The organism is Pseudohalioglobus lutimaris (assembly GCF_002866825.1).
GTDB lineage: Bacteria > Pseudomonadota > Gammaproteobacteria > Pseudomonadales > Halieaceae > Halioglobus > Halioglobus lutimaris.
In genome coordinates this window covers 57,672-115,342 of record NZ_PKUS01000001.1, presented here as the reverse complement: position 1 = coordinate 115,342, position 57,671 = coordinate 57,672, and the positions used below count along the sequence as shown (strand labels likewise).

The 57,671-nt window shown below is 54.9% G+C and carries 48 protein-coding genes and 1 tRNA gene (1 of these 49 only partly in view); 26 read left to right on the top strand and 23 right to left on the bottom strand.

The genetic code is table 11. The features are described 5' to 3' along the window. A protein-coding gene (locus C0039_RS00440; protein WP_101516950.1) for an MFS transporter crosses the window boundary here: on the top strand, positions 1 to 464 show its end. Its footprint begins 763 nt before the window's first position; only the last 464 of its 1,227 coding nucleotides appear in the window; the start codon falls outside the window, past its left edge; its stop codon occupies positions 462 to 464. Between the two features lie 340 nt (positions 465 to 804). Here the strand turns inward: C0039_RS00440 and C0039_RS00435 are convergent, their stop codons facing one another. Next, positions 805 to 1,653, bottom strand: coding sequence for an SDR family NAD(P)-dependent oxidoreductase (locus C0039_RS00435; protein WP_101516949.1), 849 nt, complete (start codon positions 1,651 to 1,653; stop codon positions 805 to 807). A gap of 212 nt (positions 1,654 to 1,865) precedes the next feature. On the opposite strand from C0039_RS00435, the gene C0039_RS00430 reads away from it, so the two are divergent. Both C0039_RS00430 and C0039_RS00425 read left to right on the top strand, forming a co-directional pair. After that, entirely contained in the window at positions 1,866 to 2,375 is a 510-nt protein-coding gene (locus C0039_RS00430; RefSeq protein ID WP_101516948.1) for a YehS family protein, read from the top strand. Between the two features lie 105 nt (positions 2,376 to 2,480). After that, positions 2,481 to 3,320 carry a CvfB family protein gene (locus C0039_RS00425; protein ID WP_075999497.1) on the top strand — a complete coding sequence of 280 codons (840 nt, stop codon included), beginning with the start codon at positions 2,481 to 2,483 and terminating at the stop codon, positions 3,318 to 3,320. A gap of 84 nt (positions 3,321 to 3,404) precedes the next feature. On the opposite strand, the gene C0039_RS00420 is transcribed toward C0039_RS00425, so the two are convergent. From C0039_RS00420 to C0039_RS00405, 4 genes are all read right to left on the bottom strand, one after another. After that, positions 3,405 to 6,650: an amidohydrolase family protein gene (locus C0039_RS00420; protein ID WP_101516947.1), complete on the bottom strand. Its 3,246-nt coding sequence runs from the start codon at positions 6,648 to 6,650 to the stop codon at positions 3,405 to 3,407. A gap of 78 nt (positions 6,651 to 6,728) precedes the next feature. Beyond that, positions 6,729 to 8,342 (bottom strand): class I adenylate-forming enzyme family protein, encoded by a 1,614-nt coding sequence (locus tag C0039_RS00415; protein WP_101516946.1) that lies wholly within the window; start codon positions 8,340 to 8,342, stop codon positions 6,729 to 6,731. A gap of 78 nt (positions 8,343 to 8,420) precedes the next feature. After that, complete coding sequence (locus C0039_RS00410; RefSeq protein WP_101516945.1) at positions 8,421 to 9,929, bottom strand: flavin-containing monooxygenase; 1,509 nt, start codon at positions 9,927 to 9,929, stop codon at positions 8,421 to 8,423. Between the two features lie 178 nt (positions 9,930 to 10,107). Continuing rightward, positions 10,108 to 10,320, bottom strand: a complete 213-nt coding sequence (locus C0039_RS00405; protein ID WP_075999493.1) for an RNA-binding S4 domain-containing protein — start codon at positions 10,318 to 10,320, stop codon at positions 10,108 to 10,110. Between the two features lie 222 nt (positions 10,321 to 10,542). Between C0039_RS00405 and C0039_RS00400 the strand changes: the two genes are divergently transcribed. Next, complete coding sequence (locus tag C0039_RS00400; protein WP_075999492.1) at positions 10,543 to 11,238, top strand: pseudouridine synthase; 696 nt, start codon at positions 10,543 to 10,545, stop codon at positions 11,236 to 11,238. Between the two features lie 75 nt (positions 11,239 to 11,313). After that, positions 11,314 to 12,132: an SDR family NAD(P)-dependent oxidoreductase gene (locus C0039_RS00395; RefSeq protein ID WP_101516944.1), complete on the top strand. Its 819-nt coding sequence runs from the start codon at positions 11,314 to 11,316 to the stop codon at positions 12,130 to 12,132. A gap of 183 nt (positions 12,133 to 12,315) precedes the next feature. Here C0039_RS00395 and C0039_RS00390 read toward each other — a convergent pair whose 3' ends face one another. Continuing rightward, positions 12,316 to 13,527, bottom strand: a complete 1,212-nt coding sequence (locus C0039_RS00390; RefSeq protein ID WP_075999490.1) for an aspartyl/asparaginyl beta-hydroxylase domain-containing protein — start codon at positions 13,525 to 13,527, stop codon at positions 12,316 to 12,318. Positions 13,528 to 13,706: 179 nt separating this feature from the next. Next, positions 13,707 to 14,582, bottom strand: a complete 876-nt coding sequence (locus C0039_RS00385; RefSeq protein WP_101516943.1) for a dienelactone hydrolase family protein — start codon at positions 14,580 to 14,582, stop codon at positions 13,707 to 13,709. Between the two features lie 145 nt (positions 14,583 to 14,727). Here C0039_RS00385 and C0039_RS00380 point away from each other — a divergent pair, with 145 nt between their 5' ends. Then, positions 14,728 to 15,843: an NAD(P)-dependent alcohol dehydrogenase gene (locus C0039_RS00380; protein WP_198171852.1), complete on the top strand. Its 1,116-nt coding sequence runs from the start codon at positions 14,728 to 14,730 to the stop codon at positions 15,841 to 15,843. 70 nt (positions 15,844 to 15,913) lie between these two features. Here C0039_RS00380 and C0039_RS00375 read toward each other — a convergent pair whose 3' ends face one another. From C0039_RS00375 to C0039_RS00360, 4 genes are all read right to left on the bottom strand, one after another. Beyond that, positions 15,914 to 16,717 carry a class I SAM-dependent methyltransferase gene (locus C0039_RS00375; protein ID WP_101516942.1) on the bottom strand — a complete coding sequence of 268 codons (804 nt, stop codon included), beginning with the start codon at positions 16,715 to 16,717 and terminating at the stop codon, positions 15,914 to 15,916. 55 nt (positions 16,718 to 16,772) lie between these two features. Next, positions 16,773 to 17,024, bottom strand: coding sequence for a DUF3820 family protein (locus C0039_RS00370; protein ID WP_101516941.1), 252 nt, complete (start codon positions 17,022 to 17,024; stop codon positions 16,773 to 16,775). Positions 17,025 to 17,052: 28 nt separating this feature from the next. Then, positions 17,053 to 17,129 (bottom strand) — tRNA-Arg (locus C0039_RS00365). 83 nt (positions 17,130 to 17,212) lie between these two features. Continuing rightward, on the bottom strand, positions 17,213 to 17,575 hold the full coding sequence (locus tag C0039_RS00360; protein WP_075999487.1) for a hypothetical protein: 363 nt from the start codon (positions 17,573 to 17,575) through the stop codon (positions 17,213 to 17,215). A gap of 418 nt (positions 17,576 to 17,993) precedes the next feature. Here C0039_RS00360 and C0039_RS00355 point away from each other — a divergent pair, with 418 nt between their 5' ends. Next, positions 17,994 to 19,361, top strand: a complete 1,368-nt coding sequence (locus C0039_RS00355) for a sigma-54 interaction domain-containing protein (protein ID WP_165786996.1) — start codon at positions 17,994 to 17,996, stop codon at positions 19,359 to 19,361. Positions 19,362 to 19,519: 158 nt separating this feature from the next. Continuing rightward, on the top strand, positions 19,520 to 20,191 hold the full coding sequence (locus C0039_RS00350) for an alpha/beta hydrolase (protein WP_101516939.1): 672 nt from the start codon (positions 19,520 to 19,522) through the stop codon (positions 20,189 to 20,191). 84 nt (positions 20,192 to 20,275) lie between these two features. Here C0039_RS00350 and C0039_RS00345 read toward each other — a convergent pair whose 3' ends face one another. Beyond that, positions 20,276 to 21,301 (bottom strand): isopenicillin N synthase family dioxygenase, encoded by a 1,026-nt coding sequence (locus C0039_RS00345; protein WP_101516938.1) that lies wholly within the window; start codon positions 21,299 to 21,301, stop codon positions 20,276 to 20,278. Between the two features lie 438 nt (positions 21,302 to 21,739). Between C0039_RS00345 and C0039_RS00340 the strand changes: the two genes are divergently transcribed. From C0039_RS00340 to C0039_RS00290, 12 genes are all read left to right on the top strand, one after another. Then, complete coding sequence (locus C0039_RS00340; protein ID WP_133125912.1) at positions 21,740 to 22,105, top strand: hypothetical protein; 366 nt, start codon at positions 21,740 to 21,742, stop codon at positions 22,103 to 22,105. Beyond that, a complete protein-coding gene (locus tag C0039_RS00335; RefSeq protein WP_101516936.1) occupies positions 22,090 to 23,169 on the top strand; it encodes a hypothetical protein in 1,080 nt (359 codons plus the stop codon). Before C0039_RS00340 ends, C0039_RS00335 begins: the two co-directional genes overlap by 16 nt. Positions 23,170 to 23,339: 170 nt before the next feature. After that, complete coding sequence (locus tag C0039_RS20990; RefSeq protein ID WP_165786995.1) at positions 23,340 to 23,516, top strand: hypothetical protein; 177 nt, start codon at positions 23,340 to 23,342, stop codon at positions 23,514 to 23,516. A 154-nt stretch (positions 23,517 to 23,670) separates the two neighbouring features. Further along, complete coding sequence (locus tag C0039_RS00330) at positions 23,671 to 24,495, top strand: HAD family hydrolase (protein WP_101516935.1); 825 nt, start codon at positions 23,671 to 23,673, stop codon at positions 24,493 to 24,495. 517 nt (positions 24,496 to 25,012) lie between these two features. Then, the gene (locus C0039_RS00325) at positions 25,013 to 25,825 is read left to right on the top strand and encodes a hypothetical protein (RefSeq protein ID WP_133125911.1); all 813 of its coding nucleotides are present in this window, start codon (positions 25,013 to 25,015) and stop codon (positions 25,823 to 25,825) included. 339 nt (positions 25,826 to 26,164) lie between these two features. Then, positions 26,165 to 27,031 carry a hypothetical protein gene (locus tag C0039_RS00320; protein WP_101516933.1) on the top strand — a complete coding sequence of 289 codons (867 nt, stop codon included), beginning with the start codon at positions 26,165 to 26,167 and terminating at the stop codon, positions 27,029 to 27,031. Positions 27,032 to 27,232: 201 nt separating this feature from the next. Next, a complete protein-coding gene (locus C0039_RS00315) occupies positions 27,233 to 27,907 on the top strand; it encodes a hypothetical protein (protein ID WP_101516932.1) in 675 nt (224 codons plus the stop codon). Between the two features lie 496 nt (positions 27,908 to 28,403). After that, entirely contained in the window at positions 28,404 to 30,386 is a 1,983-nt protein-coding gene (locus C0039_RS00310; protein WP_101516931.1) for an acyltransferase family protein, read from the top strand. A 630-nt stretch (positions 30,387 to 31,016) separates the two neighbouring features. Continuing rightward, positions 31,017 to 31,976: an aldo/keto reductase gene (locus tag C0039_RS00305; protein ID WP_101516930.1), complete on the top strand. Its 960-nt coding sequence runs from the start codon at positions 31,017 to 31,019 to the stop codon at positions 31,974 to 31,976. 402 nt (positions 31,977 to 32,378) lie between these two features. After that, positions 32,379 to 32,714 (top strand): hypothetical protein, encoded by a 336-nt coding sequence (locus C0039_RS00300; protein WP_101516929.1) that lies wholly within the window; start codon positions 32,379 to 32,381, stop codon positions 32,712 to 32,714. Between the two features lie 558 nt (positions 32,715 to 33,272). Continuing rightward, the gene (locus C0039_RS00295; RefSeq protein ID WP_101516928.1) at positions 33,273 to 34,217 is read left to right on the top strand and encodes a DnaJ C-terminal domain-containing protein; all 945 of its coding nucleotides are present in this window, start codon (positions 33,273 to 33,275) and stop codon (positions 34,215 to 34,217) included. Then, positions 34,214 to 34,537 carry a chaperone modulator CbpM gene (locus C0039_RS00290; protein WP_101516927.1) on the top strand — a complete coding sequence of 108 codons (324 nt, stop codon included), beginning with the start codon at positions 34,214 to 34,216 and terminating at the stop codon, positions 34,535 to 34,537. Before C0039_RS00295 ends, C0039_RS00290 begins: the two co-directional genes overlap by 4 nt. On the opposite strand, the gene C0039_RS00285 is transcribed toward C0039_RS00290, so the two are convergent. The 9 genes from C0039_RS00285 to C0039_RS00245 all read right to left on the bottom strand — a co-directional run bounded on the left by C0039_RS00285 (position 34,534) and on the right by C0039_RS00245 (position 50,555). Continuing rightward, complete coding sequence (locus C0039_RS00285; protein WP_101516926.1) at positions 34,534 to 35,664, bottom strand: lipase family alpha/beta hydrolase; 1,131 nt, start codon at positions 35,662 to 35,664, stop codon at positions 34,534 to 34,536. The two genes, C0039_RS00290 and C0039_RS00285, sit on opposite strands and share 4 nt — an antisense overlap. A 209-nt stretch (positions 35,665 to 35,873) precedes the next feature. Then, complete coding sequence (gene mscL, locus C0039_RS00280; RefSeq protein WP_101516925.1) at positions 35,874 to 36,329, bottom strand: large-conductance mechanosensitive channel protein MscL; 456 nt, start codon at positions 36,327 to 36,329, stop codon at positions 35,874 to 35,876. Between the two features lie 355 nt (positions 36,330 to 36,684). Then, the gene (locus C0039_RS00275) at positions 36,685 to 38,334 is read right to left on the bottom strand and encodes a serine hydrolase (protein ID WP_165786994.1); all 1,650 of its coding nucleotides are present in this window, start codon (positions 38,332 to 38,334) and stop codon (positions 36,685 to 36,687) included. Positions 38,335 to 38,697: 363 nt separating this feature from the next. Beyond that, the gene (locus C0039_RS00270) at positions 38,698 to 42,759 is read right to left on the bottom strand and encodes a hypothetical protein (protein WP_101516923.1); all 4,062 of its coding nucleotides are present in this window, start codon (positions 42,757 to 42,759) and stop codon (positions 38,698 to 38,700) included. A gap of 149 nt (positions 42,760 to 42,908) precedes the next feature. Beyond that, entirely contained in the window at positions 42,909 to 44,330 is a 1,422-nt protein-coding gene (locus C0039_RS00265; protein ID WP_207796339.1) for a diguanylate cyclase, read from the bottom strand. A 109-nt stretch (positions 44,331 to 44,439) separates the two neighbouring features. Further along, complete coding sequence (locus tag C0039_RS00260; RefSeq protein WP_101516921.1) at positions 44,440 to 47,733, bottom strand: AAA family ATPase; 3,294 nt, start codon at positions 47,731 to 47,733, stop codon at positions 44,440 to 44,442. Beyond that, a complete protein-coding gene (locus C0039_RS00255; RefSeq protein ID WP_133125910.1) occupies positions 47,720 to 48,823 on the bottom strand; it encodes a class I SAM-dependent methyltransferase in 1,104 nt (367 codons plus the stop codon). Before C0039_RS00255 ends, C0039_RS00260 begins: the two co-directional genes overlap by 14 nt. Before the next feature lie 234 nt (positions 48,824 to 49,057). After that, positions 49,058 to 49,684 (bottom strand): GNAT family N-acetyltransferase, encoded by a 627-nt coding sequence (locus C0039_RS00250; protein ID WP_101516919.1) that lies wholly within the window; start codon positions 49,682 to 49,684, stop codon positions 49,058 to 49,060. Positions 49,685 to 49,709: 25 nt separating this feature from the next. Then, entirely contained in the window at positions 49,710 to 50,555 is an 846-nt protein-coding gene (locus C0039_RS00245; protein WP_101516918.1) for a TauD/TfdA dioxygenase family protein, read from the bottom strand. 221 nt (positions 50,556 to 50,776) lie between these two features. Here C0039_RS00245 and C0039_RS00240 point away from each other — a divergent pair, with 221 nt between their 5' ends. From C0039_RS00240 to C0039_RS00220, 6 genes are all read left to right on the top strand, one after another. Next, entirely contained in the window at positions 50,777 to 51,844 is a 1,068-nt protein-coding gene (locus C0039_RS00240; RefSeq protein ID WP_133125909.1) for a hypothetical protein, read from the top strand. A gap of 27 nt (positions 51,845 to 51,871) precedes the next feature. Beyond that, positions 51,872 to 52,015 carry a hypothetical protein gene (locus C0039_RS20985; RefSeq protein ID WP_165786992.1) on the top strand — a complete coding sequence of 48 codons (144 nt, stop codon included), beginning with the start codon at positions 51,872 to 51,874 and terminating at the stop codon, positions 52,013 to 52,015. A 220-nt stretch (positions 52,016 to 52,235) separates the two neighbouring features. After that, positions 52,236 to 53,222 (top strand): MBOAT family O-acyltransferase, encoded by a 987-nt coding sequence (locus C0039_RS00235; RefSeq protein ID WP_133125908.1) that lies wholly within the window; start codon positions 52,236 to 52,238, stop codon positions 53,220 to 53,222. A gap of 40 nt (positions 53,223 to 53,262) precedes the next feature. Continuing rightward, on the top strand, positions 53,263 to 53,508 hold the full coding sequence (locus tag C0039_RS00230) for an acyl carrier protein (RefSeq protein ID WP_101516915.1): 246 nt from the start codon (positions 53,263 to 53,265) through the stop codon (positions 53,506 to 53,508). Between the two features lie 17 nt (positions 53,509 to 53,525). Continuing rightward, on the top strand, positions 53,526 to 54,776 hold the full coding sequence (locus C0039_RS00225) for a type III PLP-dependent enzyme domain-containing protein (RefSeq protein ID WP_101516914.1): 1,251 nt from the start codon (positions 53,526 to 53,528) through the stop codon (positions 54,774 to 54,776). 88 nt (positions 54,777 to 54,864) lie between these two features. After that, complete coding sequence (locus C0039_RS00220; protein ID WP_165786991.1) at positions 54,865 to 56,352, top strand: class I adenylate-forming enzyme family protein; 1,488 nt, start codon at positions 54,865 to 54,867, stop codon at positions 56,350 to 56,352. A gap of 28 nt (positions 56,353 to 56,380) precedes the next feature. Here C0039_RS00220 and C0039_RS00215 read toward each other — a convergent pair whose 3' ends face one another. Both C0039_RS00215 and C0039_RS00210 read right to left on the bottom strand, forming a co-directional pair. Continuing rightward, on the bottom strand, positions 56,381 to 57,178 hold the full coding sequence (locus tag C0039_RS00215; protein ID WP_101516912.1) for a class II aldolase/adducin family protein: 798 nt from the start codon (positions 57,176 to 57,178) through the stop codon (positions 56,381 to 56,383). A 239-nt stretch (positions 57,179 to 57,417) separates the two neighbouring features. Then, on the bottom strand, positions 57,418 to 57,636 hold the full coding sequence (locus C0039_RS00210; RefSeq protein ID WP_075999460.1) for a tautomerase family protein: 219 nt from the start codon (positions 57,634 to 57,636) through the stop codon (positions 57,418 to 57,420). Between the last annotated feature and the right edge of the window lie 35 nt (positions 57,637 to 57,671).

The window sequence follows — 57,671 nt, the reverse complement described above, 5'->3', positions numbered from 1 at the left end:
CCACACTGGCAACGCTCACGGCCAGTGCAGGAGCCGGATCAATCGTTGGCGGCCTGGTTGTCAGTCGCCAGGGCAGCAGTGAGGTGCGGCTCTTTGCGATCATGAGTGGTGTACTGGCAGCGGGAGCGTTGCTGGTGGCGATACTTGGTTTCGCGGGCAACCTGCCGACTGTGGGGGTGCTGATTGCCCTTATCAGTCTGATCACCACCATTGCTGGAACGTCTGGCCAGGCGCTGGCCCAACTGTTGGTCGACGATGCTTACCGGGGCAGGGTGCTCAGCCTTTGGACCATGCTTGCCATGGGTGCGCCAGCGTTGGGCGCAGTGTTAATGGGCTGGTTGGCAGATCGCTTGACATTCTCACCTGTTCTGGCGGGATTCGGTCTGCTGTCACTGGCGGCTGTGTACTGGCTTAACAAGCGGCGTAAGGGTATTCACCCGGACACAGCGGGGTCGCCCCGCTGAGCCCCGCGTGATGCGCCAGAAGTCTGTGTTGTACGGCGGGGCGGTGTTGCCGTCGCTATCGATTGAACTCGCTGTGACGCAGCCTGGATAAGACCTGTTGTCTGGGTCGCGTAGATATGTCCGGCTCGTTTGTGGAAACTCCTGCCTTTCCTGGTGAGTACCAGTACGGTGCCAATGATTACACAGGGCTGAATGTGGCGATGTGCAACAGCATCAGCGTTTTATACATGTTCTGACGGCTTTCCGAACAGTGTATACACCAGGGGCGCTGCAAAGCGCGAGCCAGCCGGTTTGCATAGGCTGCGGTTGCCTGCCGTTGTCTTCCTCACCTGAATGCCAATCAGGGCAGCAATCCAAGTTTCTTGCCAATAACTCGATCTAGTACCCGCTTGGGAGCAAACCGGGTGAGCAGCTTTTCGGGCAGCGAGTTGCTGACGGCGGCATAGCGCACCGCGGGTTTCGCTGTGGTCAGTGCTTTGTGCACCAGCAGGCCAAGGCGTTCACGGGAATAGCCATTGCGGCCCTGGGCGATAAACATCTTCTGGAAGCGCTCCATGATTGCGCGATAGGGCGAGTCCGCATAGCGATTGATGTCGATGTCTTCGGCTTTATCCCAGATGGCCGTTTGTACAGGTCCGGGCCCGATAACGATTACGTCTATATCAAACATCATCAATTCGCGTCGCAGTGCCTCCGAGTATCCTTCAAGACCGAATTTGGAAGCCGCGTAGGAGCCGAGGAGGGGAAGGGCACGTACACCGGCTGCCGAGCTGATGTTGATGATGCGTCCGGGCTTGCCTTGCAGTGATGAATCAACTCCCAGCAGCGGTGCGAAGGCCTGGGTGACGACCACTGGCCCCATCAGGTTGACCTCCAGGCATTCACGGAACTCGGCAGGGTCGATTTCAATCAGCGGGCCGGTAGCGGCAATGCCGGCGTTGTTTACCAGACCGAACAAGCGCTTGCCATCCAGCGCCTCGCGCACTTGAGCCGCTGCCCTGGCTATTGCCGCTGAATCCGTGACGTCGAACACCAGGGGGGTGAAGTGCTCACCAAATTGCTCCGACAGGCGCTGTGCATCCGCCTGCTTCCTCACCGACCCGAAGACATGAAAGCCCTTGTCGATTAACGTCTCTGTGGCGCCGTAACCGATGCCGGTGGAGACACCGGTGATCATTACTGACTGCATGGGGTTTCCTTTTTCGAATTTTATGGAGCACAAGTGCAGGGCGCCACTAGCGGCCAACGCTTCTGGCGTTGTCAGCAGCGCCCTGATCACGCTATCCGCTGATTATGACATGTGCTTTGCTGTCATTGCATGTCCGCACTACAGGTTAGCGATGATCCGCCAATGCATGGCCTGGTGTTGACCTTTGCCGGCAGTGCAAGCAAGCTCCCTTGATGACCAACAATGATGTGTTACGCCGCCTTCGCTACATTTTCGACTTCAACGATGCGAAGATCATCGAGATTTTCGCGCTGGCGGACCTGGCCGTGAAGCGAGGACATGTTATCGCCTGGACCATGAAGGACGACGATCCCGCTTTCGAAGCGTGTAACGATCGAATGCTGGCCACGTTCCTCAACGGACTGATTGTTGAAAAGCGCGGTAAGCGTGATGGCCCGCAGCCCGAACCGGAGCACCGCCTCAGCAATAACCTCATATTGATGAAGCTGAAGATTGCATTGAAGATGCAGTCGGACGATATCATTGCAACCATGGCGATGGCAGGTTTCTCACTTTCAGCATCCGAATTGAGCTCTTTTCTGCGGCGACCCGGACACAGGAACTACCGTGAGTGCAAAGACCAGGTACTGCGTAACTTTCTCAAGGGCTTGCAGGTAGAGTTGCGTGGTAGCGCTTCGGGCGGACCTGAAGCCAAATCACCCTGGAAGCCCCTGAAAAAATAGCTCAGCAGTGCCATTGCGCTCCGCTAATCGTGTGGCAGTGGCGCAGCCGCCGCCTGAGAATTGCCTTACAATAGCACCCTGCCCAAATTTTCAGGTACAGTCCCCATGCTCGACATCGGCCGCTTCAACTCGCTCACAGTACTGGAGACAGGTACTCATGGCGCTATTCTTGACGGGGGTGATGCAGGTCGCCTGCTACTTTCACTGCAGCAGTGTCCCAGGGGCCTGGCGCCGGGTGATGAACTGGATGTGTTTATCTTCCTCGATGCAGAGGGAGACCCGGTGCCGACCACGCGCCGCCCTGCCGCCGAACTGGGGCAAGTGGCCTGGCTGGAGGTTGTCAATGTTACCGACATCGGGGCTTTTGTGGACTGGGGGGTGAGCAAGGACCTGTTCATTCCCTTTGCTGAACAGCAACACCCCCTGAGTATCGGGCGCCATACGCTGGTAAAGGTGTATAGGGACAATCAGGGGCGACTGGCGGGCTCCACCCGGATAGACCATTGGATCAAGGACGAAGCCGTTGGGCTCAAGCAGGGCGAAAAGGTCAGTCTGATGATTGCCGACAGAACTGAGCTGGGTTTCAAGGCGATCATCAATCACGAGTTCTGGGGGCTGCTGTACAGTAATGAGCTGTATAAGCGTATTCGCAAGGGCGAGCAGATCGACGGCTACATCGCACGCATTCGCGAAGACGGCAAGGTCGACCTGACCCTGAATCAGCCTGGCTTCAGTAAAGACAAGATCGGTGGTGTCAGCAATGACATTCTTGCGGCACTGGAGGCCGGCGGCGGATTCCTTGCCCTAACGGATAAAAGTCCGCCCAGGGAGATCTACGCCACGTTCCAGGTCAGCAAGAAAGTATTCAAGCAAGCCGTTGGTGCGCTTTACAAACAGCGGCGCATAAGCCTGGAAAGTACCGGTATCCGGCTCGTTGAGCGCTAGGCAGGCTGCGTTTCACCGGGGTAGATTGACGCGCCTGTCGGGCTTGCCCGGGGTGTAAAAATATCCACACGCAAGGGTTTTGTCCTAGAAAATCTCGCTCTGGGCTTTGCCCTGCCAAAAGAATGGTGCTAGCGCCTTGTTCCCCGAATGTACTTCCTTCAATGTCTTCGCCTCGTAAAGACGGCCGTTGGCCATGACATGGCTGACTTTGTCGGTATTACGAATATTCTCCAGTGGGTTGGCGTCAAGAACAAGCAAGTCAGCGAGCTTGCGTTCCTCCAGAGAGCCGATGTCGGCATCCATCTGCAGGTAGCGAGCGGGGTTGATGGTGGCCGTGGACAGCGCTTCCATTGGGCTGAATCCGCCGCGGGCGAAGCTCCACATTTCCCAGTGTGATCCCAGTCCTTCGCGCTGTCCGTGCGCGCCTATGTTTACGTTAATGCCCAGCTCCAGAAGCTCCCTGGCCGCCGCTGCCGCTTCGTTATCCCGGAATTCGTCAGCCGGAGCCATGATTCTGCGCACCGACTTTTCCCGCAACAGTGCGGGTGGTACAAAGCGCGAAAGAATGGGGTGCTTCCACACCTCGGTATGCTGATAGTAGTAGTCCTCAGCGGTAAGCCCTCCAAACGTAACCACCAGGGTTGGCGTATACCCCGCACCCGATTGCGCCCAATACTGGCTTACGTCGGCATACATCTTCAGGGTCGGCACGTTGTGCTCTATGCCCGTAATACCATCGGCCAGCAGGCTCATATCCAGATGATAGAGGGAGCCGCCCTCTGCCACAGTCATCAGGCCTTCCCGGTAAGCGGCTTCGTTCACCTGTTGGCGCTGCTCGCGGCGTGGCTGGTTGTAATTTTTCAGGGTGACTGCCCCCTGCGCTTTTAGCCTGCGAGCGTGATTCAGTGCATCCTCAAGACTGTTGACCGGGGAATACCCGGTGCTTCTCGCGCCGTATACGATTTCACCGGTAGAGAAAATCCTGGGCCCCAGGATCCTGCCGCTGCGTACATATTCGGCTGCTGCGAATGCCAACGTTGCCTTGCTGGAAGGGTTGTGAACGGTGGTCACACCCAGCGCCAGATGGGCGAGCAGGTTCCAGTTTTGCTGGGGAATGATATCGCCGTCCCCGTAGGGTCCGTGGGCATGAATATCGATCAATCCGGGAAGGATGGTCTTGCCTGACATATCCACCAGCGCATAATCCTTGGGTATTGAAACATCTTTTTTTCGCCCTATCGCCTCGATGCGATTTCCGCGAATCAGTAACGTGCCTTCTTCGATGACCTCGCGCGATTCATTCATGGTGATGAGACGGGCATTGGTCAGGGCCAGTTTGCTCTGGGGGATATCCGCATCTACCGGCAGTGATAAATCGGTGCGCACTATGGACGGTTGCGGTGTGGTGTCACTGGTGCCGTCGACAGCGGCCGTCTTCAATTCCGCGCCAGTAGACCAGCTAACACTGTCCCCCGTAAGCGACCAGTGCATAAATGCGCCGCCGACCGTCGACAGTCGTTGCTTGGGAAACGCAGTTACAAAAGCCTGGCTCTCGCCGTCCAGTGCCAGAGGTTTGCCACTGTGCATTACCGGAATCAGGTAAATCTGATGACTGTCAGTAAATGCAATATGCCGTCCGGTGGGAGAAAGTTGGATGCTGGTGGCGAGTTCCGAGTGAGCCAGCTGACGAACATCGTTACCATTGCGTGTCATCGATATCAGCATGGTCCTGGCCGTTTCACTGCCTCTGCCGGTAGCATTCTCTGCGCGCTCCTGGGCGTAGATGCGCGCGTCCGGCCCGAAGTGCGGCTGGGTACCTCGTTTGCTGACGAAATGTGTTGTTTCGTTTTTAATGTCGTGCAGGTAAATGCCCGGTGCCACAGTGTGGCGTGGGCTGAGCAGGGCGTTCGCCCCGCGTTTACGCAGCAGCAGTTCTTCTCCATCCGGGGAAATTGCTAGTTCTGTATAGTGACCTGGCGGTACCTTAAGTGCCCTGGATTTGCCGCCTCTGGCGCTCACCCTGCGCACACTGGTTAGCCTGGTATCGTTCCAGCGCATAAAGTAAACAGATTTGCTGTCGGGGCTCCATACCGGGCTGTAGTCTAGGCCCTGTCCGCGGTCGGTACTCAATACCCTGGCGGCGCTGTTGCCAAGTTTGATGTATAGCTCACCTAATGACTCAAAGACCACCGCTGAGCCATCCGGAGAGCGGCGCGCAAAGCGCACCATACGCGTATCAAAACGATCCGGTGCGACATCTACCGGAAACTGGATGGGTGTATAGAGTTCTCGCGAGTCCACCACCCGGAAGGGGATCTCCACTACTTCTCCGCTGGTGACAGCAATTTTCCAGATTTTCCCCTGTGCCCAAAAAACCAGGCTCTGGCTGTCTGGTGTCCAGTCCATGTTGGGGTATAAACCATGAACTGCCCAGGTCTCCTGCATGTCCAGGTCAAGTGCGTCGAAGAGCATGCGCTCCTCGCCGCTGGCCAGGTCCATCACGAAAAGGCGGGAACGTGCCCTGACTCTTTTGACATAGGCCAGTTGCCTGCCATCCGGGGAAGGTGTTGGTCGCGCTGCGCCGCCAGGGCAACCGGCCACGGTTTCGATGCTGCCGTCTGCAAGCAGCACTTTACGGATCTGGAAAAGTTCCTTGTTGCTGTCCTGGTGGTAAATAAACGTGTCGCCCGGGCTGACATCGCGACTGAAGTAGATGCTCGTGCCGTCGGCAGAGAACATGGGTTCGCCCTGTTCTTTCTGGAAGGTAGGGCTGGGCCGCTCGACCACCTGCTGGCCACTCTGATCTGCGCCGCCTTCAACGTGATACAACCAGATCTCACCAGTGCCCAGTGACCTCGATGTAGTGAAGTGTTTGCGCGCGGCAATATACTGACCGTCTGGACTCCAGCTGGGGTTGTTGAGCAGGCGAAATGTTTCGTAAGTCAACTGGCGGGCGTCACCCGTGTGTATATCCTGGAGCCAGATATTATTCCCACCGGCTCGGTCGGAGGTGTAGGCGATGGTGCTGCCGTCAGGGCTGAACCTTGGCTGCATATCCCAGGCCAGGCCGCTGGTGATCGCTGTAGCTTCACCACCCTCTATGGGAATGCGGTAGATATCCCCCAGCAGGTCAAAGACAATGCTCTTGCCGTCTGGTGCAACATCCAGGCTCATCCAGGTGCCCTCAGTGACATCCAGCCTGGCAGTCTTTTTCTTCGCGCTGAACTCCGGGTTATTGACATCCCATGTCTGTTCTTCCGGGGCCGCGGTCGAAGCAGGTGTCCAGGGTAACGCCAGCGTGAAACAGAGTAAGGCGTATCTGAGCGTCATAAAGCATCCTTCGGGATTTTTTGCATGAATATACCTGGCGGATTAAGGCCAGCGGAGTTTTTGTCGCGCGACGGGTGACTAGTCCAGCATGGTGTATTCGTCCGCTTCAAAAGCTTCCCTGAGTTTGAACTTCTGGATCTTGCCGGAGCCGGTCAGTGGCCAATCGGTAATTCTTATCCAGTAAGCCGGTGACTTTTGTGGTGAAAGCCGTTCGCGGACAAAGTCCCTCAGTTCTGCCGCGGAAAGTGGATCATCGGACCCGCTGCGGATGAAGCAGGCGACCTGTTCGCCCCACTTTTCGTCAGCGACGCCGACAACAGCGACCTCGTCTATCGCATCATGTTCCAGCAAGGCGTTCTCTATTTCGACAGGGAACAGATTCTCGCCGCCGCGAATGATCATCTCTTTTACGCGTCCGGTAATCTTTACGTAGCCTCGCTCGTCCATTTGCCCGAGGTCTCCGGTATGCAGCCAGCCCTCGCTGTCTATGGTGTTGGCGGTTGCCTCGGGGTTATCGTTGTAGCCAAGCATCACGCTGTAGGCGCGAGCACAGATCTCCCCTTGCTGGCCAATTGGCAACACGCTGTTGGTCTGCGCATCGCGGATGGAAATTTCGGTATGAGCAACCGGCTGGCCAATCGTCTGGGTCAGGTCTTCGATGGTGTCTTCATACCACGCCTGGGTCAGGACCGGGGACGTTTCGGTTTGCCCGTAAACTATCTGCACTGGCGTGCCGAACACTTCTTTCGCATCACGGCAAAGTTGCGGCGCAACCATTGCGCCACCGGACATGATTCGCTGTGTCGAGGAGACATCCCGGCCACTGCGGCGGACTTCGTCTATAAGGGCGAACAGCATCGTGGGCACACCCAGAATGAACTGGGTGCGCTCCCGCTCTATAACCCTTGCAATCACTACCGGGTCGAACATCGGTGCCAGCAGCATGGTGCAGCCGGTGCCCAGTCCACCCAGCACCAGAATGGCGCATCCGGTGGTATGGAACAGCGGCATATTGTGGATGAACGTCCCCCCCTTTTGCGTGCCGCCTCGTGTCATGGCGTCTATACCATTGCGTACCAGGCCGTGATGATGCAGTAGTGCGCCCTTGGGGAAGCCCGTGGTGCCGGATGTATATTGAATCTGTACCGCGTCATGCGGACCTGGATTGCGCAACGTGCCTGATGCCTCGCCGGCATAGAGCGCGTCGTGGTCTGTCAGCAGAATCCGGTGCTTGATCGCGGAAATCTGGTCGCAGACCGCATCTGCGATCTCCTGCATAGGGTTGCCTCGAAAATCGGCGACATAGTAAATTGCCTCAGATCGCGATTGTTCTAGCACATATTTCAATTCTTGTTTCTGGTAAGCGGGATTTACGGTCACCAGAATGACGCCAGCCAGACCGCAGGCGAGCTCCAGCAAGATCCACTCAGGCACGTTATTGGCGTAAACCGCAACGCGCGCACCCTCATCGTGGCGGCTTGCGAGGGCACGAGAAAGGCGCTCTACGTCAGCCAGCAACTGCGCGTACGTCCAGGAGCGGGCTATCTCGCCCTCATAGGTCAGCTCCTTCAGGGCGGGCTGATCCGGCGCGTGCGCAGTCGATTGGCGCAGCATGTCGCCAATGGTCATCGGGGCTGGCTCAGGCCCGCCCTGCGCCGGGAAGTAGGATTCGGTAAGTTTGATTTTATACATTTTGTCGTCTCCTTTACGAGCTCTACGCGACCAGGTGCGCGCAAGCCGGGGTCGATTTGAGCGGGACTGTCCCGAGCGTCAAGTCCCTGACCGCCTGGCTATTGAATCATGAGCAGCGGGTTTGGGGCTGGAGAACCTGAGAGTGCCGTCTGCCAGGTCATCCTGCAGAAACATTTTACGATCCTTGCGATAGTTTTGTGGGTTGATCCAGGGTTCGCGGTCTCCCTGACGGGGAAACAGGTGCATTACCCGCTCCATATAGCCTGCCGGGAAGTCGGCAATCCACTTGCGCGCGGGCATGGATTTCAATGAATCAGGCAGTATCGGCACCACACAGGTCGAGCCGGTTGCTTTCATCTTGTTGAGCACCCGGCAAACCCACTCTGCAGTCAGGTCAGCGCGCAATGTCCAGGATGCGTTGATGTAGCCGAACGTGGACACCAGGTTGGGGACGCCGCTGACCATAAGGCCCTTGTAGGTCCACTCCCTGGCGAACTCCACTGCGGCGCCATCAACACTGAAGCTGGCACCGCCCATCACCACGAGCTCCAGGCCTGTTGCCGAAACAATGATGTCCGCCTCGAGACGCTCTCCAGACTTGAGCTGGATGCCGTTTTCGGTGAACGTTTCGATATGGTCGGTTACCACGCGTGCCTTGCCCGACCTGATCGATTTGAACAGGTCACTGTTAGGCACCAGGCAGAGGCGCTGGTCCCAGGGGTTGTACCTTGGGGTGAAATGTTTGTCGACGTCGTAGTCCGGCCCCAGTTCCTTGCGTACATCCTTCAATAACTTTCGCTTCACGCTTTCAGGCGCCACGCGGGAGCGATGGTAAACGAACTGTTGCATCGCTGTATTCTTGAATCGGGTGATGCTGTAGGCCCAGCTCTCGGGCAAAATCTTGCGCAGTATATTGGCAACCCGGTCCTTGTCTGGACGTGAGATCACGTAGGTCGGCGATCGCTGCAGCATGACCACTTCACTGGCCTTTTCTGCCATGGACGGCACCAGGGTTACAGCCGTGGCGCCGGAACCAATTACCACCACTTTTTTGCCGCTGTAGTCCAGTTCTTGCGGCCAGAACTGTGGATAGACGATGTCCCCTTGAAAGCGGTCCTTGCCGGGGAAGTCAGGGCGATGACCGTGCTCGTAGTTGTAGTAGCCGCTGCAAAGCAATAAAAACTGGCACTGCATGGTGACAATTTCGCTGGTCTCGCCGCGATTAACCTGCACCGTCCACAGCGAGTCCGTGGAGGACCAGTCAGCTGACACCACGCGGTGCTGGAAGCGGATTTTCCGGTCTATGCCGTATTCTTCAGCAGTGTCGCGTACGTACTTGAGAATAGAAGGTCCATCGGCGATCGCCTTCTCCGCCCGCCACGGTTTGAAATTGTATCCCAGCGTATGCATGTCGCTGTCGGAGCGAATACCCGGATAGCGAAACAGATCCCACGTACCACCGATCGCATCCCGAGCCTCGAGGATGACCACGCTGCGATCCGGACACTTGTCGCGCAAATGATATGCAGCGCCAATGCCGGAGAGGCCGGCGCCGACGACAATGACGTCAAAGATTTCCTGTTCCATCAAGTGTCCCCGGTGGGATTTTTTATAGTGGTTGCCAGGGGCTATACGCCCTTAATCCGGGCAGGCTCGCTTCACGTAACTCGAGCGCTGCATGGCATACACTATAATTCATCATGGCGCTGACAGGCGCAAGTCGCGCAAGTCGCGCAAGTCGCGCAAGTACAAGCCCGTTCGTGGTTCAAAGCAAACGCATATGCAGCTTTTCGCCGCGAAAGTCGATGACATCACCGTTCATGATCTTCTTGCGTCTTCGTGTCTCAACTGCGCCATTCACCAACACCTGGCCGTCTCCAATGAGCAATTTCGCTTCGCCGCCTGAGGAAACAAGCCCTTCGAATTTCAGGATTTTATAGAGCTCTACAGGTTCTTTGGTAATTTCAACTATTCTCATTGGGAAGTGCCTTGCGACAGGGTGTCTGTGGTTGGGTGAGCCGGAGGTCTCTGTGCAGACTGCGATCCCTCGCCTGAAATTATACAACGTTAGCGCGACGTTATGCGCTGGCACACCTGTACGCGGACGAGCGGCATACTGCTCCTGATGGGGTTTACCCGGCATCTGGTATGTGTATGCTGTGACATAACTCCTCTCAACCGATCAGCCTGGAACAAACTCATGCCACGCCTGGATCGCCACCTCAGCGCCTCTCTGGGTATCAAGCGCAGCCATATTCGCCTGTTGCTGGCACAGGGCCGGGTCGAGGTCGACGGTGCTCCCCCCACCGGCGTCAGTCAGGTCATCAACCGTTTCAGCGAGGTGCGTTGCGATGGCAGGTTTACCCAGGCGCGCACAGCTCGCTACCTGATGCTGCATAAGCCACGCGGTGTTGTCAGTGCCACGGTAGATGCTCAGCACAGAACCGTTGTCGATTTGTTGGAGCAGCCCTGGAAGCACCAGCTTCATATTGTCGGACGACTGGATTTCAATTCCACTGGGCTGGTATTGTTGACCAATGACGGACAGTGGTCGCGACAGCTATCGCTACCGGGTTCAAAGCTGCTCAAGCGTTATCGAGTACGGGTGGAAAAGCCGCTAGGCAATGAACACGTTGATGCTTTCCAGCGCGGCCTGTATTTCAAGTATGAGGGTATAACCACTCAACCTGCTCAACTCAAAATACTCAGTGACTTCGAGGCAGAGGTTGGGTTGATTGAGGGGCGCTACCATCAGATCAAGCGCATGTTTGGCCAGTTTGATAACAAGGTGTTGAGTATTCACCGTTTTGCGGTCGGTTCTCTGCAGCTCGACGCTGCCCTGGCGCCGGGCTGTAGCCGAAATCTCACTCCGGGTGAATTGGCGGCGCTGCCTTGACGCCAGTCCACGCGGCGGAAATGGAAAGCGCCGGTAAAGAACATACACTGAAACAGAAAGCAGGAAGTGCTACTTATGAATGAATTTAGCGGCAAAATAGTCTGGATCACCGGCGCCTCTTCCGGGATCGGCAAGGCGCTGGCGCAGGCTTTCGCGGCATGCGGTGCGCACCTTGTTCTTTCGGGCAGGCGGATAGATGCACTGCAGGCAGTAGCCGATGAGTTGTCTGGCGAGACCCTGGTTCTTCCTTTTGAGGTGACTGACTTTGCTGTGCTTGAACAAAAGGTAGAGGATGCCTGGGGCTGGAAGGGTCGAGTAGATATTCTGGTCAATAATGCGGGTATCAGCCAGCGTAGCCTGGCTATTGATACCCAGCCGCAGGTATATACTGAGCTTATCAATATCGACCTTATCGCGCCTATCTGGCTTACCCAGTTGCAGTTGCAGAGAATGGTCGACGCCGGCGGAGCTCACATTGTTGCAATCAGCTCTGTGGCCGGTCGTATCGGCGCGCCTTTGCGCACCGCATACTCCGCAGCCAAGCATGGCTTGATCGGTTATATGGACGCGCTGCGTTCAGAAGTGGCGCAGCCTCACAATATTAATGTTACCAATGTACTTCCCGGTTCAGTCGCCACCGACGTCTCGCGCAATGCACTTACAGCGGATGGCAGTACCCATGGTAAGTCTGATGCCAACATTGACGGAGGAGATCAGCCGGCAGATTGTGCTAAAGCAATTCTAGAAGCGGTGAGGGAAAATGTGCCAGAGCTGATCTTTGCACGGGATATGGAGCTGGATCTTGCGAAAATGCGCCATGAAGATCCAGAGGCTTTGTTCGAGTTGGTGGCTCAATTGGGTGCGCAACTGGCGGAAGAAGGCATCCCGGAATGACGGGTTCGCTGGGAATAACCTACCTAAAAACAACCTTCCTAAGCCAAAGAAGCCGTAGATAACCAGAGCGAAAAGGCGGCTACAGCGCTGGCAGCAGATCAAGTGTATGTTTGGTAAGCGTTAAGCATCCAGCTCGCTCGCCCCGTCAGCGTCAGGCGACAAATGGTTTCGAGCATTTCCCTGTTACTGTCCTAAAGGTTGCGGTGCGCCGCCCGTTTTTCCGGAGTAGCTTCTGATTACCTGCAACAGTTTTCTGATGGCGTCACATTCTCCGATTGACAGCTCGGGCCTCCAGATTTCGAAAATCAACACTATTCTGTCGCGGTCGCTGTGATTCCACGCCTCGTGCTCGATTGAATCATCAAAGATCAGCAACTCTCCTTCGGTCCATGGACGACTCTCGTTACCGACCCGCAACTTGCCACAGTTTTCGGGAACAATGAGGGGGAGGTGACAGATTAAACGGGTATTGAAGAATCCATGGTGTGGAGGGATGTTGGTTCCGGGCTTCAGTCGGGAGAAAAGTACATTTGGGGAGCCACCGGGAATGTCAGCCAGAGGCAGCTGGCTCATGATGCCGACCGTTTCGGGAAACCTGTCGGCGACGGTTGTATTGAGTTCCCCATCCTGCCAAAGGTACAGCGCACCCCAGTCATCACTGCCCCAGATGTCCGTTGAACTGGTCTTGGGTATTACCTGAGACTCCTGCAAATACGGCTCAAAGTCGATGTTCTGCGCAATAGCCTGCTGTAGCTCATGTTTGATTAAGTCAGTTGCTGATTGCAGCCCGGCAGACCATTTGAACTGGCCGGGATCAAAAAACTGGATATGCGGCAACTCCGGGAAAAAGAACTTGGATGGCTGCTGTGCGTAAAATTCTTTCTGGCCCTGGCTGATGGCGAGTGCCTGGCCGAAGCGCGGGCTTACCTTGTTACCATCAAGGTTCAGTGCCTCCAGCTCACGCTGCAGGAAGCTCAACTGTTGGTCTGCTATTTTACGTTGGCGTTGCTCTGCCCGCGGTAACTGGGCGGCCAGCTCCGGCGGCACAGAGGCCATTGACTGACAGGTCTGCAGCAGTGCACCGTAGAAGGCTGCGGCGCTCTCCTCCTGTTTACAGTGCCACAGGTGATCTGCCTTGAACAACAGGGCCTGTGCGCTTCGCGGCTGCAGGGTCAAGGCATGATCTACTGCCTTGAGTGCACCCTGGCTATCGTTACAGTTGCCGCAGGCATAGGCCAGGCCCATCCATAGCTGCATGTTCTTCCTGGCCGGTTCAAAACCGGGTTCCTGGCCTGAGAGCAAATTCTGGAACCGCTCCCTGGCCAGTTCGTGCTGTCCGCCCTGCAAGGCCTTTATCGCGTCGTTAGCTAATTCTTGTAGTGTCGGTCTGGACATGATGGTGAAAATCGCTGTAGTAGTGTTGAGGGAGTGCAACGGTTGTGCGTTTATCTCTTTCTTCTATCGGAAAAGTAACGAGCGCTCCTCCGGGGAGGAACGCTGCATATTGCATCCAGGGTGTTACCCGGTACATTGAACAGGGCATACCAGCCCCCTGTGTTGCTATTGGCTGGTGGTTATCCCAGTTCCCGTTCGAACAGCGCCAGCAGTCGGCTCCAGGCACGCTCCGCCTGGGCCTCGTTGTAGACTACGGAGTCCGGCGGACACCAGCCGTGCAGGGTGTCCTGGTAAACCTCGACTTCAGCGTTTACGCCATGACTATCAAATGCCTTGCGCAGCAGGTCCTTGGCGTCGGGATCTTTCTCATCATCGTTGGCTGCAATAGCGATCAGTACCCCGGCGTTGATCTGCGGTGCAAGCAAATGCGGGCTATCTTCAGCGTCGGTGGCGAGGCCGCCGCCGTGGAACGAGGCTGCTGCACCTATCCTTTCCGGAATTGCAGCGGCCAGTCGCAAGGTATATGACCCTGTCATGCAGTAGCCCGTGGTACCCATTTTTCGACTTGTGTCGACCGAGGGATGCTTTTCCAGGTGAGAAACGAAGGCACGGCCGTCGGTCACGCAGGTTTCAGGTGAGAGCGAGCGGGCGTAAGGCATTAGTCGCTCGCGCACCTCAGGTGTGCTGAACGACTCACCGTCCTCAATAACAGGCCCCCTCACTGAGCGATAGTAGGGATTGACCACCAGTACCGTGTAGCCGGACTGTGCAAGGCGCTTGCCCATCATCCTGAAAGAAGTGCGAATACCCATAATGTCTGGCCAGATGATCACCGCTGCATGCGTTCCTTTTTCCGGGTGAACAAAGTAGCTATCTGCCATCCCATCGGGCGTCTCCACCAGAATGTCCTGCTCTACGACATCCATGGCATTGGCGATCGGCGGTAGCATCATCGCCAGGGCAACCCCCATGCTGTAGCGGTTGAAGTCGCGCCGTTTCAAACCCTTGCTGCGAAGGTATCGGTTATTGTCTTTCTCGGTGATTTCATCGCACATGATATTCTCTACTGGCTGGTCGACAGGACTTTGGATATTACCCCTGTTGGAGCGATTGCTCCAGAAGGCCGGCGCTGGTGCCTTCAGCAGCTGACTGATAAGTTGTCAGCATCCACAATCAACATTAAGAGACATGAGAGGCCACATGCGAATACTGAAAGCCACTTTTAAGTTGGTCGCTATACTGCTTGCTGCCTGTGTCCTCGTCCTCGCCGTAGCGATCAGCTATAACAAGGACTGTCCTGGACCAGAGGGTTTGGCACCTCCGGGTACAGAAACCTTCACCGGGGTGTCCTATGCCTGTTACGGGCCGCCTGAAGTGCTGCAATTTACGCAAATGGAAAAACCTGTTCCCGGTGAGCAGGAGGTTCTGGTCAGGGTGCACTGGGCTGGTGTCAACCCGCTCGACTGGCACTATATGCGCGGGTCGCCCTACCTCATGCGCCTGGGCTCAGGTCTGGGCTCACCTAGTGATACCCGCATGGGCGTGGATTTTTCTGGAACGGTGGAGGCGGTGGGAGCCGGCGTTACCCGCTTTAAGCCGGGTGACGAGGTGTTTGGTGGTGCAAACGGCAGTTTTGCCCAGTATGTGATAGTGAAAGAGGCCGGGGCCATCGCGCTGAAACCTGCCAATATTTCCTTTGCGCAGGCAGGCACGGTAGCTATTGCAGGTGTTACCGCACTGCAGGCGCTGCAGGAGAAGGGCCAATTACAGCCCGGACAAAAGGTGCTGATCAATGGCGCATCGGGTGGAGTCGGAACATTTGCCGTGCAGATCGCGCGGTCGATGGGGGCTGAAGTCACCGGTGTCAGCAGTCAGCGTAATCATGAGTTGCTGCGCAGCCTGGGTGCCAGTCATGTTATCGACTATAAACAACAGAGTTACGCAGAAGGCGATGAACGCTATGACCTTATAGTCGATATGATCAGCAACCATTCGCCCATGGCAAATAGTAGAGTGCTCAACCCGGAGGGTCGCCTGGTGATGATAGGTGGCGCTTCAGGTGACTGGGTGGGGCCGTTGAAAGGTCCGCTGCTGGCCATGCTGCAGTCACCAATGGTTGAGCAGGAAGTCATTGTGTTGATGGCTCGGCTCTCCGCTGAAGATATGGAGGGCCTGGCAGAGCTGATGCGTAACGGAGATCTCACGCCAGTGATAGGCAAAACCTACCCGCTCAAAGAGATCGCGGACGCGATGGCCCTCTCCGAGTCGGGGCGCGCCAGAGGGAAAATAGCCATCGACATTATGCATGATGAGTAGCCGTCAACGAACTGCAGTAGTGCACCTGTAGCAGCTAGCAGCAAATGCAGGCTTCCGGGTGAGGCGTCAGTCAGCCGCCCAGCCGGGCTTCTATCACCAGTGCCTGCAGGGGCATGGGCTCCGGTAAGTCGCGTTTCAGTGCGCGAGTTATTGCCGCATGAACTGCTTGTGGGTCGGCACCACGATCGAGTATCTCCTCTTCCAGTGGATTTCCAAAGACCAGTCCCCTGGCGAAATCCTCATGCGGTTCAGCAGTGGTGGTGATTTGCAGAAGCTCGCTGCGAGTTTCGGTAAAGCCCGCGTTTCGAAGCGAGGTCTCAATAGACTCTGCGTCGTGATAGCTGAAGGGGACCTGGTAAAACCCCGGTGGATTTTCGGGGAAAAGTTCTTCCACAGTGCGGTTGGCAATGTTGGCGAAGGGATTGCCCTGCAAGGAACCCCATACGTTGAATACGTAGTGCCCTCCGGGCACAAGTACCCTGGCGACCTCGGCGTAGGATTTTTCCCTGTCAGGGAAAAACATAACGCCGAACTGGCAGGCTACGGCGTCGAAACTGTTGTCTTCCATGGGCAACCGGGTGGCGTCGGCAAGCTCGAAACGTACGCGATCGCCGTCTGTAAATTTTTTGCCGGCCACCTCCAGCATGGGCTGGTTGAGGTCCGTTGCCAGCAACTCGCAGGAGTCGGGCAGTACGTTACGCAGGCAGCGGCTGAGAATGCCTGTGCCCGCTGCCAATTCCAGTGCTTTTGCGGGTCGTGTCCGGGCAATTCGCCGGGCCAGGTCTTCTGCGTATCCCTGAAAGATCCGCGGACCCAGGTGCTTATCGTAGTTGCCGGGTACTGCGCCGATGAAGTTCGCGGCCTGCCTGTTCATGGGTATTCTCCCTTTGGCCCGCCCCGATATGGCCGTGCAAGTCGAGGGGTGGCAGTCAATCGGTTGAACGCGCTACGTCCCGGCGCGCAGCGTTTGGCTGGCGTTGCAGGGGCCTGAGCATTCCCTCTAGCCCATTGAGTTTCACTTCGTAGATTAACGCAAGTTGAGCACCCAGCTTGCCCTGGGGAAAGCCTTTGCTGTGATACCAGACCAGGTAGGGCTCCGGCAGATCAAGCAGCTGCCGCCCCTTGTACTTGCCATAGGGCATAACCTGATTGATGGCGTCCAGCATATCCTGGTTATCCATGACGTCTGAACTACCCGAAAAGCCTGGTTGGCGCGCCCGGAGAGATTCGAACTCCCGACCAACTGGTTCGAAGCCAGTTACTCTATCCAGCTGAGCTACGGGCGCGTGGAGGCCAAGTATACACACACCCACCCTGGTTAGGAATGAGTCAGGACTCGGTTGGAGGTTCAGTTCTGGTCAGCGGTGTTTTAAGTCTGCAGCGCCGTTGAGGCGGTCGATAACTTGCCGATGCTCACCCTGTCGGTGAATACCAGCCCCCCGTCACGTTCCCGGCGGCCCACGAAGTTGAAAGAGCCTGTCCCGGGTTCATCTCCGCATGTCAGCCTGATTCCGCACTCCCGCAATGCCCCGCATGATGTGGGGGCCTTGAGGTCTATAGCATCCGGTTCCAGCAGCACTGTCATCTCGGATTGATTCAGTTTGTGCAATCGCGCGGACAGCCTGCGCAACAGTCTCAGCTCCCGTTGTTCAAAAACAAACGTGGAGGCGCCGAGTTCCGTAGGAGGGTGGTGTGGCTTGCTCCGGTGATAGGTGGTCAGGGACAGTTGCATGGCTATCTATCCTTGCTCACGGCCTGTGTTTGGCCGCGCGTCTCTTGTGGCGGCCCGGGGTTTTGCACTGTGGCTTTCGTGCGGTTCGACTTGTTTTCCCTGACCAGTGTCGCGGGCTCTATGCTGCGAATGGTGGTGCAATGACTGGTGCTCTCCATGTATGACGATAGTGCTTTTTCAAAAGTGGTCACAGTTCTTCCTTGGTGGTTACTCGTTTTGCTCAAGCTACATGTTTCAAGTTCCGTGCCAGCACTGTAGTGAATAATGAAGCGCCCTTATCTTATTGTTTTAATTGATGTTTCCTTTCCAGCTCCCCGCCACCGTGGATCCCAGTGAGCAACAAGCTCGAACAAATGATGCAAAATGCGCATATAATTGCAATTACCGCAAACTAACGACCCTACGGGAGCTGTGCGCTTTGACCCACAATGCATTTGTACTGACCAGACACGCAGAAGACGAGCTGGCATGTAGTGCGCTGGCAAGCGCCGGTTTCGGTGTTGTTGAAATACCCCTGGACGAACCCGAGCATATCGTCAATCAAATCGGAACGCTGGCGCCGGTAGTGCTGTCTGTTGATGCTGTTATTTCCCGTCATGATCTGGCGTCCATCCTCGCGGCGACCGAAGGAACTGGCGCCCAGCTGTTGCTGTTAGGTGACCAGAGCCAGCAGGCCCGTTTCACATCGGAGGTGGCAGCGGGCAAGGCAATGTATATCCGCCGGCCACTTGACGAGGGTTACCTTGTCGAACTGCTAAAGGACATGTACCAGGACGCCGAAGCAGCCACCCGTAGCGGCAGACGCAAGCAGCAGGCTGTTGCAATGGACCAGTTTGGCTCACTCTATGGCAGCTCTGTGCCGATGAGGACGATGTACCGGTTTCTGCGCAAGGCTGCCGCCAGTGAGGCCGTGTTGTGTATTCATGGTGAGAGCGGCACTGGCAAGGAGCTGGTAGCCGAGGCGGTCCATGCCTACTCTGTTCACAGCCAGGCCCCGTTCGAAGCGATCAACTGTGCTGCTATACCCGCAGAACTGGTGGAAAGTGAACTTTTCGGGCACGAAAAAGGAAGCTTCAGTGGTGCCGTATCGGAGCACATAGGCATATTTGAGCGCGTGGGCCGCGGCACGTTGCTACTGGATGAAATCACCGAAATGCCACACGCGATGCAGGTGAAGCTGTTGCGGGTACTGGAGTCCGGGCGTTTCCGGCGAGTGGGTGGCGAGGTGGACCGCAGTTATCAGGCACGCGTGCTGGCTGCAACGAATCGCAATCCGCTTGAGGCTGTTCAGCAAGGTAAGCTGAGAGAGGACCTGTTCTACCGGATAAGCCAGTTGGAGGTCCGGGTCCCTGCCTTGCGCGAGCGTGGCCAGGATATCGTTGAACTGTCCCGCCTTTTTGTCGCCCGCTTTGATCAGGAAAACGACCGGCGCCTGAGGCTCGTCCCGGCCGCTGAGAAAGCGCTGGCTGGGTATGACTGGCCAGGAAATGTCAGGCAGCTATGGAATGTAATCCAGAAAGCCTGTACGACATCGCGGGATAAAATAGAGGTTGAGCATCTGCCAATAGAGCAAAAAGCCGGTGCGCATAACCAACAATCACTGGGCGCGCTTACTTTGCCACCTGGCTGTTCACTGCAGCAAGCCGAGAAGATGATGATCAACGCTTATTTGAAAAAGTACTCGGGCGACAAAGAGCGCACGGCGCGCACCCTGGGTATCAGCCTGCGCACTCTTTATGCCCGATTGGAAAAGTATCGGCATAATGGCAAACAGGATGCCAGCTGATTTCTTCATGGTGCTGAGGGGTAAGCGGTCGCAAGTTGCCAGGGTCAGTGGCGAGTGGATCAGAAAGACTTACAGCCCAGCCTGCGCTGGTCAATCCGGGCAATTTTAAATTTAATGTTCTATGTGTGTTTCCTGAATGAGGTTGAAGAATATCCTGTATGTTATCTACTCCATTACCGATTGTAGAAATAGATCCCCCGGTCGCGCCGGTCGCCGTTGTTATCTGGCTGCATGGTCTGGGTGCTGACGGGCATGACTTTGAACCTATTGTGCCGGAGCTCCGCCTGCCCGGTGAATTGCCTATCCGTTTTGTATTTCCTCACGCGCCCGAAATGCCGGTCACAGCTTTCGGTGGGCAGCGGGCCCGGGCCTGGTTCGACTTCGACCCGGGTGGTGGCTTTGATATGGCTGGCCTGGGAAGGTCAACTCGCCAGGTCCATGACCTAATTCAGGACGAGATTGATAGCGGGACGCCTGCTGAGCGTATCCTCCTGGCTGGCTTCTCCCAGGGTGGTGTGCTGGCACTGCACACTGCGCTGTATTACCCGAAGCGCCTGGCGGGGATTCTTGCTCTATCCACCTTTCTTGCCGATGAAGAAAGCCTGGGCACGAAGAAGGCGGAGGTGAATGCGCAAATCCCTATTTTAATGTGTCACGGCAAGCAGGACATGGTGTTGCCAGTAGCACTGGGAGAGTCTGCTTTCGCGACCCTGAAGAATGCCGGTTACGAGGTTGTATGGCGAGAGTACCCCATGGGGCACGAGGTGTGCCTGGAGCAAATCCAGGAGATCAGTCGTTGGTTGCAACGGGTGCTCGGATTACAGTCTTGACCCAGAATAAACACATACAGTGCGGGGAGACTCTCGAAGCGTAAGCGTAAGCGTAAGCAAAGAGCTGTGGCCGTATCGCCTGTTTCAGATACGGTAATCGGAGATCTGGACTTCCGCGCCGTAGTCAGCGAAATCGCCGTCTGAGCGCTTTCCGCGGAAATCACCCCACCCAATCGGTTTGTAATGACGGGGGTTCTTCGCATCGACCACTGACGGCACCGGGGCCACGAGGCAGTCTGCAGCGGGATTCAGGAAGAAGGGGATACTGTAGCGTTCGCGATGATCCATCGCCAGCACCCGATGGATTGGCGCCTGGTAGGCGTCGTTTGACCATACTTGCATCATGTCGCCGGTGTTGACCGTCATCGCGCCCTTGACCGTCGGCACGTCGTACCAGAGTCCATCACGGTAAACCTGTAGTCCAGTGACGTGATCTTGCAGCAATAGCGTCAGGCCGCCGGCGTCCGTATGGTGGTGAATACCCAGGTCTGCGGTCCCGGAATGATCGGTGGAGATCCCCGCCAGGGGGTCCTTGGTCGGATAGTAATTCAGGCGCACGAACCCCGTGTGGGTGCCCTCAAAATGTGGATGCAGGAACCTGGCCGGCAGATTCAGGCCCAGGCAAAAAGCTTCCAGCAGTTTCAGGCCCAGAGTGGTGCACGCCTCCAGGTGAGCCAGCATCGTGGCTTTGAACTGCGGATGCTGCCGCGGCCAGCGATTGGCTTGATGATAGATTGGGTCGAAGTCTTGCAGCGTGAAGTCGAACACTTCTTTTTTGTCGCGTTGGTTCTTGGTGAGCTCATGATTGTAGAACCCCCAGGGGTTCTGCCTGCTTCTCATCAGCGCAAGTTTCTCCTTTGTCGGCAATGCAAACAGGGCGTGGGTTTGTTTCCACACTTCCTCAATGTGGGTAGTGGCGATGCCGTGGTTGATGACCTGGAAGAACCCCCAGGTTTTACAGGCCTGGGCAATTTTATCGATTGCGGTCAGAGCTGCATTGCTGGACGAGTCATGAAGAAGCTCGGCCAGGTCGATGACAGGTACCTGTTTTATCACCGGGTTATGTTTTGCGACCGGTTGCCGGTCGATATCATTAAGCTCGGGCGTCATCTTGGAATTCGCTTTCCCTGGCTGTAGTACAAGCAGAATCGGATTCGTGACCGCAATGGTAAGTCGGGGGTGGTTTCTCGACAAGCGCGCCCGATGCCGCCCCTCGCATTATTGGCTCAGACGCAGTCCTTGCGCAAAGCACACGAGGGCTTAGTAGAAGAATGAACAATGTGCTTACTGCTGCCGGTGTGGAGGCTGAGCTTGCAAACTATCTGATATTATTGCCGAACTGGCCGCAAGTTGACGCTGGTTGCTGCTTCCAGGTTCCCATTGCGGGCGTCAAATGTCACGGAGTTGGCGGCAGGGGTCATGTCAGTGTCTGGTGAATTGAGTGCATAGTTGCGTGGGTTGGGCTCACGCCCGCCCCATTTCCTGTAACTCACTGAGATCCCTGGAATGATTGGAGAGCCGATGCATTTTCACCGGTTATTTAAACGCATGAAGCGCGTAGTCCCCCCGGCGCTTGGTATTCTGGCGCTTGTAAGCCTTTCCGGGCTCGCCGCTCCTGCTTCGGGCAATGGCTACCGCCATGTCGCGTCCGACTCCATCTTTGGCAGTGCGGCACGGCGTTTCGGGCATCTGGAGTATGTCGGCTTCTATGCTTCCGCACAGCAGCACTGGAACTTTACCGAGGAGCTGTCGCCGTTCACTAATTTAACCTGGGTGAGCGTATACCATACCGAGGACATTGTCCGGCGCATCCGCCAGGCGAAGGAGGCAGGTGTCAAAGCCGTTCCAGTGTCCAGCCACACGTTTTCGACCAGAACTTCCGCAAGAGACGCGACTTCATGGCGTCCCTGGTGATGCTGCAACAGCGTTTACTCTACGAGGGCCTGGCGGACAGCGTGGCGATGATCTATCCAGTGGATGAACCGCTTCATCATGCGGCGGCAAGCGACGCCACCTCGCGTGGACAGATGCATCAGGACCTTGCTGAGATCAACGAGGCAATCGCGGCCTTGTTTCCCGGCACTCCCATTGGTGTCATTTTTCATTACAGTGAGGTTTTTCGCGACAGTTTCCGTATTCCCCAGGGCTACGACTGGATCGGCTTCGACTGCTATTACAGCCTCTGGGATTGTGATGGCAAGCCGGCGACCGCCTACTACGCCAGGCTGTTGCAGCAAATAACGGCTGAGCAGCGCCTGATGGCTGTGCCGGAGTCCTGGGTCAAGCACCGGGACTTTAACCGCAGGAGCCTGGAGAGCCGCTCAGCTTACGAAAGAAGGATAAAGCGCATGGTCGTAAACCTGCGAAAGCGGCTGCTGCATCATTACGAGATTGCGCTGAGTGACCCCCGGTTTGTAGCGTTCATCCCTTTCCTGTGGTCCATGGAGCCCGCGCCGGAAAAGCCTGCCAATAGTGGCTTTGGGGTTGACCAGTTTGTTGAAAATTTCCAGGAAGGGGGCGAGGATTATCTCCGGTCTCTGGTGCAGATAGGGGAGCAGATCAAGAGCGGTCAACACGTCTACCCCGGTTTGAGACTCAAGCAGACCGAGCGGAGTTTTTTCAGACCGCGTAATCAATATGAAGGAAAAATACTTGCTGTGGCGCAAGACGGCATGGTCAGTGCCTGGGGTAGAAATACCGCTCTACCGCACAAAAGTTTACGAATGCAGACTGTTGTCACCGTAGACGGGCAGGAAGTCTACGCGTCTAAACGAAAGCGCAGCTTTATATTGGATGATGAGCTGGGCCCCTCGTGGCCCTGGCCTTCTTCATTGGGTGTGCATGGTTACAGGCACAGGATTCCTGCGCCAGTCTGGCAGCGTTTACGGGACGCTGACGCTAAGATTACCGTACGCGTATTTGGCGACCGTGCCTCGAATAGTGATTATCTTGAGTTGGTACAAACAGCCGACTATTAGGTCCATGCTGTCAGGTCACCCTCAGCGCTTCTCCCTATCCAGAGGAGTGCGATCAGCAGATGGAGCAGAGCGGTCGTTTGATGCACAATACCAACTTGCGCAGGCACGCGCGCAGTTCTACCAGTATCCGCGTTGGTAACCGGAATCGGCCCTGTGGTCAGGAAGCATCTATGGCTAAATCTTTATGCAAATGGAAGAAGAAAGAGATTGAGAAGGGCGTTGATGAATTGGCCGATATTGTTCACAGGCCTCGTTTTGTTTGCAAAGACTGTGCCCGAGCAGCGCACGACAAAGGGCATTTGTGCAAAGCGATGAAGCTTCCCCAAACCCGGCTTTCCCCCGGCTGAGAGTCCCGCGGAACATACCGGCTCCGGCTTATAATCCTGCCTGTCACCTTCTACCAGGCTGAATTCACTAACCGCAGAAATTCGCTGGTTTGCATTGATGCGTTCCACTAGCCAAACATGCGAACATGCCTTTTTGCGCGCATGGATGTATTGGGTGGAACTTATCGTTTTTGATCTTGATGGCACACTCCTGAATAAGGAGTCGGCAATCTCGGACTACACGAGCGAAACACTTCGGCTGCTTGCTGAACACCAGATCGCCTATACAGTTGCTACTGGCCGCACCTTGCATAGTGCGCGGTCCGTGCTGGGTGAGCATGACTTTTTGCTGCCCCAGGCGTACAAGAATGGCGTAATGACCTGGCATCCAGAGGAGATGCGCTTTACTAAAGGCGCCATGTTGACCATGAGCGAGCTTGATCATGTTTTCAGGGCATTTAGGTATGCCGATGTAACCCCGCTGGTCTTTACTCTGGACGAGAAGCAGAGGAGCACTGTTTACCACGCGCCGTTGAAGTCAGGAATCGAGCAGGAACTGGTCAGTCACGCCGGGCTCGGGGACAACTTAAGGACGCGAGCCCTTGACGAACTACCGGGGGACGCGGTGATTACCCACGTCAATGCCATAGGGCCTTGTGAAGCGATAGAGACAGTATTGCGAAGCGTCAATGAAGAGCCGCAACTGGTGGCATACTCTGGCACCCTCCGGGATGACCGGCAGTGGCGATGGCTGGACCTCCACCATAGCGAGGCAAGCAAGGGAGGCGCCATTGCCGATTTAAGGGATATACTGGGCATTGAGCGCGTCATCTGCTTCGGAGATAGCGACAACGACCTCAGTATGTTTGCAGTGGCCGATGAGAGCTACGCCCCCGCAAACGCCAACGATGCAATAAAGGCAGCGGCCACGGCTGTTATCGGGCACCACGATGAAGAGGGTATCGCTCGTTTTCTACGAGAGCGTTTTAAACTGAACTAGGCCCATCCATAGATTCAACGACTACGGGTCACGGGCTTGCTGTTTGCTAATGGCAGTGAAATTAAAATTGTGAACAAGTTCACTCGCGTTGGATGTCTTATCCCTTTAGACTAGGGGGTAATATCCTTCATTTCCCGGGGGCTTTTTTGGGGAGGTGAAGCAAACTATCCAAGCGACGGGACAAGAAAGGGGACAAATGAAACGCCTAATATTAATGCCTTTGGTGGCAATGTTTTTCAGCGCCTGTGTGAACGCAGCGGTAACTATCAATATTCAGGAATCGGGCGGCGACGTTGTTGCGACGTCCAGCGGGTCTCTGGATATTTCCACACTAGGAGTACCTGGTTCTGCCCCTGCACTCAGCAGCATAATTGCCGGATCTTCATGGAACCCTAGTTTCCAAAGTATCGTCTTGGTTTCTGGCGGAGGCGCTAGAGATACCTACACCATCGACAGTGGAGCGACCACATTCAGTACAGGCAGCTTATTTGTCGGCGGTACTAACTCGGGAAGCGCTGTGGGCATAGATTCACTCAGCAGTGGTACCAACACTCTGATCGTGGCTTCTGGCTATACTTCGGGCACGCCGATCTCGGGTAGCTCTACCTTCGCCGGACAGACCATTCTCTCCATGGGGCTTATCCCGGGCAGCTATACATTCACCTGGGCCACAGACTCGGTAACGATTAATATCATCGCCTCTACTTACACGATTGGTGGCAATGTAACGGGTCTTACTGGCAGCGTGACGCTACAAAACAGCGGTGGTGATGACCTGGTTGTTGGTGCGGATGGTGCCTTTACTTTTGCCACGGCCGTTAACGATGGCGGTGCCTACGCGGTCACCGTGTCAGCCCAGCCGGCCGGCCAAACCTGCACGGTTACGAATGGTAGCGGCACCGTTGCCGGAGCAGACGTTACGAACGTGGCGGTGGCCTGTGTGGATAATGCTCCTCTCACGTATAGCGTTGGCGGTAATGCAACTGGCCTGACTGGCAGTGTTACCTTGCAGAACAACGGTGCTGATGACCTGGTTGTCGGAGCCGATGGCGCCTTCAGTTTTGCCACCCCGGTGAACGATGGCGGCGCCTACGCGGTCACCGTGTCAGTCCAGCCGGCTGGTCAGACATGTACTGTTACAAATGGTAGCGGCACAATTGCCGGCGCGGATGTTGCAGATGTGGCGGTGGATTGTGTAGACGATCCAGTAGTGGGCCCCGGCCCTGGGGGGGCGGCAGCAATTCCAACCTTGCCACTGCCTGGTCTTCTGCTCATGATTCTTGGGATCCTTGCCGCCGCTGGTGTTCAGCGTAGAGCGACTGCCAACTAGTATTTCTGGCAGGAAGTTAGAAAGGCCCGCTGCCATGAGGCAGCGGGCCTTTTTTTGCATTCAGTTTTGTGATCACGCATGCTGGTGTTAAGCATTGCTGTTGTTTGAAAACGGTCGTTATCGGCTGCTGTATTACGGTAGGGTGACGCGAGAGAAAATCTCCCTGTAATCAGGCTTTTTCAGTTGCTATTGCGGTGGCCTCCCTAACGCCTGAGCCAGTATTTACCAACCACCTTCCCCAACCGCAGCTTATTGCCGCCACTACTGCGATGCCCCTGTGATTACAACCCAGGCGTATTTTGTGGCATATTGGACGGTCAACCTCTAAGGAGGCGCAACATGCGACTGATCGCCGTTTTATTAGTGCTTGTCCTGCCGGCCTGCAAACTCATTGTCGAGGTTCCGGAGACTGGGCGGGTCACATCCGCCAGCGGTGCGCATTACTGCTTTGCAGGCAAGACCTGTACCATAGAAGTTGACAACGCAAGCTTTGAAGATACGTTTACCGCGATTCCGCTCAGCAGCGAGTATCGTTTTGTCCGCTGGAAAAAGCGCAAGAACGGTCTTTGTGGCGGTAAAACGAAGGCCTGCAAGCTTGCTACCGTGGGTTTTGACTCCAATCCAGATTTGATGGCAATACTGGCGTCAGATGAGAGGTATTTTCTAGAGCCGGTGTTCGAGCCCATTGGCGGTGCTGGCGCTAATATAGCGGAGCTTGAAGTTATTGAGACCGGGAAGCCCCTAGTTATTGACTCACTTAACCGGACTATCGGTACCCTGCAGTCTGGGACAGGTTCGGGATACCGGTTCGATGTGCACTTTGTGGGGCATCGGCAGGCTTACACGCTCAAACTGGTGCGTTGGCTCGCACCTGAACTCAGTAGTGGCTACTATTGGGTAGCCGGGTCAATGGTTCTGTACTTTGAGCTCGAGAACTGCAGTAAAAAAGGCAAAGTGTATGCTCATGCGGCAGAGGCTGCAGGACATGTGGCTGCCGCTTCATCAGGGGTATACTACATTCCCCACCCAGGCAGCGCGGAGATTGGGGCCACGCCCGGTCTTGCCAGGAGCAGCTATATAGCCGGCGAGAATGAGTGCAGGGCCCTGATGTTCAGCAGCAGCGACGACTATCCTGTCGTGGAAATGATGCGCACCAATCTCAAACTAAAACTACCGGTACAGATTGACGGAGTTTTGCTTATGTAGAATGGCACTGTGAACCGACTGTGATAATGCAAACAGATTTCCGCTCTATTCTGTCTTTGTGCTTTGTCTGCTCCGCTTTTCAGTTTCTTGGTTTACTCGCACCTGGTGATAGACAATTGAAAGAGGTTTTTCGGGCGCTAGATGTTACATCACTGTTCAACAAAAAAGTGTGTAAGTTGTCTGGTAGTTGCCAGCGTATGCATGCTGTCCATCTATTGGTTCAAGACCCAGGCGGGAATCAACCTATTCCACGACACTTCCTTCAGCAAATACCTCCCTTTCAGGCTATTCAAGCTTGAATACTCAATTCGCCAGAACACAGATAGCGACGGCCTTAAAGAAGATTTTGAATCATCGCTTCCCATCCCAAATAGATGGATATCAGTGCATACACCTATACCCCAGAACATTATCAGAAATTATGGGAGAAGCTGCCCAGGCGACTCACGCTGTCTTATTGTTAAGAACAAGGGCGATGAATGGTGGCACATCACGCATCGGTACCGATTCGACGTAAGGGAAAACGAACGCTTTTCTCTGGGTGGCCTGCTTTGGCGTTCCAGTGCCGACGGATTCGCGCAGATTCAGATTACTGCCTATGACAAACAGGGACATATCATTGCGCGGGATAAGTGGTATATCGAAACCAACCTCGATGAGAAGTTTCAACGTGTAGAGGAGGAATTCTCAATTTCACCTGGTGTTTCCACAATTCGGCTGCGAATTGCGGGGCAAGGGCAAGGTGAATTCAGGTTCGACAATATCAGACTACGGCGTCTGAGTTGCGCCAGTGCATCGAAAAGCTGTACCGCCCTCTTGAAGCCGCAAAGTAAAGTTCCAGGAAACGATAATGCCGAAATTGAGCGTACTCATTGATGCACTCACCCTTCAGGACCCGGATTCTCGAAGAGCTGGCGTTCCATTCCATGCATATTTATAGGCTGTAAAGTTCCAATCGGATCATGCGCAGTTGCATGTAGAATATCTAATGAGGGCGTTGTCAATTTGACTAGTCAGCGTTTATAAAAAATCGGAGACTTTATTACGTCTGTACGGCCTAAATCGATGCTTTTCCGGGTCTCTTGAAAGTTTCTGAATGAAGAGTCTCTCCTGTAGTTAGGACTGTGTGACTTTGTTTGGCGGCAGCTGAATTCGCTAAACTTCCGTGACATTGAGGGTTTGTTCACAATCTTTTGAATCCATGTTGTGCTGTACTCGTCCGTACCTTAGACTCGCCCGATCTAAAGATAGAGTCAGAGACTCGCATATGGCTGTCATGAGGGTTGGCGAATAGGGTGCCTGGCTTTCACAAGCTTGCGTTAGTGATTCACCCACCACTTGTCTTTTTTAAGCCACTGATTCACACGAAGTTATGAAGTATAGAAGAGAAATTGATGGTCTTCGTTCAATAGCAGTTTTACCTGTTATCTTTTTCCATGCAGGAGTTTCTGTTTTCAGTGGTGGCTATGTGGGTGTTGATATCTTCTTTGTCATAAGTGGATATCTAATCACCACCATCATTATCGCGGAGAAGGGTGCTGGAACCTTCACCATAGCAAATTTTTATGAGCGAAGAGCCAGGCGAATTTTGCCAGCGCTCTTTTTTGTGATTCTCGCTTGCCTTCCATTTGCGTGGCAATGGATGACCCCGATACAGCTTAAAGAGTTTTCTAATAGCGTTGTTGCTGTTTCCTTGTTTTCTTCGAATATTTTGTTCTGGCGCGAAAGTGGATACTTTGCCCCTGCCGCTGAGTTAAAGCCACTCCTGCATACCTGGAGTCTCGCTGTCGAGGAGCAGTATTACTTGTTCTTCCCATTGTACATTCTGGCTACCTGGCGCTTTGGGAAGAATTTCGTTTTCATATCACTTCTCATCGTTGGCGGGGCAAGCCTGTTGCTTTCTCAATATGGTGCTGAAAACGCTCCTAGTGCAAACTTTTATCTTTTGCCAACAAGGCTATGGGAACTACTAGTTGGTTCATTAATCGCGATATACCTGCTAGGCAAAAACTCCGAAGGATCAGAAATGTCATTGAAGGCAAATCTTTCTGGCCAATTGTTGAGCGCTCTGGGTCTAGTACTAATTTTATATTCAGTATTCGCTTTCGATAGTGAAACGCCTTTCCCGAGTTTCTATGCCCTGATCCCAATCGTTGGGACCGGCCTGATCATCCTATATGCCTCCGGATCAACGCTTGTGGGAAAGCTTTTGAGCAATAGGGTTCCTGTTGGTATAGGCCTGATCAGCTACAGCGCATATCTATGGCATCAACCCTTATTCGCTTTTGCGCGCCTTAGAAGCCTCCACGAGCCTGGTCATTGGCTAATGGCATCTTTGGGGTTCCTGTCCCTCATTCTTGCCTATCTTTCCTGGAAGTATGTGGAGAAGCCATATAGAGATAAGAGACGGTATAACCGGAAGCAGATATTCCGCTTGGCCGCTTTTGCATCGTTAGCATCGATTTGTATTGGATTAGCGGGCTATATGAGCAAAGGCTTTCCTTCGAGAGCCTTTGCCAATGGTTCGACTTATGCGGACGCAGAGTTTGACTACAGGATCCGAGTGAATCGCGGGCTGAGTGAAGCTTGTGACGGCGATTCTCTGCTTCCAGCGGATTGTCGAACTAGCGATGAGCCTGAAATTCTCGTATGGGGTGATTCCTACGCAATGCATCTGGTAGATGGAATTCTGGCGTCGAATAGTGCCGCTAAGATTATTCAAATGACCAAGCCGGTGTGTGGGCCTATGCTTGGATTAGCACCAGTCAGCAAAGAATATCCAGAGAGCTGGGCTGAGGGATGCATTAGCTTCAACAAAAGTGTTGCCGATTGGATAAGTGAGAACAGTAGTCTGCGATTCGCGGTACTCAGCTCCCCATTTGAACACTATTTGATGGACAGTTGGAGAATTAGGGATGCCGACGGCGTGAAACCGCCCGACGCGTCCATTGTCTACCAACACTTGACAGCAACGTTAGATTTCTTGATCTCTCAAGGAATAGAGCCTGTCGTGTTTGCGCCACCGCCGACTAACGGTGAAGATATAGGTACTTGTTTGGTGAAGGCCTCCGTTTTGGGGTATGACCTCAACAACTGCAAGATACGCGTGAGTGATTACCCTGAAGAGTATAAGCTTGCGCTAAGGTTTCTTGAGCAAATCGACCAAAAGTATCACGTGATCTGGTTCGATGAATTCTCATGCGAAGAAGGTGCCTGCCTCGCCTCGCTAGACGATGCGTTTCTCTATAGAGATAAGGGACACTTCTCCTATGAGGGGTCGGCTATCATAGGGGAGAAAATGGATTTCTATCGGCTCATAGTAACTGAGGTTCCTGTGAGATCGACGCATAGATAAGGAAATGGTCTGTACTGCGGCCTACAGCCTCACTTGATTCTGTAATTCGACCGATTCACGGAAACTTCAGCTCCCGTAGCCACTAGCTTCAGAGATGAGTTATTGGCTCTCCTTTCACCCAATCTGCCATTGGAGTCTCGGGGGCGTTCCTCCGCTTACAAGAGTGAGAAAATCCTTGTGACTTTCTGGGAAGCCCGATCTATATAGAACATGGCAGGCAATGCGCGTAGCGCGTAGGCAGAAAGTTTGGGGAATAAGTCTGTCTGAGGATATATGATCTAAAAATGGACTTCATATGAAGTGGACTGCCGTTCCAGCTCTAAAAGTAGTAGACCATTAACAGGTTTACTGAGGGGCGGGGCGCTTATAAGTGAAGGGGGCTAAAGTACTCGAGACGGCTAAGCCGCGCATACAGGCGCTGGCGGTGTGTTTCGAGCTTTTTCTTTAGCAGTCCATATTAACCCCGGTCATTGCGATCTTCTATACTTCCTGCAATGACTCAATGCGGCTGAGCCGAACCGTATTACGATTAGTTAAAAAATGTGATTCAGTGAATGAATTGTGTCAGATTACGCAGCTATACTCATGCTTTAGCGTAAATTCACTCACCGAACCAAGAGACATATTCTTATGATGACACGGAAAAATTTTCTGAAAGCCGGTGCGGTCCTCGGCGCAGCAGCGGTGGCTGGCAAGTTGACTCTGGATAAACTAACTCCAGCCAGAGAGTTTTCCCCCAATCACCAGGTTACTTCTGACGGAATAACGACCCGGGCCATCCCCAGCAGCGGAGAGCAACTTCCCGTGGTAGGTATGGGAAGCTGGCGTAGTTTCGATGTCGGGGAGTCGACAGAAGAAAGAGCGCCTCTGCAAGAAGTGCTGCAGCTCTTTTTCGAGTCTGGTGGCCGTGTTCTGGACAGTTCACCGCAGTACGCGAGATCTGAAAAGGTGATAGGTGACCTGTCGCGTGAACTTGGAATTACAGACGAGCTGTTCATGGCGACCAAGGTGTGGACGGAGGGTGAGCAGGATGGCGTGGACCAGATGAACGCGTCGTTTGCAAAGCTGGGCGTAGAGACTATGGACCTGATGCAGGTTCACAATTTGATCGATTGGCAGATACACCTGAAAACGCTGAGAGAGTGGAAGGAACAGGGAAGAGTCAGGTACATAGGGGTCACCCACTGGGAAGACGACGCCCTGGACGACCTTGAAAAGATTATGCAGAACGAACCGCTGGACTTTGTCCAGATTCATTATTCGATTAAGGAAGCGGAAGCTGAGAAACGTATTCTACCGCTGGCATACGACCGTGGCATTGCGGTACTTTCGAATAGACCCTATGCCTCCGGGAAGCTATTCAAGGCGGTGAAAGGGAGGTCCCTGCCCGACTTCGCTACAGAAATGGAATGCGAATCGTGGGGTCAATTGTTCCTCAAGTTTGTCATTTCCCATCCGGCGGTTGTCAGCGCGTTGCCTGCTACCAGTAAGCCTCATCACCTGTTGGACAATATGGGGGCGGCCAAGGGTTACCTGCCGACAACCGCAGACAGGGAGAAAATACGCAGTTTCGTTGAAAATATTCTGTAGAAATGCGCGTACGTTTTGTAAACCTGAAGGAGCAACTCCAGGTTTCTGCCAGCACACGTGGCTTGTATCGATAGCTGGTTGAGGTTGACTTTTGCGTTGCCGTTCCCCTTTGGGTCACACCGGGCGACGTCCATCTTGCACTCATCGAGTGCGCAAACAGGCGATAAGCTGCTTTTTGTCTTGGAACTCAGAATGTTGCAGGTCTCCTGGCCGAACACGCTTTTACTGGCGTTGCCAAGTGGTAGCGCAAGTGTGAACCACGTCACACATCAGAGAGCGCTGCGCTGATAAAACTGGATTGACCCACAAAACCATCTATAAAGAAAGGGTATCAGTCCTTCCGTTCGCTTGAAGGGGCAGGGGGCTGAGACCATAACAATTTCGGAATTGAGGGATAGTCCTATGAAGCGTTTGCAAGTGATTTTATTCAGTGCCCTGATGCTCGCTACGTCGCTGAGCTATGCAGGCGGCAGGCACCACGATGGAGATAGGCAGTGGAGTCGTGATGGGCAGCACCAGTCTCGTGGGGACCGGCAAAAGCAGTTCTCGCGTAACTACACGCGAAACGGCAAGCAGTGCCGGGATAAGCCTAAATCGGTACCAGAGCTGGATGCTGGTGGTGCAGGGTTGGCCCTGGGTCTGGTGGTAGCAGTGGCCGCAGCAAGGCGTGAACGGTTAACGCACGCAAGCTGTAATTCAATCGTCAACATATTGCGCCGGCCTGGTGAAGTTCCCTGAATCGCTTTCCTTGGGGACCCTCACCCTTCCCGGCTCATGCTCTCTTTGAGCTGTTTTCAGGGTGACATGGGAAGGAGTACATGTGACCTAACTCTACAATGCCAACGTTGAACCAGACTCAAGCTCAAACCTGAGTTAAATAGTCTGCTCACTGTTTACAGCATCGTTGCAACAGTCCAGTTGTTAATGGTCATGGTCAAGTCGCTCTCTCAGCTGACCCGGCGCTTGTAGGTCCTGAGGCATCGCCAGGTGGCCGATGGCGTCGCTGGGATAGATGCCTGATCGGGAGAGGTTTCTTAGCCCAAATTCCTTATTTAAAAAACATGCAACAGCTTTTCGACGTCTGGCTGTGACCCGTCCCGCGCAAAAGGATTTCTGGCTCTATTCTTGAAACTGGCTAGTGCTCACCCTGTTGAGGCGTCCGTATTGTGTTTGCCCAGGTCCGCTATAGGCAGTTAGTCCTGCGGGATGGTCTCCGCTCCACCGTCTTCCAACTGGACCCATTCATTGTTGTACTGTACAAATATCGAGAGCAGTCAATCACAGGTTTAATTGCGGATGGAATTCAAGGACTACTATGAGATTCTGGGTGTCGCCCCGGATGCTGAAACGGCTGAGATTAAGTCGGCGTATCGCAAGCTGGCCCGCAAGTACCACCCGGATCTGAATGCAGAGAAAGACGCCGAGGCGAATTTCAAGGAGGTGGCAGAGGCCTGGGAGGTCTTGAAAGACAAGGATCGTCGAGCTGAATATGATGAGCTACGACGTTACGGGGGCAAGCCACATCACGATTTCGAGCCACCACCCGGTTGGCAATCCTCTACCGGCGCTCAACACCAGCACTTTAGCGGCGATTTCTCTGATTTCTTTAATTCGATTTTTGGCGGAGAGTTCACGCAGGAGGGTCGTAGCACATCAGGCGCTTTCGGCTTTCGCGGTCAGGACGTCGAAATTGAAATGCCAGTATTTCTGGAAGAAACAATTGCGGATGTCGTTAAGCCCATCGAGTACGAACTGCCGATAGTCGAGAAGGGACAGCTGCGTCACAAGCGTAAATCGTTGAGGGTTACCATCCCCGCCGGTGTTGGGGATGGCGAACGCATTCGGTTGAAAGGGCAGGGTGCTCCGGGACAGGGCGAAGCCCCGCCGGGTGACCTTTACCTTCATATTCGTCTGGTGCCACACCCCATCTTTGATTTGGAGGGCCGCAACCTGCTGGTAACCGTGCCCGTCGCTCCCTGGGAGGCGGCGCTTGGGGCAAAAGTGACTGTGCCGACCCTGGATGGCAGGATAAACCTGACGATTTCCCCGGGGAGCCAGTCAGGGCAGAAGTTACGAGTAAAGGGGAAGGGGCTTGTCGGTAAGACGGGTAAGGGCGACCTTTATGCAATATTGAAGGTAGTCATGCCAGATAATACCGGCCCAGAGGTGGAGGGACTCTGGAAGAAACTGTCGGAAGCAGCAGCTTTTGATCCCAGAAAGGAATGGAGGGATAAGCGATGATCTCCACCGTTGTAAAAATATCGGTCAGCGAACTCTGCGAGAGGGAAGAGCTGTCGCGCTCACTGCTGGTACAGCTTGTACAGTACGAGATTGCACGGCCTGTTGCGGGCTCAACAGTCGACGACTGGATCTTTGACGTCACCAGCGCACACTGGATGACGCGAGCCGTTCGCCTACGGCGGGACCTGGATATTGACTGGGTTGCCGTTGCCATGCTGATCGACTTGCTGCGAGAGCGAGATCGGCTAAGCCAGGAAAACGAATACCTTCAGCAGCGACTGGGGCGGTTTATGAACGATGAGGATCGTGGTCCGAATTAGTCAGCGGCCTCGGAGCTTACAATAAAGCTTGCCACTTTGCTCCACACCTCATTGAATTCAGCTTCGCGAAAACCGCTATTCGTTATCAACCAGTCATAATGCTTGATAGCGTCGTTGGAGCCCTGGCCATGGTGGCCGATGATATCCATGTGGTCGGCCTGTACCGCAGCAATACATTGACCCCATGGCTGTGAAAGCGTTGGAACTATCCCGTCGTTGGCGGAGTTGTCAGGCATTTCGCCCAGGCTGCTCTTCAATGCGGACCTATGCTCCCGCTTGATAGCGGTGAATTCATAACCCTCAGAGAGTTTGCTCAGGCTGTAGTACAAACCCAATTGCGCCTGGGCGCCCGGGTTGAGCCCCAATTCCCGGGCCGTATCCAGACCAGGCGGTCTGGCTCGAGTCACTACCGAGCCGTACCTGACGGTATCCCGGTCTCCAGCAGCCGCATTGAAGAGATCCATTGCTTCAACAGTAAGCTGAGTGAGCAGCGATTGATCGCGTTGCAGCTCCCCCAGTAGCTCTTCTACCTGCAACCGCCGTGTTTTGTCGAAATTCGCCAGTAGCTGGTCATAGAGTTGGTCCGCCAATGAACCCGTTGCTCTCTCAAGGCTTGAGGGAAGTGCGAATAGTCCCGCCATTCTGGTCCATGCAGAGAGTGGCATGTGTCCATGCCGTATGGCGACCATGGTTGCCAGTGACAGCAGGCGCAATAGTCTCTGCCCGAGCATGCTGTTGAAAAATGAAGCGATTGGGGCACCACGGTGCGGCGTTGCAATGCTGATACTGGAACGTACTTTGCCTGCTACATTGTCGACGTTTTTCCTTGTCTGAAGGTCGACTGCCGGGGTCAGCAGCAATCGTGCATCAAGTCCGCCGGTGGAGTGGCCGACGAGGTGAATTCGGTCATCTGCGGCGTTACGTGCCGACAATATGGTGTCGAGCAATACGCGGGTGCGTGTGCGCAGGCTGGCCGTCGGCAGTGACTTAACATAGTGGATTTGTGAAACCCCACCCTCAGCATCAAGGAACTGTTGCAGCCGTTCGCGTACCGGCCCCCAGTAGGTGAAATCTCCCAGATTGGTGAATCCGAAAAAACCGGGTATAAGGAAAATATGTCTCTTCACGACGCTGCTTCCAATCCAGCCCAACTCGCTGGATTATTTGACTAATCTGACCGTGTGGATCGATGGGTGGCCTTACCCGGAAAGTAAGGCCCTTCTGATTACACGCGGCCGCCTTTATCTGGATTGAGTCGACAGCTCTGGTAGGCAGACTTCTGCCTGCGATCTGCAGCCGGCGACCGCGTCGAAACGCTGTCGCCTCGCTGCGTTATTCAGGCTTCGCCTAACTCAGACGTACAACCAGGGCACCTGGTGGCTTTAATCGCAATGCTGGAGAAGCAATAGGGACAATCTTTCTCGGTCGGCTCCGCTGCCGGCTCCTCTTCTTCTGCCTGCAGTTTGTTGATGCTTTTGATCAGCAGAAACACGGCAAAGGCCACGATCAGGAAACTGATCACTGAGTTGATAAACACTCCGTAGCTGATCGTTACCGCGCCGGCTTCCTGTGCAATCGCCAAGCTGGAGTAGGGGCCTGCAGTAGCACCCTCTTTGAGGGTAATAAACAGGTCGGAAAAGTCTACTCCTCCAAGCAGAAGCCCAATGGGCGGCATTATGACGTCGGCGACCAGGCTCTTAACGATCGTTCCAAACGCGCCGCCGATAATGATGCCCACTGCCATATCAACGACATTACCGCGCATGGCAAATTTTTTGAATTCATCAAGCATAATAAACCCTCCTGGGAGACAAGCCGCAGCCTTTATTCTTTTTTTGAAAGGCGGCGCAACCGAACCATCCGACAACGCCGGAAACCATTATCAGTATACTGCAATTAGCGCTTGTGTAGAGTTGATAATTCGACCGCAGCGGGAAACTGTGCAATTCACAGGTCACAGGCAACCGTCCAGTTCCTGCCAACCGGCTAAACCGGGTGTTAGGCTTAATGATTTGGTGTCGCTGTCAGCAGCCCCCGGAAAGTTCATGCAAAGAGCGTAGCAGAATGTTTGCCTGAAGCTGCAAACCGTCAGTTCACAATCTCGGCAGTTCATCCGTTCATAGCGCGCAGGAATTCTTCCGCAGCCGCTAGCGTGCGAAGAGTATCTCTTCTGCGCGCGACGCTATGCTGAAAGCGCGTGCGGCATCAATGGGTGACCCGTCACGGTTGTTGGCCATCATAATCACGACGTAAGCGCCGCGTTCATCAGATTCGAACAGCCAGCTCAAGGTGAACACGTAGTTGCCGTCTGCGTTCGCCAGGGATCCTCCTTTTTGCCAGACACGATCCCAACGGTTACGTACCCAAAGTAGAACCGCCTCTGAGCCCATGGCCTGGTCCATTAACTCAAAATGTTCGCTGCGGTTATTAAACTTTCGAAGGCCGGCATAGGCGCGACACACATCGTCGGCACTTGCAGCCCAGCTACTATCGAAAAGTGCGTCCTGGTTTGCCTGAGGAAATGACATGACTGGCCCCAGCGGCTCTATCGTGTTGGTCAGGATGTCGCGCTGCTGTTCCTCGGTGCCCTGTGCGTAGGCCGTGGCTTCATTGGGAGACAGGCTCCAGAAAATGTGGAATTGTTCGTTCGTACTGAGAAAGGGAGTCATCAGCTGGCGGTTGCGGTGGCGAAAAGCCTTCAGAGTATCTTCGACACGCTTGCGGCCCACCAACTCATGGATGTGGTCCGTAGCGGTGTTGTCCGAGACTCCCATCATCAGGCTGGCCATATCGCGCAAGGGAAACTGCGTTCCCAGTGCTACGTCGTTAATGCTGGATCCAGCGGGTACAATTTCATCGGCATCCAGTGGAACCATCGTATTAGGGCTGATTCTCTTTACGCGCATTTCTTCGGTCAGGGCACCAAGCACCCAGATTTTGAAGATGGAGCCCGTCGGTTGCGGTCTGTCGCCGCGCAGGTTGTAGATTGCCTTACACTGGTCGTTGTCGATGCGCGCCACCAACATGCTGGTGTCTGAGGCCAGTGCTGCAAAGCGGGCCCCGAGTTCGTTGAGGCGCAGACCTTTCTCGGGCTCCGCGGTGTTACTGCCTCCCTGCGGGAAATTGTGTTGAACGGAAAAACTGGTAATCAAGGCGTCATCACTGTACTCCGTGGCCAAACTTACAAAACTGCCAACGGCGTTGCCGGACGCCGGTGCGATCAAGCCTCGCGCAAAAACCGGGGTCGCGGTGACCAGGTCACGTACCGCAGGATTGTCAGTGCCATTGCGGATTGAGTTAATGTCGTCACGAATGCTGGATTCACCTAACCGGGCCAGAAGGTCGGGGTGAAAATGCTGACGCAATTCGGTCGATGTGGTGCTGCCACCGCTGACCTCTTCAACCAGCCATGCCAGCTGTCTCGCCGCAGGGTTGTCAGGTAACAAATACGCTCCGCTGTTGTTACGAAACAAGGGCCTAATGGGTCGTCGGAAGCGGGCAACTGCGCTGGGAATCTCGGCATCCTTGAACTGCTGAACAGTTTCTGCCGGTATATCAAAGCTACATTGATTGCCCTCGGGGGTCTGGCAGCTTTCCCAGGCATCATGCAACCAACCGGCCGCGGCGTCTGCTGTGAACGTTTCCTGATATCGGCCTTCGACCTCATAGCGACACGGAGCGGTTTGTCGATTGCAGTCTCGTATGCCCGAAGCGGAGCTGATACTTCCCTGGCCGGAAATGGCCACGCCGTGCTTGCAACCTGCGGTAGTGAGAAGGCCCGCTGCTAGGGTGGTCACAAGGAGAAGCTGAAAAGAGGGCTTTCTGCCGGGTCGTAGAGCGAAACCTGCTTTCGCTTTGCTTAACATCAGCTGAGACGCCGGCATGACTGTACCCGGGGTTCGCCTTGCTGTGCAGATATGCGGTCGGCACTGTCAGTATTAGCTGTTGGCAGTTCGTTTACGAGCACAAACTCCGTGGCCGTGGTCATGCTAGGGATAGCGCTTTTCATCTTTTCTCCCGGAGCGTCGGTTAGGGACTGGTAAAGGCTGAGGTCAACAAGTCAGTTGAGTATAGGACGTATATACGGGCTGCGCTCAGATGGCGTGGTTATTCACGCTATGGTGCAATCTCGTGAGCAATTTCGCTGATAGAGCGCCCGATCACTGATCAGGCGCCTTCAATTTAGGTAGCCACAGCCCTTCCTTTGCATAGGCTTTCCAGGCCCAGGCTACCCAGCGAATCAACCGGCTTGCCAACCAGAGGGACCAGACCAGCATAACCAGGCGATATACGGCCAGATTCACACTGATCACGGTGGCGGTCGGGAAATCATTCTGTCCGGCGCGGTCCTGGAAAAAGTTGTACAGGTGCGACCAGCTGTTGTTCCCGGAAACCAGCATATCCGGGCTGGAAAGTAGCCCCATAGGTATGGCGGATACCAGCGTAACCAGTGTGATCAGCGCCCAGATACCCAGGCCTGTCTGCAGCAGGTTGAAGTTGATACGACTGATCGATGCTGGATCAAGCCGTTGCCGGAATGCCGCCAGAAAGAAGAACACGGCAACTATAATCACGCCATAGCTGTTGACCGTCGACAGGCCGATGCCCAACAGCAGCCAGCCAGGTAGTCCTATCGGGATCGACACAGGTAGACGCCGGCTCAGCACGGTCAGCAGCACCGCGCCCAGTATAATCACGCAGAACACACCCCAATAAAGCATGGCGGGGCCGATGTCGGGGCCAGTGAGATACAGCGGCCAGCGATCCTGCGGCAGAGTGTAGGTCAGGGTGATATTACTGGCGCCGTCCGGCAAGGTGACTTTTGGTGTCGTACTCAGCCAACCGGACCCGCCTTCCTGCTCAAACTCAACTTCGATATGCTGCTCTCCTGGCTGCAGAGCCACGCTGACCCGGCTGGCTTCAGGTAAATTCAGGCCGGTATTGTTGCGGCTCAGGGCTGTCACCCGGGCGTCGGCTGGCAACTCCAGTACGTAATCCTGTCCAATGCTTGCCTTGATCTTCAGCGTCAGGGTGTTTTGCTGTACCGCACCACCTGCGCGGTGTACCAGGCTGGCTTGCTCCACCGTAAATGTGGGACCGGCAATGCCAGGTGGACGGGCAAACTGCAGTCTCAGGGACTCTCCCGGCCACGGCTTCCAGTGGGGCTGCATACTGCCCACGCCGGAGGGCGCGCGGGTCGGGGGCACGCCTTCGTGATCTACGCGCCACAGTGCTGAGGGCAGCAAACGCCAGGTTTCAACATAGTGCGTTCCGTTCGCGGCAACCAGTTGCAGGCTGTCCACGGGCTGCATGCTGGACTCCCAGGCAATGTCCCGCTGGCGATCATTGAACTGCAGACGCGCATGCCCGTCTTTGAAGTTGACGGAAGCAGATAGCGGCCGTTCGAATGCCAGCAGTGCAACGTCGACCGAAACCGGACCTGACATCGGTGCCAGTCGGGTGACGCGGGTTGTTACGCGCCATTGAGTCCCCAGATAAAATTCCCTATGTACCGCAAAGAATGGCGTGATGGGCTCCGGGGTAAGCGTATCGCGCTTCTTTTCACGCACAGCCGCCGCAGCGCGCAGTGACAGAGTGCCTGATGGCACCCTGCCGTCAACCAGGCCACTCAACTGCCAGTGCTGGCCGCTAGCGCTGAGATTGTGAATCGGAGTGGGCAGGCTGACACTGGCAATGTCACCGCTCAACTTCCCGGATACGCTGATGACATGGTGGCCCTGGGGCAGCAACACGGCAAGGTGACCCTGGTGTCGTCGTGAGGCGGTATTGTTGTTACCGTCGATAAGCACGTCCGAAACCTGCCACCCCTGGCGCGGCGTGGGTAGCAGCAATAGCACATCGGTGTCGGCGTAGGCGCTAAACCCAATGCTAAGCGTATCCCGGGTGGTCTGGATAACACCCTTTTCCAGCGAGACACAGTCTGGCGCGCAGGCGGGAGATTTGATGAGGCGCCGTTCCAGTTCATCCAACAGGTGGCTGGGCGGATATTCTCCCGCATCCACGGTTTGCGACAGGCCACCAAAGGAAAGGCCGGCGATCAGGGCAAGAACAACACTCGCCTGGGTGACAGCTGGTGCATCTCCCGCGCTGTCCGCTACGGCACCATTGCTGCGCAGGCCGCGCAAGGCCGAGTACATCAACAAGCCTCCATAAGCCACTGTAAGCAGTGCGGCAAACACCCGCCACAGACGTGTCATCCAGGGCGAGCTGTACCACAATGAAAGCTCCGAGGATTCCGGCACCGGGCTGGTTGATTTCAGCTGTACCGTGTTCCACAGCCAGTTGGGTGCGCCGGGCCCAGTCTGTACGCGATCGTTTTCGCCAAGCATATAGGCGTCCTGTCGACCCCGAGTGGGTGCGGCAGCGCCCGCACTTGACTCAAGTTTGCTGCGCACCGCTTCCGCGACGGGTGCCCTGAGCTCTTGCCTGCTTTCGGTGAGGTCATTGGTCAACATAGATACGGCGCTGTCGGTGCTGGCTACTGAAGATTGGTAAACACCCACCGAGCCGCGCTCCAGAGAGGGGTAGATAGCGAGCCGGAAGTTGTTGATTGAGAACGCCACCAGGGCGAGGGTGAGGCCCGCACAGGAGAGCACTAATGCAACATCAATACTGCGTTTGATACGCCCGGCGGCAATCACCGAGATCGGCAACAGCAGCAGTACGACAGCAAGCAGTCCTGTGGGCATCCCCGGCTCATGGTAGCCAGCCAACAGGGCGGCAAGCGCGAGGCAGGCGGCCGGGAAACTGACCAGCCTGCGCGTGGCGGCGACTATAATCAACACCAGGAAGATGCCCCAGAGGTCCCAGTTGCTCAACCAGGTGCCGTATATGCCGTCTACCCCTGTCGCGTGCATCACCCGCCAGCCGGGGGGAATGTGCAGGGTCGCGCTGAACCCGTCGGCCCGGATGTCCCAGCCTGTAGCTGAGAAGCGTGTGGGCGAGCCGATACGGGTAACGGCCTGCAGGGCGATTTCCGGGCTGCGTATTTCCACGCCATCTGCCTCACCATGTGTTGTCACCAGCACGGGGTGGCCAGAGACCTGCGCACTGCCAAGCCGAGTGTCGGGTTGTGCGTTGAGTCGCCAGTCCCGGCGCATTGAACCGGTCACCGATTCAACGCCGGTGAGCGTGGTGCCATCGAAATCCAGCCACAGGTTTCTATTCACGGTGATGGTGTTTGCAGCAGGGGATTGGTCACCCCGATATTCAGTGACCATTTGCAATGTGGTACTGCCGTCCAGTCGCCAGGCAGGCAGTTCTTTCCATTGTGCGGGGATCGGCACCTGGGAGGTGTCGATCCCCGGTGCTCCAGAGAATTTCACCTGGCGCAGGTCACTGTTGCCGGCAAAACTCAAGTATTCAAATTCGGGCCAGGGCTCGCCGTGGCGCTGTGGGGCAAACTGCTCCGGCGACTTCAGTAGACGAGACATAACGACCACTGAGTGCCGCCCCGCCGAGAGCTGTACGCGCAGGTTACCATTCTCTTCGATGCGGGCCGGAAGGGGTGACTCAATGGCCATAAGCGCCGTATTGGGCCAGGCGAGCTGGCCCACCTCCACTTCCCGGGGTTCGCCGCTCACTGTCAACACCGCACGGGTTTCCAGGGTCATGGGCACGCCATCGGTCAATTTGCGGAACACCTCAATACCCAGCGCATTGCGCAGTTTTACCGGCGCGGCTTCCGTATCCCGGCCTAGCACAATCTGCCCGTCCCGGCGCTCAGGACTAGCGGAGCGTCCTTGATCAGTCAGCGTGACCAATGCAATGCTCTCGGGTACAGCGAGGCCGGAGGGGCGACGCTGCCACTGGATCTGGCCTTGAATGATGTGCTTGCCCTTGTTGAGCGAAGCGTGGGGCACGCCCTTCCGGTCAAGCACCGCAGCGCGTGTTGCATTCACCATTACGTTCATCGGCCACGAACCGGGCGCACCCGGAAGAGGTACCAGGGCATCATCCTGGAATACTTCCACCTGGTAGTTAAAACTCAGGCCTTTACCGCGTAGTTCAATTTCCAGACGCCCGGGCCAGATGCATTCCCTGGAACTCGCGCTCCCCAGTACCCAGGGGCACTCGCGGTCGATGTGCTTTTCCAGTACCCAGTCCCGCCACTGGCTGAGATCAGCAGGGCTCGCAAAACCGGGCTGAGTGAAAAACAGGAATGCAAAGCAGGTGAAATACCTGAGGGCGGGACGACTCATCGGGTTCTCCGGCACGGTACTTATTTGAAGATAACCATAGCATCGTTGCCAGGTTACGCATAACAGAGCAGGGTTTCCTGGCAGTGCTGCACCGGCGTCAGCTATAGTCAGCCGGTCGGTAATGTGGTGACTGTGTCTCCAGTCCGGAGCTAAGTATGCTCGTCAGATGAAACGACCCTGTTCCTGCCGCGTCGTTTGCCTTCGAACAGATATTCGTCGGCTTGTTTCAACAAGGCATCCAGCTGATTCGCGTCACCGGGAAAGCTCGCCACCCCGAGAGTCACGGTCAAATTGCCACTTGGCTGCTGCTCCTGGCAAGGAAAGTCAGCCTGCTCTATCGCCAGGCGTAGCTTTTCAGCTAGCTCCACCGCAAGTGCCTTCCCACAGTCAGGCACTACAATGACAAACTCCTCACCGCCAAAGCGTGCGGCAAGGTCACCTCTTCGCAAGTTAGAAGCCAATAACGTTGCCACGCTCTTCAGAGCCTCATCACCCATCTGGTGGCCCTGATTGTCGTTATAGAATTTGAAGTTATCCACATCAATCATTACAAGGGAAAATTCACGCTGGTTTTCTGGATAGACAGTGACGAGTGCTTCGAGTAGCTGGTCTAGCCGGCGGCGATTGGCTAGCCCGGTCAGCGGGTCGGTTTCGGCGTCGCTCTCCACCCGGTCCAGCTCGAGGTTCTTGTAGTAAGCCACCCGCGTCCTGCTAATGATGTGCTTGAGATCGAATGTGGGGCAGGGCTTGCCGACAACGTCATCGGCGCCATGCTGTATGAGGAACTCTCGCCTGTTTGCATCATTACAGGACTTGCTCAAAATGATAATGTGGGCGCCTCGCAGCTTCATCGACCTGACGAAAGAGGAAATTGAATTCCAGTCGTTTTGAAAATCATCAAAAAAGTCGACATCTGAAACAATGACGTCAAAACGATATGCGCTCGGAAAATCCAGAAAGCTACGGGGGCTGTCGAACTCCATGATCTCGGCCTCCTGCCAACAACTACCCAGCGCCTCCCGCGCGGCCACTCGATCCTCCTGATTGGTGTCAATTACCCCTATATGGATATCACCTTTGGACGTTATTCGCTGGTTCCTGCGTATCAGTGACTGCGCAGTAGTGATGCGTAATTTGGCGGCCATAGCATGGGAAAACAAAACGTACAGGACCGAAGCGTGCGGAGAGTTTTTCTCAATTTTCAGCAATTCAGCGGGAAAGGTAACCAGGTCGCACTCGGACTCTGCCACCACATCTGCCGAGCGGGGGGTGCCCTGGATAACGGCCATTTCACCAATCAGGTCCCCGGGCTGATTGAGGCGCAGGACAAACTTGTCATTGGAAATAATGGCCACCGAGCCCTTTACAAGAATATAGATTTGCGGTGGTGCCGTATCCCCTTCACGAATCAGCAGCGTATCTTTGGCTGCTTTTATGAGCGACCCCTGCCTGAGAATGCTCCTCAGTATGTCCGGAGCCAGTCGTTGGAAATACCTGCCGGAGCATATGATTTTTACCAATGCCTCCAGCGCGGAGTGATCCTTGGCTGTATGAAGAGGTCCTGGTTGCATAGTAAATCGTGCTGCGTCCATGAATGCGGGGCCGTGACTCCTGATGAGAGCAAGCTAGTTCAGAAATCGACTCAGGGCAAGTCAGTCTGTCCGATGTTGTGACCCAGGTTTACGTGGCAACGTCCAAGTCTGATAGACTCAGGGTCCCCTCCAGTACCGCTCGCGCTTTAAGGATATCCTCGGACTGAACATCCTCGTCGAAGTATTCCAGTACCGGCTTGAGAATGTTCCGGGCTTCTTCAGGGCGACGTCCAAGCAGGTGCCTCGCGTATGCAGTTGCGATGCGCAATTCAACTGACCGCGCTCGCTGTCCGCGTGCATGGGTCAGCGCTTCGTTAAATATATCCTCGACTGGATCGTTATCGTTTTTCTGCAGCTTTAGCTGTGCCATCAACTGCAGCATTTCACCTCTGAAAAGCTTTTCCCCTGTTCTCTGCATCAGTTTCTGAGCCGCTAGAAGGTAGGTTTCACATTCATCAAACCGGGCGCGTGTAAGCAATACCTCCGCGATGCGGCAATAGAAAAAAGGAATGAACATCGCGACCCCAAGTTCGGTGGCTGCGGTAACGCCCGACTTTAGTTTCTCCAGGCTTCCCTCGAAGTCCTCTTCCAGGTTTGCCCAGCCGAGCATCGCCGCGGCCAGTGTCGGCCAGGCGCCTATAGATTGCTTTTCGGCTAATGCCAGCATTTCACTGGTATATTCGCGTACCGATTCGCGGTCCCGGTTCAGGAAAGCGACCAGGCCGCAGAAATGCAGGGAGATGGCATGTGACTGCAGATGATTAATTTCTCGCGCTTCCTTTAGAGCATTGGCGCAGCTCTGTTTCGCTTCTTCTACAAATCCCAGAAGCCAGAGCACCTCGCTGAGGAAGCAGGCGCCAGCAACTCTTAGATTGAGCCCATACACAGCACTGAGGCACGCGTGCTTTTCTGGCTCGTAGTCCGCCACCAGCTTACTCAATTCCAATCTCGCCTGTTGCAGCTCCCCCTGGCACATATGCGATGCCCCCAACATTCGATAACGGGCGTACTTTGCGATCTCGTCGTTCTGCCGGTCTGCCAGTTTGGAAAACTGATGGGCCGTGTGACGGGACTCCTCCATCATTCCGACAGTGAGCTGGAATCCCCACTGACTGCACAACAGCGAATAGATATCGGGCGTATATTTGATCCGCTTACTGACCGTAAGTGCACTGTTGATACACTGCTGTACTTCATCACTGGTGTAGCCTGTTTCCACGATCAGTGGCATGGCCATGCCCACCCATAAGGCGAATTCAAGTTCATCCCTGTGCTCGCTATCAGGCAGGTCTGGAATCAGCTTGAGGCCGTTACGAAAATGAGCAATCGCCTCGGTGTTGGCTGACGCTGCAGCGGCTTGGCTGCCCGCCTCTTTCCAGTGGTCGATCGCGAGCGTCGTCTCTCCGGCACGTGTGAGATGATGGGCGATAAGTTCGGGGCTTTTCTGCGTGGCGGCTTCATCCATTACCTCGGTCGCGAACCTTCTGTGCAGTTCACGCCGTTGCATCTTCAACAAGCCGTTATAGGCCACATCCTGAATCAGCGCGTGAGCGAAACGGAACACCCTGTCATCCCGGCTCTGGTCTTCAAGCAGCAGCCCGGAGCCAATGGCGGTGGCCAGGGCATCCATTAACCCTGATTCAGTGGTCGCTGCCAGCGCACGGCACTGACACAGCTGAAATTCACGCCCTATAATAGATGCTACTTGCAAGACGCGCTTGGCATTACCCATGTGATCCAGTCTCGCTGCCAACGAGGCTTCGAGAGACTCCGGGAGTTCCAGCTCTTGACCGTCCGGCCCCAGCTCCATAGCGGCCAGGGTGATCTCCTCCGCAAACAGCGGTACGCCATCGGCGCGCCTGGCGATATTGTTTATGTCATCGGGCGAGAGTGCGCCGCCGGCATCCATGCTCTGGACCAGTCGGCCGATGCTTTCGTCGTCGAGCCGCTCCAGGATGAGCTCAGTGTGCTCTGTGGATGCCTCAAGTTTGAAGCGCTCTGTGGGGCGGCAACTGACGAGGATCAGAATAGGCGTGTCGTGGATGTCCTCGATAATGGCGTTAAGCACTTCCAAAGTGGACGGGTCCACCCAGTGGACGTCCTCCATCACTAACAGGACAGTACTTCTGCCGGCCCGGTACAGGACATCTTTGACCATCAATTCAATTGTCTCGCTGCGACGCTCCTTTGGCGTCAGGCTGGCAACAGAGGAATCATCGACTCTCTCGATAGAGAAAAAGTTCGACAGAAGGCTTATCGAGAGAGGGTTTTTTGCCGTTGCCGGGTGCAAGGCTCCCAGCATTTTTTCGAGCTTTTCAGCGTCGGAGTCACTGCCCTGTAAAATACCTGCGCTTTTGGCGAAGGATTGAATAACGGGATAGAAGGCGCTGTTGGAATGGTGAGGCGAACAATGAAACTGCAGGATCTCGGTTTCTTTTGGCACACAGTGCTCTTGGAAATACTTCAGCAGCCTTGACTTGCCTATCCCCGGATCTCCCCGCACCAGAACCACGTTGCCCGTGCCAGACCGTGTTCTCTCCCAGGCCTGATTTAACGTATTCAGTTCTGTGTCGCGCGCTACGAACTCCGAGCGACCGCCGCGCCGTGATTCGAATCGCTCAACGTAACGACGTTCCTCCAAAACAGCCCACGCGCCCTGGGGCCGGTCGAAACCTTTCAGTTGAGCGCTTTGCAGGTATTGAACCAGGAAGCCGTCGCCGATGGCACGATAGGTAGTGGAATCGATAACGATCTGGTCCACTTCAGCAAGAGATTGCAGACGGGCAGCCAGGTTGGGTGTTTTGCCAAACGCACTGTCCAGGTCTTGCTGTCCGCCGACGACAACTCGCCCCGTGGCGATGCCTACCCGGCAATGAACCGATATCTCTTCTTCAGACTTGAGCTTATCCAGGCTGCGAATGGCGTCAAGGCCAGCCCTGACGGCCTGTGACGCCTGGTCTTCATCCGCATGAGGCCAACCGAAATAGGCCAAAACGCCGTCACCCGTGAAACGCGCCACAAAGCCACCATGGCGATTGACTGCCCTCACTACCGTATCCTGATATAGCTTCATCTCTCCGCGCAGCTGCTCCGGGTCGATTTCGTTTGAGCGAGCTGTGGAACCCACCATGTCGCAAAAAAAGACAGACAGTAGGCGCCGTTGGATGCTGCCTTGTGCTTTGGTAACGGACAAGAGGCGTATTTCCTTTAGAAGACGCTTCCTGTCAGCAAGGCGATGGACATCCAGTTCCTTGAGGTCTTCACTGGTCAGCTCCGGGAGTAGCTCCAGGTCAATGCCATTTTCAGCAAAGCAATCAACAAACTGTGCCATCCCCACACGTTTTAGCCATACCGAGACAGCATTCTCTCTAGCGTCGCTCATCACCCGGCGCCTTTGCAAACTCGATGTGGTAGTGAAGCAGGTCCTTTGCCCGGAATGCCCCTGCAACAGAGAGGAAAAAGTACTCGAACATTAGCCGCATGGAGTCCGAGTAGTGTCTGCTCAGACGAGGCCAGGCCGAAATGAAGTTGTCATACCAGTACCGCAGAGTCCGTGCATAGTCATCACCGAACTCCTCAACGCCGGATCGCTGGAACAACCCGCTTATTGCCTGGTCGATTTTCGGCAGGGTGGGAATCACCCCGCCGGGAAAGATGTACTTGTTGGTCCACGGTTCACAACAGTTTGTTGATCTCAATGAGCCCACAGTTTCCATGACCATTTTTCCATCAGGTTCAAGCAAGCGATGCATGATCTCCATAAACTGGCGATAGTTTTTTTGTCCAACGTGGGTGAACATGGCAATGACCGCAATCTTGGTGTAACTGCCACTGAGCTCCCGGTAATCGGATTTAACGATGTCGACATTGGCACTTTTACAGTGGGATCGCGCATGATTGATCTGCTCGTCCGCTATGTTGATGCTGGTGACGTGGCACCCGGTATGCTCTGCAGCAAATTTGGCGAACTCGCCCCAGCCACCCCCGACATCAAGAAGGCGGTCGTTTTCGTTCAATTCCAACAACTCGCATAGGCGCAGTAGCTTGGCATGCTGAGCGTCGTCGAGGTTGTCGGCCTCACGGAAGTATCCGCAGCTATAGTTTTTGTAGTGACCGAGAAACTCGAAAAAAATGTTGTTCCCCAGGTTGTAGTGATGCTCTGCGTTGTGAAGGGCCCTGGATTTCGTCTGTTGGTTGAAAACCGGGCTCAGGTGCTGGTAAGCCATTAAGAAAGGTGTGCGTTGTGAAGTTTGTTCAAGGCCAGAGGTAAGCAGGCGACAAAATAGCGCTTCTAGATCTTCAGCGCTCCAAAAATCGCGCATGTAGGCCTCGCCCAGCCCAAGGGAGCCTTTCAGCATGACATCGCGGTAAAAACGATCATCTTTTACGTGGATATCCCACGGAGCGTCGCCGTCGATGGTGACCCCTGCACGAGAGAATGCTCTCTCGACGGGAAATCGAAATACTCGCACGAGCACCCTACCCCAAATTCATCCTGATCGCCCGATTGTACGGTACAGTCTGGCCGCAATGAAGCAGTGCTTTCTATTAAACTGCAGTTTCCCTGACGTTGTTGGTGGCCTGCAGTAAACTGATTTTTTATAGTTAGTGTTAGGTTTTGCTCAGTGAAATGACTCTCTCCGGGGAGGGCGCTGGAAACAACCTGACAAGTTCGGGTCCAGCCAGTTCCCGGTGAGGGGAGTGCGCTATTTTGAAGTGGACGTCCCGAGTGGGAGGTTCTTGATCCAGTAGCGCATGCGCTTCGCTGTGGCCGCAGGCTGGTCGATGTCCTTCCAGGTGAACTCCACCTCGAGTTCGGGGTGCTCCAGATATCCCAGTGACCCCCAGAGCTTGTCAAGTGGATGATACTCCGCGGGCCGCTGGGGGTGGTGGTCATCGCGTTGCACAGCGCAGAAACAACAGCGGCGATATCCGTTTTCCACTGCATGCTCTTCACGTAGCTGAAAGAATTTTCGACCCAGGCCACTGCCGCGATAGGCCGGCAGCAAGACTGAGTCTGCAAGGTAGCAGATCTCCTCGGGGTCATAACCGTTTGCGCGAAACATGCTCTCTACCCCATCTGTCACCAGGCGATTGCATAGCGATCTTGCGGTGGAAGCTCCAACGAGGTTTTTGTCGTCAAAGGCAAGCGCGAAGAATGGCGATTCGGCATTGGCGAAGAACATTGACAGCAGTCGCGCTTCAAATTTGGGGTCACGGTCATAGAGGTAGGGAAAGTCGCGAAATACCTCAACATGAAGCTTGGCCACCTCGGGTATATACTCCAGTGCATCGGCTCCGGATAGACTGAGTATGGCGACATTTGTAGACATATGGGTTTCGCTATAGCGCTGGAGTTTACTCCACCGTTGACACCGTGACTCGGTGCAGCTTCCTTGGCTGTCCCTCGTAGCCGCCGGTGGCACGATGTAACACGGAATAATTGTCCCACATAACCAGCATGTCTGGCTGCCATTTGTGTCGATAGATAAACTCGTCACGCGTCTGCCATTCGCGCAATTCCATCAGTAACTTTAGGCCTTCTATGTACCCTTTATCTTCCAGGGCTATGATGTAGCCGAGGCAACCGAACAGGGCCTGCATGCCAGTATGCGGATGATTCATTACAAGAGGGTGAGGCTCTGTCTCCATGGCCGTTTCAGATGGTCTGATATCAATGCTGGACGACTTTCGAGCCTCTTCAGTCCCATAAATGCCTTGGTAGGAGTATGCGTCCTTCGCTGAATGCGTCGCAGTCAGTTCGAGTACCTTCGAGCGCAGGTCGGCGGGCATCTGTGCCAGGGCCATGCGTTGATTTGCGAAAAGTGTGTCGCCGCCTTCATCGGGAATGGTTATACCATAGAGAACACTCACCTCGGGCGGATCAGGGAGAAAGCTCCAGTCAGAGTGCCATACTTCTGCATGTATCGCGGAATTCTCATCCGCTTCGCGAACAATTTCTACCACGTGTTCGTGGCCATCGATATGGCCAAGGTACGGATCCGGTCCGAGTGGTCCAATCTGGCCCCCAAACCGTTCAAGGTCGCTGTCACAGAGATGCTGGCCCGGAAAGCAGATAACGTGATGCTCGAACAACGCGTGCTTGATCGTCTCTATATCCACGGGACTCAGGTCGGTGGCGAGGTCCACGCCTGTGAGCGTGGCACCGCAGGACTGCCCGCTGGGATCTATTGAAATAGACATTTTATTGACTCCAGTCCACTACTGATTTTTCAGTCGGCAACCACCTGATTGCTCTTTTCTAAAGAAAGTCTAGCGATTGCAAGGCGTGGAATGCCAACAGGGTTGCAATTATGTGACGTAGTTCTAGGAAAAAGTGCAGATAGACGCTCGGGCAAGGCCGAACCATGCAGTCCTTTGCTTTAGAATGACCAGATAACGACGATTGTGAGGCCTATGGGGCCATGGCAGATAAGAAATTACTTCAGGAGTTTTGCAGGGGGCTGGTTAAACCGTCGATGACGGCTGTGCTGGTAGCTTTGGGCTCATTGTTTCTTTGTTGTCTGCTGTTTTTATTGCTGGTGACGTCCCGAGCAATGGCCACCTTCGGCGACGATTTCTTAACAGTGTCTACGGACGACTACGACCTCGCGGCAACGACCCGTGTGCTCAGGCTGCAGCATGCTTCGGCTTTGTCCCGGTCACTGGTGATATTGGGAGCCTCCACAACCCGATCTTCCCTGTTGGAAAGTGACCTCGCCGTAACCCTCGATTCTGTCGGTCTCGACGATGTCGAAGTGGTGAAGCTCTGCACTTCGGCTCAGTATCTTTGGCACAGCTTTACCATGCTGAATTCCCTGCCCATGGATCTCCGGGGCGTTGTCGTTCTGGGTATAGGCCCGCCAGGCTTTGCTCGTGAACTGGATCAGCTGGAAGGTTCGATTGTCTACCGACTGGGTTTGCGCTCGCTAGTGGCGGACGACTTCCTTCGTGCGCGCAATGTTGCTCTTCGACGGAACTGGGGAAATGTATACGCTCTGAATAATTTTGATTTTCTGTTCACGCGGGATAGGCGCAGCGCGGCTGTCAAGAACCTGATTACCGGGAGGTCGCCACAGTTGGTAGACAACAGGCACTTGAACAAGCCCCCTATCTCGGTGCAGAAACGACGTATTCTGGGCGATCAGGTGGTGGAACTCCTCAGTGATTACCAGGAAAACTACACGGAAAATTTCCAGATACTGGAGATGATCAGGCGGGAGGTCGATAGCCGCGAGGGCTTATCACTCATCCTGTATGAAGCACCGGTAAGCCCCTGGTTTTTTAAAGAGTACGGGCAGGAAGCCCTTTACGAGTCTTTCGATCAGGCTATGGCATCCTACGCTGCGACCCATGGGCTGCTGTTCCTGCAAGCGGACGAACTGGCAAGCTTGCAAGAATCACACTTTTCCGACTGGGCGCATTTGAGCTCGCCGGAAGTCGCAAAAACACTGAGCAGGAAAGTCGTCGATGCGGCGGCTCCCTTATTTTGAAGAACGGTTCACACGGAGCGTGATGTTATGAGCGAAAATCGAATTAAGTGGCCTGCACAACTGGGGGCAGTCATTCAAGGGCTCGCACTGGGCGGCATGCTCATTCTGGCTTTGTCAGAACTGGCGCTGCTACAGAGTGGGGCCAGCATTTTCAAGTACCAGGGGTTCTAGGGGCGGGTATGGAGACTACGGCTTGATTACTGACCCCAACTACTGGTTGCTACTCTGCTTGGGTTTGCCGCTTTACTGGCTGGCGCGCCCAGCTTTACGCCCGTACCTGCTGTCAGTTGGTTCGTTCACGTACCTGTTTACATTAAGCTCTGAAAGTACCTTGATTCTTTTAGGCTTCACGCTATTTTTTTACCTGCTTTATAGTTTGCGGAAACGTGGTGTGGCGACCAACAAAATGCTCCTGCTGGGTATTTTTTTCACTCTCGGAGTCCTGGCGTATTTCAAATACATACCGGACTTTTCTTCCGCTTTTAACGACGAACCTATTCTGCAGCACATAATCATCCCGCTGGGAATAAGCTACTACACGTTCAAGTTGATTCACTATGGCGTCGAAGTCCAACGAGGAAATTTTCCTGAGCATTCACTGGGTGATTTTCTCAGTTACATCTATCTTGCGCCTATTTTCACCGCAGGGCCAATCGAGCGTTTCGAGCACTTTCTCGCCCATCGTGAAGACACATGGAAGCCTGAATTCTTTGTGGAGGGTACGACGAGAATAATTCACGGCCTGATCAAGAAACTGGTGCTCGGTAATATAGTGGTGCAAAACCTCATGGACGCACTGCCAGGCACTGAGGATATCCTTCTGGATGTCAGCAGTATTCCCGCGTTCGAGCTCTGGGCGTTCTGTTTCCTGGTATTTATTTATCTGTACCTGGATTTCAGTGCCTATTCGGACATCGCCATAGGCACCAGTCGATTGTTCGGTTTCCGCATAATGGAAAACTTTAATTGGCCTATTATTGCCCTCAATATCAGTGATTTCTGGAAGCGCTGGCACATGACACTTGCCGGCTGGTGCCAGTACTACGTTTACCTCCCCATGATCGGGCTCACAAGAAATCCCCATATGGCGGTATACGCCACTTTTATTACCATCGGCTTGTGGCATTCGGGAACCGCGGGCTGGCTGCTCTGGGGTTTGTACCACGCCACCGGTGTTTCAGCATTCGGGTCATGGGGGCGTTTTCGGCGCAAGCGTCGCTGGAAAGGACTGGACCGTCCGGGATTGCGTTGGGTAAGCACATTGGTCACGCTGATGTTCGTCTCTTGCGGTTCTGTGTTTACTGCCCTGGACAGGGTCGGTAGCGTGTCAGATATGTTTCAAATGTTCAGACAAATGCTGTTTTTCGGACTGATTTGAGTAACACTTTTGCAGATAACGTGTATAGGGAGAGAATCTTATGACCGCAATTGTTGCCAACCTGAAAGAATTTATGAAGGACACTCTTGGTATTGACGCAGACGAGATCGCTTTGGATGAACCACTGTTCAGTTCAGGAATTGTCGATTCCTTTTCACTGGTTTCCCTGTTGTCATTTATCGAAGGAGAGTTTCGCATTCAGATCGCGCCTACCGAGGTCACAATCGATAATTTTGACTCTTTCGATCGCATACTGAAATACCTCGATGGAAAGTCTGTTAGCTAGGGTGATGGGGCTCTAAAGTGCCGGGGAATACTGAGGGACGTTCTACTCTCCTGAGAGAAGCGGCAGACAAGTTCGGCACGCCGAGCTATGTCTATTTCGCTGATGATATTCGCCAGCAAGCCAGGGAAGTCGCTAGCGCATTCAAAAGCAGCTTTGTGACAAGCTATGCAGTGAAAGCGAATCCCAATCTACAAGTTTTGGCCATTTTGCAGGAAGAGGGGTTGGAGCTCGATGTCTCCTCGATCGGTGAGTTCAGGCGAGGCGTCAGCGCGGGGTTTGACCCGGCTAAGATCAGCTTTACCGGACCCGCCAAAAAGGCATGCGACATCCGGGAGGCCATAGAGCAGGGTATTGGACACATTGTCTGCGAGTCTATGCAACAGCTGGAGACCGTCAATCACTGCGCCAGGGCTCTGGGAGTTAAACAAGATGTGCTGGTTCGGTTGAACCCCATGACAGTTCCAAGGGGGTTTGGCTTGCAGATGGGAGGCCGCCCCAGCCAGTTTGGTGTCGATGAAGAAGTATTCGCAGAACTCTACCCGCGAATCGCTGAACTTCCGGGAATCTGCCTCAAGGGCCTGCATGTTTTTTCAGGCGGAAATTCACTGGATGCCGATATAGTTGTTGAAAATTTTTCCCTTCTGGCTGACATTTTTTCCCGCCTCTGTAGCGCCCTGGACATCGTTCCGCAGAGACTCGTCTTTGGCTCGGGCTTCGGTATTCCCTACTTCCAGGGCGATAAGGTACTGGATTTTTCAGCAGCGTCGGCCGCCATCAGCTTGCTGGCATCGAACCTGACCTCCTCCTCCCGGTTTAGCCAGACGCAGCTCGTGCTAGAAATGGGAAGGTTCCTGGTGGGCAGTCATGGCTACCTGTTAACGTCAGTGGTGGACCGGAAGCACAGCAGGGGCACTGATATTTGCGTATGCGACGCGGGATTCAATAATCACTTGAACGCCGCGGGCATGATGGGCGCGGTCATGCGCAGGGACTGGCCGTTTTTCAATGTATCCAGGACAGGAATCCCTGTTGACCGCGAGTACCAGCTGGTTGGTCCACTCTGTGCTTCATTCGACGTACTGGCCAACAAGGCCAATTTGCCGGATACCCGCGTCGGCGATGTGTTGGCTGTCGGTTCATCGGGTGCCTACGGCTTCAGTGCGAGCCCGATGCACTTTATCAGTCACCCGGCCCCGCGGGAGTTGCTCGTTGAGCTCAGTGACGGTAAAGAGCAGATCCGGGATATCAGCGAAGCAGCTTATGCGTGATTCGCCCCGCACAGTAATTCCCGCTGCATATTCTGATCACGAGCCTACATCGTAAAGCATGAATACCTGGGGGAGCTTTCAGCAGCTGGTGGCAGAATGTCCGGAGCGCCTGGCATTTATTCAGGGTGACCACGAGACCAGCTTCAGCGAGTTGGCAGCCAGGACGTGTGACTATCAACACCATTTTCGTTCTCTTGGAATCAAGCCTGGGGATCGTGTACTGGTGTGGACGCAGAACCATGCAGAGATTGCGGCGGCAGTTCTAGGCACCTGGGGTGAGGGCGCGATTGTGGCCCTTATGGACGCAAGCTACTCTGCCCTGCAGTTGCAGCGTGCCCTGGCTGTGCTGGAGCCCAGCTGTATCGTGCATAAGGGAGGTCTGCCGCCTACAGGAATCGCTGGCGAATGTTGCACCGTATCGACTGACGAAGTACCAACGCGACCTCATGACTTCCAGTTTTCAGGCCCTTCCGTCAATCCAGCCGAGCCGGCATCGGTCGTATTCACCTCCGGTTCCACAGGGGGCCCGAGGGGGGTTACCCAGTCTCACAGGAATCTGGTGGGAGCCTGCGCTGCGGTCTACTCGTATCTCGGCTATCAGCAGGAGGATCGTATACTTTGCCCGGTACCGTGGTCCTTTGACTACGGCTTTGGCCAGCTACTGACAACCCTGTTGTGTGGACTGACCCAGATCCTCCCGGTTCACTCCAACCCGTTTGGTATCGGTGAAGCCATTACTCAACATCGACCAACCGTGTTGGCGGGTACCCCCACGGTTTATGGCCTGCTTACGGGTGCCATGTCTCCCATCGAGGACCTCGACGTGGCTTCGATCCGACTGCTGACCAGTAGTGGTGGAAAGATGCCGGCTGAACTGTTGGCCACACTGGCCTTAAGATTCCCTGCGGCAGCGCTGAGCCTGAACTACGGTCTCACCGAGACCTACCGCAGTTGCTATCTGCCCGTAGAACTCGCGGACAAACCCCCGGGCACTATCGGCCGCCCGATACCGGGTGTCGACATCGCAATAATCGGTGCCGACGGCAGCCCGGTCGAGACGGGGGAGGTCGGGGAGATCATCCACCGGGGGAAATACATTATGCTCGGTTACTGGAATGATCCCGACAGTACTGATCGTGTGCTGAAACCCGACCCGATTGCGGAGCCGGGGGAGGAGCCCCCCCCGAAAGCCCTGTTTACCGGTGATCTGGGGTATCGAGACGATGATGGTCTGCTGCATTTTGTCGGTCGTTTCGACCATCAGCTGAAGTCCATGGGGGTCAAGGTCAACCCGGTCGAGGTTGAAAGTATATTGCTGGAATTGCAGGAGTTGACCCAGGCGGCGGTGTTCGGTGTGGAGCACGATATTCTCGGCGATGAAATCTGGGCAGCCTGTGTCCCTGTCCAGAGAGCGCAGTGCACTCCTGCCACGCTTCGCCTCAAACTGCTTGCCTTGATGTCACCCTACATGCTGCCCAGGCAATACCTGATTCTGGATGAGCTACCAAAGAACATCAATGGCAAGGTGGACTACTGCGCACTGCGGGAAATGGCCCGGCAGCGCTACAGGCCATGAGCGCCGGAATGGGGGTGAACGGCAAGCATTACTTCCTGAATTCCGGTTCAGCAGCAAGCAGGTCCTCGTAGAGTGGCCTGAAGCTGAATTTGCCCACCTCCGGAGTGCCAACCTCCAGGTAGGTTTCTGCGGCGCACTCCGGGTCAATGGGGAGTGGCTCGCCAACCGCCTCTGCCAGCAATTGGCTCTGGCAGCATCGTTCCATGGTGATATACCACCAGGCTGTCTCCTCAACGCTGAAGCCCACCGTGAGTAAGCCGTGATTGCGCAGAATCGCCGCCTTGTTCTCCCCCAGGGCCCGGGCAATATGCTCTCCCTGGCTGCTACCCAGAACGACGCCGGTGAACGTGTCCAGCAGGATGTGATCTTGATAAAAGGCGCAAGCATCCTGGGAAATAGGGTCCAGCAGCCTGCCCAGGGTGGACCAGGTCTTACCATAGAGCGAGTGTGAGTGTGCGGCGGAGACGATGTCCGGGCGCGCGAGGTGTATTTTGGAGTGAATGGTAAATGCTGCGCCGTTAAGTATCCCGTGACCCTCGATCACCTGACCCTGGTGATTAACCCGGATCAGGTCCGAAACGCGCATCTGTCTGAAGGACTTACCCATGGGATTTACCCAGAAGTGGTCCTGGTGTACCGGGTCGCGGACAGTGAAATGCCCTGACACGCCCTCTGCGAACCCCAGCTTGCCGAAGATGCGCAAAGCTGCGGCCATGCGCTCCTTGCGGTATGTCCGCTCCGCCTCCGGCGTCCGGTTTTCTTTCGGTGTGAAGCGTTCGAGATGCTGCACGTTCATCAGTGCATCATTTGAATCTCTCTCTGACATGCCGCCCCCTCAGGTTTAACGTACCCTCCAGTTATATTAATCCATCGGTATCAGAAAAACCTCTATATATATCGAACGGCCCGACAGGTCAGCTTCCCGAGGCGCCTGGCACCCAAGGGGGACCCCATGCAGGCGGTCCCGGCTCCCCCGGGGTCATCGCTTACCCCGCCTGGCGTGTCGCCGAATCATTCTATGCCAGTGCGACGTTGAGGACTTTTCGCGTCCGTCAGGGGTCGCTGTCAGCCGCCGTTCTGCATTGCCTTCACCGCCTCGGTCGTCAGCGGTTGTCCACCAATGCCCCAACAGCCGCTGTCTATCTCTATGAAGTTAACCCAGGTCACTCCGCGCAGGGATTCTCCTTCGATGCTCACCATAACGTCGGTGATCCTGGCGATTACCTCGCGTTTCTGCTCTTCTGTAAAAACACCTTCTATGGCCTGAACTTGAACGAATGGCATGATAGTGCTCCTTGGTATAGCTGACTCTGAATGAA

Excerpts from the sequence above, each read along its gene's own strand:
- mscL (WP_101516925.1), bottom strand. The coding sequence starts at position 36,329 with ATGCTTGATGAATTCAAAAAATTTGCCATGCGCGGTAATGTCGTTGAT.
- C0039_RS00315 (WP_101516932.1), top strand. The coding sequence starts at position 27,233 with ATGCTGTCCATCTATTGGTTCAAGACCCAGGCGGGAATCAACCTATTC.
- C0039_RS00320 (WP_101516933.1), top strand. The coding sequence starts at position 26,165 with ATGCGACTGATCGCCGTTTTATTAGTGCTTGTCCTGCCGGCCTGCAAA.
- C0039_RS00375 (WP_101516942.1), bottom strand. The coding sequence starts at position 16,717 with ATGAACAGGCAGGCCGCGAACTTCATCGGCGCAGTACCCGGCAACTAC.
- C0039_RS20985 (WP_165786992.1), top strand. The coding sequence starts at position 51,872 with ATGAGCGAAAATCGAATTAAGTGGCCTGCACAACTGGGGGCAGTCATT.
- C0039_RS00310 (WP_101516931.1), top strand. The coding sequence starts at position 28,404 with ATGAAGTATAGAAGAGAAATTGATGGTCTTCGTTCAATAGCAGTTTTA.
- C0039_RS00420 (WP_101516947.1), bottom strand. The coding sequence starts at position 6,650 with ATGACGCTCAGATACGCCTTACTCTGTTTCACGCTGGCGTTACCCTGG.
- C0039_RS00430 (WP_101516948.1), top strand. The coding sequence starts at position 1,866 with ATGACCAACAATGATGTGTTACGCCGCCTTCGCTACATTTTCGACTTC.
- C0039_RS00360 (WP_075999487.1), bottom strand. The coding sequence starts at position 17,575 with ATGCAACTGTCCCTGACCACCTATCACCGGAGCAAGCCACACCACCCT.
- C0039_RS00390 (WP_075999490.1), bottom strand. The coding sequence starts at position 13,527 with ATGTCCAGACCGACACTACAAGAATTAGCTAACGACGCGATAAAGGCC.
- C0039_RS00230 (WP_101516915.1), top strand. The coding sequence starts at position 53,263 with ATGACCGCAATTGTTGCCAACCTGAAAGAATTTATGAAGGACACTCTT.
- C0039_RS00295 (WP_101516928.1), top strand. The coding sequence starts at position 33,273 with ATGGAATTCAAGGACTACTATGAGATTCTGGGTGTCGCCCCGGATGCT.
- C0039_RS00245 (WP_101516918.1), bottom strand. The coding sequence starts at position 50,555 with ATGTCTATTTCAATAGATCCCAGCGGGCAGTCCTGCGGTGCCACGCTC.
- C0039_RS00265 (WP_207796339.1), bottom strand. The coding sequence starts at position 44,330 with ATGCAACCAGGACCTCTTCATACAGCCAAGGATCACTCCGCGCTGGAG.
- C0039_RS00370 (WP_101516941.1), bottom strand. The coding sequence starts at position 17,024 with ATGGATAACCAGGATATGCTGGACGCCATCAATCAGGTTATGCCCTAT.
- C0039_RS00385 (WP_101516943.1), bottom strand. The coding sequence starts at position 14,582 with ATGTGCGATGAAATCACCGAGAAAGACAATAACCGATACCTTCGCAGC.
- C0039_RS00215 (WP_101516912.1), bottom strand. The coding sequence starts at position 57,178 with ATGTCAGAGAGAGATTCAAATGATGCACTGATGAACGTGCAGCATCTC.
- C0039_RS00240 (WP_133125909.1), top strand. The coding sequence starts at position 50,777 with ATGGCAGATAAGAAATTACTTCAGGAGTTTTGCAGGGGGCTGGTTAAA.
- C0039_RS00250 (WP_101516919.1), bottom strand. The coding sequence starts at position 49,684 with ATGTCTACAAATGTCGCCATACTCAGTCTATCCGGAGCCGATGCACTG.
- C0039_RS00305 (WP_101516930.1), top strand. The coding sequence starts at position 31,017 with ATGATGACACGGAAAAATTTTCTGAAAGCCGGTGCGGTCCTCGGCGCA.
- C0039_RS00435 (WP_101516949.1), bottom strand. The coding sequence starts at position 1,653 with ATGCAGTCAGTAATGATCACCGGTGTCTCCACCGGCATCGGTTACGGC.
- C0039_RS20990 (WP_165786995.1), top strand. The coding sequence starts at position 23,340 with ATGGCTAAATCTTTATGCAAATGGAAGAAGAAAGAGATTGAGAAGGGC.
- C0039_RS00415 (WP_101516946.1), bottom strand. The coding sequence starts at position 8,342 with ATGTATAAAATCAAACTTACCGAATCCTACTTCCCGGCGCAGGGCGGG.
- C0039_RS00425 (WP_075999497.1), top strand. The coding sequence starts at position 2,481 with ATGCTCGACATCGGCCGCTTCAACTCGCTCACAGTACTGGAGACAGGT.
- C0039_RS00210 (WP_075999460.1), bottom strand. The coding sequence starts at position 57,636 with ATGCCATTCGTTCAAGTTCAGGCCATAGAAGGTGTTTTTACAGAAGAG.
- C0039_RS00300 (WP_101516929.1), top strand. The coding sequence starts at position 32,379 with ATGAAGCGTTTGCAAGTGATTTTATTCAGTGCCCTGATGCTCGCTACG.
- C0039_RS00270 (WP_101516923.1), bottom strand. The coding sequence starts at position 42,759 with ATGAGTCGTCCCGCCCTCAGGTATTTCACCTGCTTTGCATTCCTGTTT.
- C0039_RS00345 (WP_101516938.1), bottom strand. The coding sequence starts at position 21,301 with ATGACGCCCGAGCTTAATGATATCGACCGGCAACCGGTCGCAAAACAT.
- C0039_RS00405 (WP_075999493.1), bottom strand. The coding sequence starts at position 10,320 with ATGAGAATAGTTGAAATTACCAAAGAACCTGTAGAGCTCTATAAAATC.
- C0039_RS00335 (WP_101516936.1), top strand. The coding sequence starts at position 22,090 with ATGGCGTCCCTGGTGATGCTGCAACAGCGTTTACTCTACGAGGGCCTG.
- C0039_RS00350 (WP_101516939.1), top strand. The coding sequence starts at position 19,520 with ATGTTATCTACTCCATTACCGATTGTAGAAATAGATCCCCCGGTCGCG.
- C0039_RS00395 (WP_101516944.1), top strand. The coding sequence starts at position 11,314 with ATGAATGAATTTAGCGGCAAAATAGTCTGGATCACCGGCGCCTCTTCC.
- C0039_RS00410 (WP_101516945.1), bottom strand. The coding sequence starts at position 9,929 with ATGGAACAGGAAATCTTTGACGTCATTGTCGTCGGCGCCGGCCTCTCC.
- C0039_RS00290 (WP_101516927.1), top strand. The coding sequence starts at position 34,214 with ATGATCTCCACCGTTGTAAAAATATCGGTCAGCGAACTCTGCGAGAGG.
- C0039_RS00400 (WP_075999492.1), top strand. The coding sequence starts at position 10,543 with ATGCCACGCCTGGATCGCCACCTCAGCGCCTCTCTGGGTATCAAGCGC.
- C0039_RS00340 (WP_133125912.1), top strand. The coding sequence starts at position 21,740 with ATGAAGCGCGTAGTCCCCCCGGCGCTTGGTATTCTGGCGCTTGTAAGC.
- C0039_RS00260 (WP_101516921.1), bottom strand. The coding sequence starts at position 47,733 with ATGAGCGACGCTAGAGAGAATGCTGTCTCGGTATGGCTAAAACGTGTG.
- C0039_RS00380 (WP_198171852.1), top strand. The coding sequence starts at position 14,728 with ATGCGAATACTGAAAGCCACTTTTAAGTTGGTCGCTATACTGCTTGCT.